Annotated in this window: 57 protein-coding genes (1 of these 57 running past the window's edge); 48 read left to right on the plus strand and 9 right to left on the minus strand. The window is 30.3% G+C overall.

Annotated elements, in window-relative coordinates; all coding sequences use genetic code 11:
* The 9 genes from KPL55_RS07175 to spoVAE form a co-directional block, all read left to right on the plus strand.
* Nucleotides 1–979, plus strand: a 979-nt coding sequence (locus KPL55_RS07175) for a 4-hydroxyphenylacetate 3-hydroxylase C-terminal domain-containing protein (protein WP_216306028.1), incomplete at its 5' end; no start/stop codon positions are given.
* 50 nt (nucleotides 980–1,029) lie between these two features.
* Nucleotides 1,030–2,397: a hypothetical protein gene (locus KPL55_RS07180; protein WP_216306029.1), complete on the plus strand. Its 1,368-nt coding sequence runs from the start codon at nucleotides 1,030–1,032 to the stop codon at nucleotides 2,395–2,397.
* Nucleotides 2,398–2,823: 426 nt separating this feature from the next.
* Entirely contained in the window at nucleotides 2,824–4,125 is a 1,302-nt protein-coding gene (locus KPL55_RS07185; RefSeq protein ID WP_216306030.1) for an acetyl-CoA hydrolase/transferase family protein, read from the plus strand.
* Nucleotides 4,126–4,438: 313 nt separating this feature from the next.
* Nucleotides 4,439–4,774 carry an anti-sigma F factor antagonist gene (gene spoIIAA, locus KPL55_RS07190; RefSeq protein WP_216306031.1) on the plus strand — a complete coding sequence of 112 codons (336 nt, stop codon included), beginning with the start codon at nucleotides 4,439–4,441 and terminating at the stop codon, nucleotides 4,772–4,774.
* Between the two features lie 13 nt (nucleotides 4,775–4,787).
* Nucleotides 4,788–5,216, plus strand: a complete 429-nt coding sequence (gene spoIIAB, locus KPL55_RS07195; protein ID WP_216306032.1) for an anti-sigma F factor — start codon at nucleotides 4,788–4,790, stop codon at nucleotides 5,214–5,216.
* A gap of 10 nt (nucleotides 5,217–5,226) precedes the next feature.
* Complete coding sequence (sigF, locus tag KPL55_RS07200) at nucleotides 5,227–5,979, plus strand: RNA polymerase sporulation sigma factor SigF (RefSeq protein ID WP_216306033.1); 753 nt, start codon at nucleotides 5,227–5,229, stop codon at nucleotides 5,977–5,979.
* 219 nt (nucleotides 5,980–6,198) lie between these two features.
* The gene (gene spoVAC / locus KPL55_RS07205) at nucleotides 6,199–6,651 is read left to right on the plus strand and encodes a stage V sporulation protein AC (RefSeq protein ID WP_216306034.1); all 453 of its coding nucleotides are present in this window, start codon (nucleotides 6,199–6,201) and stop codon (nucleotides 6,649–6,651) included.
* A 6-nt stretch (nucleotides 6,652–6,657) separates the two neighbouring features.
* Nucleotides 6,658–7,674: a stage V sporulation protein AD gene (spoVAD, locus tag KPL55_RS07210; protein ID WP_216306035.1), complete on the plus strand. Its 1,017-nt coding sequence runs from the start codon at nucleotides 6,658–6,660 to the stop codon at nucleotides 7,672–7,674.
* On the plus strand, nucleotides 7,675–8,034 hold the full coding sequence (gene spoVAE / locus KPL55_RS07215) for a stage V sporulation protein AE (RefSeq protein ID WP_216306036.1): 360 nt from the start codon (nucleotides 7,675–7,677) through the stop codon (nucleotides 8,032–8,034). It abuts the gene before it with no gap.
* A 49-nt stretch (nucleotides 8,035–8,083) separates the two neighbouring features.
* Here the strand turns inward: spoVAE and KPL55_RS07220 are convergent, their stop codons facing one another.
* Entirely contained in the window at nucleotides 8,084–10,489 is a 2,406-nt protein-coding gene (locus tag KPL55_RS07220) for a transglycosylase domain-containing protein (RefSeq protein WP_216306037.1), read from the minus strand.
* A gap of 217 nt (nucleotides 10,490–10,706) precedes the next feature.
* Between KPL55_RS07220 and yunB the strand changes: the two genes are divergently transcribed.
* A complete protein-coding gene (gene yunB, locus KPL55_RS07225; RefSeq protein WP_376770429.1) occupies nucleotides 10,707–11,381 on the plus strand; it encodes a sporulation protein YunB in 675 nt (224 codons plus the stop codon).
* Nucleotides 11,382–11,458: 77 nt separating this feature from the next.
* Here the strand turns inward: yunB and hpt are convergent, their stop codons facing one another.
* Entirely contained in the window at nucleotides 11,459–11,983 is a 525-nt protein-coding gene (hpt, locus tag KPL55_RS07230) for a hypoxanthine phosphoribosyltransferase (RefSeq protein ID WP_216306038.1), read from the minus strand.
* 121 nt (nucleotides 11,984–12,104) lie between these two features.
* Between hpt and hflX the strand changes: the two genes are divergently transcribed.
* The 9 genes from hflX to KPL55_RS07275 all read left to right on the plus strand — a co-directional run bounded on the left by hflX (nucleotide 12,105) and on the right by KPL55_RS07275 (nucleotide 21,613).
* Nucleotides 12,105–13,895 carry a GTPase HflX gene (hflX, locus tag KPL55_RS07235; protein WP_216306039.1) on the plus strand — a complete coding sequence of 597 codons (1,791 nt, stop codon included), beginning with the start codon at nucleotides 12,105–12,107 and terminating at the stop codon, nucleotides 13,893–13,895.
* A 124-nt stretch (nucleotides 13,896–14,019) separates the two neighbouring features.
* Nucleotides 14,020–14,559: a hypothetical protein gene (locus KPL55_RS07240; RefSeq protein WP_216306040.1), complete on the plus strand. Its 540-nt coding sequence runs from the start codon at nucleotides 14,020–14,022 to the stop codon at nucleotides 14,557–14,559.
* 153 nt (nucleotides 14,560–14,712) lie between these two features.
* Nucleotides 14,713–15,609 carry a nucleotidyltransferase domain-containing protein gene (locus tag KPL55_RS07245; RefSeq protein ID WP_216306041.1) on the plus strand — a complete coding sequence of 299 codons (897 nt, stop codon included), beginning with the start codon at nucleotides 14,713–14,715 and terminating at the stop codon, nucleotides 15,607–15,609.
* 26 nt (nucleotides 15,610–15,635) lie between these two features.
* Nucleotides 15,636–17,042 carry a MocR-like pyridoxine biosynthesis transcription factor PdxR gene (gene pdxR, locus KPL55_RS07250; RefSeq protein WP_216306042.1) on the plus strand — a complete coding sequence of 469 codons (1,407 nt, stop codon included), beginning with the start codon at nucleotides 15,636–15,638 and terminating at the stop codon, nucleotides 17,040–17,042.
* Nucleotides 17,043–17,084: 42 nt separating this feature from the next.
* On the plus strand, nucleotides 17,085–17,744 hold the full coding sequence (locus tag KPL55_RS07255; protein WP_216306043.1) for a HEAT repeat domain-containing protein: 660 nt from the start codon (nucleotides 17,085–17,087) through the stop codon (nucleotides 17,742–17,744).
* 45 nt (nucleotides 17,745–17,789) lie between these two features.
* Nucleotides 17,790–18,455 (plus strand): YigZ family protein, encoded by a 666-nt coding sequence (locus KPL55_RS07260; RefSeq protein ID WP_216306044.1) that lies wholly within the window; start codon nucleotides 17,790–17,792, stop codon nucleotides 18,453–18,455.
* Nucleotides 18,456–18,625: 170 nt separating this feature from the next.
* Nucleotides 18,626–19,366, plus strand: coding sequence for a YebC/PmpR family DNA-binding transcriptional regulator (locus KPL55_RS07265; RefSeq protein WP_216306045.1), 741 nt, complete (start codon nucleotides 18,626–18,628; stop codon nucleotides 19,364–19,366).
* Between the two features lie 188 nt (nucleotides 19,367–19,554).
* Nucleotides 19,555–19,803: a hypothetical protein gene (locus KPL55_RS07270; protein WP_216306046.1), complete on the plus strand. Its 249-nt coding sequence runs from the start codon at nucleotides 19,555–19,557 to the stop codon at nucleotides 19,801–19,803.
* 544 nt (nucleotides 19,804–20,347) lie between these two features.
* The gene (locus tag KPL55_RS07275) at nucleotides 20,348–21,613 is read left to right on the plus strand and encodes an aspartate-alanine antiporter-like transporter (protein WP_216306047.1); all 1,266 of its coding nucleotides are present in this window, start codon (nucleotides 20,348–20,350) and stop codon (nucleotides 21,611–21,613) included.
* A gap of 188 nt (nucleotides 21,614–21,801) precedes the next feature.
* On the opposite strand, the gene KPL55_RS07280 is transcribed toward KPL55_RS07275, so the two are convergent.
* The 4 genes from KPL55_RS07280 to KPL55_RS07295 all read right to left on the minus strand — a co-directional run bounded on the left by KPL55_RS07280 (nucleotide 21,802) and on the right by KPL55_RS07295 (nucleotide 24,823).
* On the minus strand, nucleotides 21,802–22,248 hold the full coding sequence (locus KPL55_RS07280) for an RrF2 family transcriptional regulator (RefSeq protein ID WP_216306048.1): 447 nt from the start codon (nucleotides 22,246–22,248) through the stop codon (nucleotides 21,802–21,804).
* A 176-nt stretch (nucleotides 22,249–22,424) separates the two neighbouring features.
* The gene (locus KPL55_RS07285) at nucleotides 22,425–22,724 is read right to left on the minus strand and encodes a hypothetical protein (protein ID WP_216306049.1); all 300 of its coding nucleotides are present in this window, start codon (nucleotides 22,722–22,724) and stop codon (nucleotides 22,425–22,427) included.
* A 40-nt stretch (nucleotides 22,725–22,764) separates the two neighbouring features.
* A complete protein-coding gene (locus KPL55_RS07290) occupies nucleotides 22,765–23,880 on the minus strand; it encodes an amidase domain-containing protein (protein ID WP_216306050.1) in 1,116 nt (371 codons plus the stop codon).
* Nucleotides 23,881–23,884: 4 nt separating this feature from the next.
* Nucleotides 23,885–24,823 carry a M15 family metallopeptidase gene (locus tag KPL55_RS07295; protein WP_216306051.1) on the minus strand — a complete coding sequence of 313 codons (939 nt, stop codon included), beginning with the start codon at nucleotides 24,821–24,823 and terminating at the stop codon, nucleotides 23,885–23,887.
* Between the two features lie 286 nt (nucleotides 24,824–25,109).
* On the opposite strand from KPL55_RS07295, the gene KPL55_RS07300 reads away from it, so the two are divergent.
* Nucleotides 25,110–28,556 carry an ATP-binding protein gene (locus tag KPL55_RS07300; protein WP_216306052.1) on the plus strand — a complete coding sequence of 1,149 codons (3,447 nt, stop codon included), beginning with the start codon at nucleotides 25,110–25,112 and terminating at the stop codon, nucleotides 28,554–28,556.
* Nucleotides 28,549–29,634 (plus strand): HD-GYP domain-containing protein, encoded by a 1,086-nt coding sequence (locus tag KPL55_RS07305; protein WP_216306053.1) that lies wholly within the window; start codon nucleotides 28,549–28,551, stop codon nucleotides 29,632–29,634. The genes KPL55_RS07300 and KPL55_RS07305 overlap by 8 nt, the downstream gene beginning before the upstream one ends.
* Nucleotides 29,635–29,701: 67 nt before the next feature.
* Here the strand turns inward: KPL55_RS07305 and KPL55_RS07310 are convergent, their stop codons facing one another.
* Nucleotides 29,702–30,571: an SDR family oxidoreductase gene (locus tag KPL55_RS07310; protein ID WP_216306054.1), complete on the minus strand. Its 870-nt coding sequence runs from the start codon at nucleotides 30,569–30,571 to the stop codon at nucleotides 29,702–29,704.
* Between the two features lie 428 nt (nucleotides 30,572–30,999).
* Here KPL55_RS07310 and KPL55_RS07315 point away from each other — a divergent pair, with 428 nt between their 5' ends.
* Complete coding sequence (locus KPL55_RS07315) at nucleotides 31,000–32,313, plus strand: DEAD/DEAH box helicase (protein WP_216306141.1); 1,314 nt, start codon at nucleotides 31,000–31,002, stop codon at nucleotides 32,311–32,313.
* A gap of 441 nt (nucleotides 32,314–32,754) precedes the next feature.
* Nucleotides 32,755–33,465 carry a hypothetical protein gene (locus KPL55_RS07320; RefSeq protein WP_216306055.1) on the plus strand — a complete coding sequence of 237 codons (711 nt, stop codon included), beginning with the start codon at nucleotides 32,755–32,757 and terminating at the stop codon, nucleotides 33,463–33,465.
* A gap of 86 nt (nucleotides 33,466–33,551) precedes the next feature.
* Here the strand turns inward: KPL55_RS07320 and KPL55_RS07325 are convergent, their stop codons facing one another.
* Complete coding sequence (locus KPL55_RS07325) at nucleotides 33,552–33,812, minus strand: glutaredoxin family protein (RefSeq protein ID WP_216306056.1); 261 nt, start codon at nucleotides 33,810–33,812, stop codon at nucleotides 33,552–33,554.
* Between the two features lie 335 nt (nucleotides 33,813–34,147).
* Here KPL55_RS07325 and KPL55_RS07330 point away from each other — a divergent pair, with 335 nt between their 5' ends.
* The 7 genes from KPL55_RS07330 (at nucleotide 34,148) to splB (ending at nucleotide 40,643) form a co-directional block, all read left to right on the plus strand.
* Nucleotides 34,148–35,182 (plus strand): AI-2E family transporter, encoded by a 1,035-nt coding sequence (locus KPL55_RS07330; RefSeq protein ID WP_216306057.1) that lies wholly within the window; start codon nucleotides 34,148–34,150, stop codon nucleotides 35,180–35,182.
* 69 nt (nucleotides 35,183–35,251) lie between these two features.
* The gene (locus KPL55_RS07335) at nucleotides 35,252–36,109 is read left to right on the plus strand and encodes a methyltransferase domain-containing protein (RefSeq protein WP_216306058.1); all 858 of its coding nucleotides are present in this window, start codon (nucleotides 35,252–35,254) and stop codon (nucleotides 36,107–36,109) included.
* Between the two features lie 43 nt (nucleotides 36,110–36,152).
* Entirely contained in the window at nucleotides 36,153–36,944 is a 792-nt protein-coding gene (locus KPL55_RS07340) for a RelA/SpoT domain-containing protein (RefSeq protein ID WP_216306059.1), read from the plus strand.
* A gap of 11 nt (nucleotides 36,945–36,955) precedes the next feature.
* The gene (locus KPL55_RS07345) at nucleotides 36,956–38,704 is read left to right on the plus strand and encodes a DUF4153 domain-containing protein (protein ID WP_216306060.1); all 1,749 of its coding nucleotides are present in this window, start codon (nucleotides 36,956–36,958) and stop codon (nucleotides 38,702–38,704) included.
* A gap of 19 nt (nucleotides 38,705–38,723) precedes the next feature.
* Entirely contained in the window at nucleotides 38,724–39,215 is a 492-nt protein-coding gene (locus tag KPL55_RS07350; RefSeq protein WP_216306061.1) for an LURP-one-related/scramblase family protein, read from the plus strand.
* Nucleotides 39,216–39,314: 99 nt separating this feature from the next.
* Entirely contained in the window at nucleotides 39,315–39,548 is a 234-nt protein-coding gene (locus KPL55_RS07355; protein ID WP_216306062.1) for a hypothetical protein, read from the plus strand.
* Between the two features lie 84 nt (nucleotides 39,549–39,632).
* Nucleotides 39,633–40,643, plus strand: coding sequence for a spore photoproduct lyase (gene splB / locus KPL55_RS07360; protein WP_216306063.1), 1,011 nt, complete (start codon nucleotides 39,633–39,635; stop codon nucleotides 40,641–40,643).
* Between the two features lie 104 nt (nucleotides 40,644–40,747).
* On the opposite strand, the gene aat is transcribed toward splB, so the two are convergent.
* Complete coding sequence (gene aat / locus KPL55_RS07365) at nucleotides 40,748–41,416, minus strand: leucyl/phenylalanyl-tRNA--protein transferase (RefSeq protein ID WP_216306064.1); 669 nt, start codon at nucleotides 41,414–41,416, stop codon at nucleotides 40,748–40,750.
* A 201-nt stretch (nucleotides 41,417–41,617) separates the two neighbouring features.
* Here aat and KPL55_RS07370 point away from each other — a divergent pair, with 201 nt between their 5' ends.
* From KPL55_RS07370 to KPL55_RS07455, 18 genes are all read left to right on the plus strand, one after another.
* Nucleotides 41,618–42,613, plus strand: a complete 996-nt coding sequence (locus KPL55_RS07370) for a YbgA family protein (RefSeq protein WP_216306065.1) — start codon at nucleotides 41,618–41,620, stop codon at nucleotides 42,611–42,613.
* Nucleotides 42,614–42,700: 87 nt separating this feature from the next.
* A complete protein-coding gene (locus tag KPL55_RS07375; protein ID WP_216306066.1) occupies nucleotides 42,701–43,471 on the plus strand; it encodes a hypothetical protein in 771 nt (256 codons plus the stop codon).
* Between the two features lie 204 nt (nucleotides 43,472–43,675).
* Nucleotides 43,676–44,275 (plus strand): Holliday junction branch migration protein RuvA, encoded by a 600-nt coding sequence (gene ruvA, locus KPL55_RS07380; RefSeq protein WP_216306067.1) that lies wholly within the window; start codon nucleotides 43,676–43,678, stop codon nucleotides 44,273–44,275.
* Nucleotides 44,276–44,290: 15 nt separating this feature from the next.
* Entirely contained in the window at nucleotides 44,291–45,295 is a 1,005-nt protein-coding gene (gene ruvB / locus KPL55_RS07385; RefSeq protein WP_216306068.1) for a Holliday junction branch migration DNA helicase RuvB, read from the plus strand.
* 5 nt (nucleotides 45,296–45,300) lie between these two features.
* Entirely contained in the window at nucleotides 45,301–46,326 is a 1,026-nt protein-coding gene (gene queA, locus KPL55_RS07390) for a tRNA preQ1(34) S-adenosylmethionine ribosyltransferase-isomerase QueA (RefSeq protein WP_216306069.1), read from the plus strand.
* Nucleotides 46,327–46,385: 59 nt separating this feature from the next.
* On the plus strand, nucleotides 46,386–47,510 hold the full coding sequence (gene tgt, locus KPL55_RS07395) for a tRNA guanosine(34) transglycosylase Tgt (RefSeq protein WP_216306070.1): 1,125 nt from the start codon (nucleotides 46,386–46,388) through the stop codon (nucleotides 47,508–47,510).
* 118 nt (nucleotides 47,511–47,628) lie between these two features.
* On the plus strand, nucleotides 47,629–47,922 hold the full coding sequence (yajC, locus tag KPL55_RS07400) for a preprotein translocase subunit YajC (RefSeq protein ID WP_216306071.1): 294 nt from the start codon (nucleotides 47,629–47,631) through the stop codon (nucleotides 47,920–47,922).
* A 96-nt stretch (nucleotides 47,923–48,018) separates the two neighbouring features.
* A complete protein-coding gene (locus KPL55_RS07405) occupies nucleotides 48,019–48,387 on the plus strand; it encodes a TIGR04086 family membrane protein (RefSeq protein WP_216306072.1) in 369 nt (122 codons plus the stop codon).
* Between the two features lie 68 nt (nucleotides 48,388–48,455).
* Nucleotides 48,456–48,593 (plus strand): six-cysteine ranthipeptide SCIFF, encoded by a 138-nt coding sequence (gene scfA / locus KPL55_RS07410; protein ID WP_216306073.1) that lies wholly within the window; start codon nucleotides 48,456–48,458, stop codon nucleotides 48,591–48,593.
* 59 nt (nucleotides 48,594–48,652) lie between these two features.
* Nucleotides 48,653–50,017 carry a thioether cross-link-forming SCIFF peptide maturase gene (scfB, locus tag KPL55_RS07415; RefSeq protein WP_216306074.1) on the plus strand — a complete coding sequence of 455 codons (1,365 nt, stop codon included), beginning with the start codon at nucleotides 48,653–48,655 and terminating at the stop codon, nucleotides 50,015–50,017.
* A 52-nt stretch (nucleotides 50,018–50,069) separates the two neighbouring features.
* Complete coding sequence (secD, locus tag KPL55_RS07420; RefSeq protein WP_376770430.1) at nucleotides 50,070–51,335, plus strand: protein translocase subunit SecD; 1,266 nt, start codon at nucleotides 50,070–50,072, stop codon at nucleotides 51,333–51,335.
* A 4-nt stretch (nucleotides 51,336–51,339) separates the two neighbouring features.
* Nucleotides 51,340–52,206, plus strand: a complete 867-nt coding sequence (gene secF, locus KPL55_RS07425; protein ID WP_216306076.1) for a protein translocase subunit SecF — start codon at nucleotides 51,340–51,342, stop codon at nucleotides 52,204–52,206.
* 136 nt (nucleotides 52,207–52,342) lie between these two features.
* On the plus strand, nucleotides 52,343–53,245 hold the full coding sequence (locus KPL55_RS07430; RefSeq protein ID WP_246599342.1) for a DHH family phosphoesterase: 903 nt from the start codon (nucleotides 52,343–52,345) through the stop codon (nucleotides 53,243–53,245).
* A gap of 149 nt (nucleotides 53,246–53,394) precedes the next feature.
* Nucleotides 53,395–53,913 (plus strand): adenine phosphoribosyltransferase, encoded by a 519-nt coding sequence (locus tag KPL55_RS07435; protein WP_216306077.1) that lies wholly within the window; start codon nucleotides 53,395–53,397, stop codon nucleotides 53,911–53,913.
* A gap of 96 nt (nucleotides 53,914–54,009) precedes the next feature.
* A complete protein-coding gene (locus KPL55_RS07440) occupies nucleotides 54,010–56,190 on the plus strand; it encodes a RelA/SpoT family protein (RefSeq protein WP_216306078.1) in 2,181 nt (726 codons plus the stop codon).
* A gap of 38 nt (nucleotides 56,191–56,228) precedes the next feature.
* Nucleotides 56,229–56,675 carry a D-aminoacyl-tRNA deacylase gene (gene dtd, locus KPL55_RS07445; protein WP_216306079.1) on the plus strand — a complete coding sequence of 149 codons (447 nt, stop codon included), beginning with the start codon at nucleotides 56,229–56,231 and terminating at the stop codon, nucleotides 56,673–56,675.
* A 10-nt stretch (nucleotides 56,676–56,685) separates the two neighbouring features.
* Complete coding sequence (locus KPL55_RS07450) at nucleotides 56,686–57,288, plus strand: MBL fold metallo-hydrolase (RefSeq protein ID WP_216306080.1); 603 nt, start codon at nucleotides 56,686–56,688, stop codon at nucleotides 57,286–57,288.
* Between the two features lie 64 nt (nucleotides 57,289–57,352).
* Nucleotides 57,353–57,671, plus strand: partial view of a coproporphyrinogen III oxidase gene (locus KPL55_RS07455; protein WP_216306081.1) — the beginning only. It continues 1,109 nt past the right edge of the window; 319 of the gene's 1,428 nt are visible here — the first part of the coding sequence; the start codon lies at nucleotides 57,353–57,355; its stop codon lies off the right edge, out of view.

A 57,671-nucleotide genomic window follows, 5' to 3' on the forward strand; every position in this document is an offset into this window, starting at 1 on the left:
TGCAATATCAAAACAAGAAGATCCAGATATGTATCTTCGCGTTGTAGAAAGAAGACCTGATGGTATCGTAGTTCGTGGAGCTAAAGCTCACCAAACTGGTATATGTAATTCTCATGAAGTTTTAGTTATGCCTACTATGGCTATGAAACCAGATGAGAAAGATTATGCAGTATCATTCTCAGTGCCAACAAACACAGATGGTATCATTATGATTTTGGGTCGTCAATCTTGTGATACAAGAAAGAGTGAAGAAGGAGCAGATATCGATGTTGGTAATTACAATTTTGGTGGGGTAGAAGCTTTAGTTATCTTTGATGATGTATTTGTACCAAATGATAGGATATTCTTAAACGGAGAAACTGAATTTGCAGGAATGCTTGTTGAAAGATTTGCAGGATATCATAGACAAAGTTATGGCGGATGTAAAACTGGTGTAGGCGATGTACTTATTGGAGCTACAGCACTTGCTGCAGATTATAATGGTACAAGCAAAGTATCACATATTAAAGATAAGTTAATAGAAATGACTCACCTTAATGAAACATTATATGCTTGCGGAATAGCATGTTCTGCTGAAGGACATAAAACTGAGTCAGGTAATTATATAGTAGACTTGTTACTTGCTAACGTCTGCAAACAAAATGTTACAAGGTTCCCATACGAAATAGTTAGACTTGCAGAAGACATTGCTGGTGGACTAATGGTAACTATGCCTGCAGAAAAAGATTTTAGGGATCCAATTACTGGACCTTATCTTGAAAAATACCTAAAGGGTGTAGCATCTGTAACAACTGAAAATAGAATGAGAATATTAAGACTTATTGAAAATTTAGCTCTTGGAACAGCTGCTGTTGGTTATAGAACAGAATCAATGCATGGTGCAGGTTCTCCTCAAGCTCAAAGAATAATGATAGCAAGACAAAGCAATATAGCTCATAAAAAGGCACTTGCAAAAGTAATAGCTAGAATTAAAGAATAAAAGAACAAAAAATAATTACTACTGATAAATCAGAATCGGAGGTTTGACATATGTCAATGAAACGAGAATTTGGAAAGGAACAACCATTTATACCAGCTGGGCCATTTAAAATCAGAGTCCCTGGAATTCATTACAAATTTGAATGGCCAGATTATATTCAAGGATTATTAATGTGTGCGGTTTGTTTAGGTGCTATTCCTATGCTTCAAGAGTATTTAGGAATGCCTTTCGAAGTAGCAATGGCAGTTGTTGTACTTAATGGTATATTTTATTGTGCACATGTATTTTTAGGTGATCCAGTTGTACCTGGCTGGGTTACACCAGCTATACCACTTCTTATACTTTATATAAGCGATTATGCAATTGGACCACAGAGAATGCAAGCATTAATAGCTTTTGAAATGAGTTTAGGAATTTTAGCATTCGTCCTAGGAATAACGGGACTTGGTAAAAAAATAGTGCATATTGTTCCTAATGCTATGCAAGCAGGCATTATAATGGGATCGGGAATTGCAGCAATAAATATTATTTTTGTAAAGGGTGCACGGTTTGACCAATTTCCTATTTCAATAGTTGTATGTGTAGGAATAGGTTTCTATCTTCTATTTTCAAATCATTTTAAAAGTATTTGTAATAAAAATAAGTTTTTGAAAATAATATCTAATTTAGGTATATTACCAGTTATAGCACTTGCAATAATATTAGCGCCATTAGTAGGTGAAACTGCTTGGCCTAAAGTAGAATGGGGAATTACGAAACCAGCTTTTGGCGTCCTGTGGACACAATGGACATTTTTGTCCGGTAATATAGGTTTTCCTCCAATTAAAATGTTTATAAATGCGCTACCAATGGTTGTAAGTGCATATATAGTTTTATTTGGTGACATGCTACAATCTCAAGCGTTAATTCAGGACTGTAAAAAAGATAGACCAGATGAGCTTATAGATTATGATCCAAATAGATCCCATATAATTTTTGGACTTCGTAATATGCTAATGTCTGTAATAGGACCAGATCTTACAATGTGTGGACCATTATGGGCAGCAATTCAAGTTGTTATTTGCGAAAGATACAAACATGGAAAAGAATCCATGGATTCAATATTTGGTGGAGCTGCTTCATTCAGATTTGGTACACTTACTGGATATCTGTTATTACCAATAGTTTCATTATGTAAACCTATACTAGGAATTGCACTTGCATCTACAATGCTAATTCAAGGATATGTTTCTATAAGAGTTGGAGTTATGAAGGCTCGTACTGCTAATGATCTTGGTATAGCTGGTATTATAGCTGCTATTGTAGCAACAAGAGGTGCAGCTTGGGGCTTGGCAGCAGGTATTGTACTTTGCATATTAATTAATTTGGGAAATAAACCCGAATTAGATGTAATACTTTTTGATAAAGAAAAAATTTAGGTTGAAATAATACAAAAAAAGGTAAAGTAGATAGAAATAGATGATATGTTTTTAATCATCTATTTCTATTTACTTTTATCATTTTAAAATGGATAAAATAATGAATATCAATTTGATATACAAGTAAAGTTATTTGGTGTATAATAAAAGGTATAAGTGTAAAGAGATGGAATCAAAAGGTTTGATTAATTACTGTAAGCTTGGTAGCATCATATAGGTACCTTTTTATTTTTTTTGTTAATATTTGTGAAATAAATCACAATGATTTAATAATACGTGTTAAAAGGTATTCCGATGACCTATCAGGTCAAAAGTATTTTAAAAAAATTTTTGATTTTAGCTCTGGAAATATTAATAGATTTAGAAACTGAACTTGTAGGAATACTGAACTGGTTATAAAATTTTTATTTTGGGAGAGTGTTAGATATGAACTTAGAAGAAATTTATAAATCAAAGGTAATTACGGCAAATCAAGCTGCAGAGAAAATAAAATCTGGAAACAGGGTAGTTACAGGACATGCTTGTGCAGAGCCAACTGAAATTATAGCTGCAATGGTTGCTAATTGTAATGCTTATGAAGATGTTGAAATTGTACATATGGTGCCTATGGGAAAGGCAGAGTATATAAGTCCTGGAATGGATAAGCATTTTACACATAATGCGTTATTTATAGGTGGCCCAACTAGAAAAGCCTATGCTGAAAAAAGAGTGGATTTTACTCCGTGTTTCTTTTCTAGAATACCTGAATTATTTAAAAATAATTATTTGCCTGTAGATGTTGCAATAATTCAAGTTTCATCTCCTGATGAACATGGATATTGTAGTTTTGGTGTATCTGTTGATTATACTAAGACTGCAGCAGAATGTGCAAAAGTTATAATTGCAGAAGTAAATAATAAAATGCCAAGAACACTTGGAGACTCTTTTATAAATATATCTGATATTGATTTTATTGTAGAAGTAAATCATGAACTTATAGAGCTTAATCCTCCTAAGATTGGGGATGTTGAGAAAGCCATTGGAAAGTACTGTGCTTCATTAATCGAAGATGGTTCTACACTTCAACTCGGAATAGGAGCTATTCCGGATGCAGTACTTTTGTTCTTAAAAGATAAAAAAGATTTGGGAATACATTCGGAAATGATATCAGATGGTGTAGTCGAACTTGTTGAGGCCGGAGTTATAACAAACAAGGCTAAAACACTTCATAAAGGTAAAATAGTTGTAACCTTCCTTATGGGAACAAAAAGACTTTATGACTTTGTTAATAATAACCCAATGGTTGAAATGTACTCCGTAGACTATGTAAATGATCCTGTTATAATATCAAAGAATAGTAAAATGGTTTGTATTAATTCAGCTATTCAAGTTGATCTTATGGGTCAAGTTAATGCAGAAACCATAGGATTAAAGCAGTTTAGTGGAACTGGAGGACAGGTTGACTTTATTAGAGGGGCAGCTATGGCTAAAGATGGTAAAGCTATAATTGCAATACCTTCTACAGCTAGTAGAGGAAAGATATCTAGAATTGCTCCTTTTCTTGATGAAGGATCAGCAGTTACAACGCTAAGAAATGAAGTTCAATATATAGTTACAGAATATGGAATTGCAGATTTAAAAGGCAAAACTTTAAAAAATAGAGCTAGAGGACTTATAAATATTGCTCATCCAGACTTTAGGCCAATGCTTATAGAAGAATATGAAAAAAGATTCAATTGTAAATTTTAGTAAAATTAAATAACTATAAAAAAAAAGCTTAAATTAAGAAATGCAGGATGATAATTTATTTAATCACCTTGAGTTTCTTAATTTAAGCTTTAGTATTTTTTATAGTATAAAACAATATTTAATGTTATACAATATTATAAATAATTTAGAATAGATTATATTTAAAAGTATAAATATGGGTATTTTATAAAGAAATGAAAATATTTTACAAAAAAAGAAGGATTATCATATAAGTTATCGAATATAGAACAAGGATACATTATTTAGACGATTCTAAATATGTTTTAATTTCAAAAGACTCGGGAGGAAAAAAATGCATTTAAATTTTGAAAATAACGAGGATAAGTTGATAGTTTACATGTCTGGTGAATTAGACCATCATAGTGCTGAAGAAGTACGGAATATCATAGACGATAGGTTAGAACGAGATAGCTTCAATAAATTGATTATGGATTTTGGTGATGTTACATTCATGGATAGTTCTGGTATTGGTGTGGTTATCGGAAGATATAAAAAGTTACATATGAGGAATGGCAAAGTATGTGTAACTAATATTAAATCTTCAGTGAAGAGAGTATTTGAATTATCAGGGATGTTTAAAATTATCATGTTATATGATGACGTAAAGCAAGCTGTAAACAACATTTAGTGGGGGGATTAATATGTGTTACAATAAAATAAAAATCGAATTTTTAAGTAAATCGCAGAATGAAAGTTTTGCAAGAGTAGCAGTAGCAGCATTTGCGTCGCAATTAGATCCTACAATTGACGAAATTACTGATGTTAAAACAGCAGTATCTGAAGCCGTTACAAATGCAATTATACATGGTTATGAAAGTGAAGAAGAAATGATTACTATAGAAGCTATTATTGAGGGAACACAGTTAACAGTTATAGTTAATGATGTAGGTAAAGGAATTGATAATTTAGAACTTGCCATGCAACCATTATACACTTCTAGGCCAGACCTAGAAAGGTCAGGAATGGGTTTTACTGTAATGGAAACTTTTATGGACAGTTTAGAAGTAAAGTCTGATAAAGGTAGGGGAACAAGTATAATAATGAAAAAAATATTTAATCCTTTAAGTTAGGTGGAATATTATGGATCAAAAAATAGTAAGAAAAAATAACTACAACTATGAAGATAATATGCATCTGATTCAATTAGCTAGGAATGGAGAACCTGGTGCATTAGATACTCTAGTGGAGATGAATTTGCCACTAGTTGCATCAATAAGTAAAAAGTTTCTTAATAGGGGATATGAGTATGATGATATATTCCAAATTGGTTGTATTGGCCTTGTAAAAGCAATTAATAACTTTGATACTAAGTATAATGTTAAATTTTCTACGTACGCCGTTCCTATGATAATGGGTGAAATCAAAAGATTTCTTAGAGATGATGGTATTATAAAAGTAAGTAGAAGTGTTAAAAATACCGCAAGGCAATTACATTATGATAAAGATACACTTACAAAAAAATTGGGTAGAGACCCTACTATTGATGAACTTTCGGTTTTTAGTAATATAGAAAAAGAAGATATAGTGTATGCATTAGAATCAGCAAGTAATATGTTATATCTTTTTGATACAATACATCAGGATGATGGTGCTCCAGTCCTTTTAATAGATAAATTAAGTGAAAAATACGAGGAAGATAATCAAGTTTTAGACAAAATTGCACTTAAAGAAGCACTTAGAAAATTGGATGCTAAATCAAGGCAAATAATTATGCTTAGATACTTCAAAGATAACACACAAATTCAAGTTGCAAAAATGATGGGGATAAGTCAAGTGCAGGTTTCAAGAATAGAAAAAAAGGTTTTAAAAATAATGAAGGAAAAATTAACTTAGTAAGAATATTAATAAGGTTAAATTTAAATATGGTACTTCAATTTTAAGTTTGAAGCATCATAATTATGTTTAACCTTATTTTTTTGACTAGAAATGATAATATTGCAAATACTAACAAAACAAATCACATGTTTTTTCAATAAAATTATATATGCACAATTATATAAATACAATTTTACAATTGGTGTCTACGTTAAAGAAAGATAAGGAGGACCTTATATGAAGGTGGAAGAAAAAACGATAAGAAAAAAATTCGATAATCTTAATTCAAATAACATACCTAAACCTAATTTGCCACTGCATTGCTTTAATGCATTTTGGGTTGGCGGATTAATTTGTGTAATAGGACAATTTATAAGTGATATTTTCTCTAAAATAGGTATTCCTAAAGATGATCTAGGGACATATGTTTCTATAGTAATGGTGTTCCTAGGAGCTGTACTTACTGGTATTGGAGTATACGACAAACTAGGTGATTTTGCTGGGGCAGGTTCGGTAGTGCCAATCACTGGATTTGCAAATTCAATTGTTTCACCAGCCATGGAATTTAAAAAAGAAGGTTTTGTTTTTGGCGTTGCGGCTAAAATGTTTACTATTGCGGGACCTGTTTTAGTATATGGGATAGGATCTTCTGTAATTGTAGGTGTACTATATTATTTTATAAGGTGGTGATTCAAAATGGGTAGAAGAGTCGGTCTTCAAACAGTAGAAATTGAAAGTAAACCTAGAATTATTGGTACATACAATATAGTAGGCCCTAAAGAAGGCCAGGGGCCGTTAAAAAAGTATTTTGATAAGATCATTGAGCATGATCTTAATGGTACTGATAGTTTTGAAAAAGCTGAATCAAGTCTATTATATACAGCTATATCTGAGAGTATAAAAAAAGCAAAACTCAAAGAATCAGATATTAATTATTTACTAGCTGGAGACTTATTAAATCAGTTATCATCTTCCTGTTTTGCAGCTAGGGATTTGGATATACCATTTATAGGGCTTTATGGAGCCTGTTCAACTATGGCAGAATCATTAAGCGTTGGTTCGATGATAATGGAGGGAGGCCTAGCTAATTACGTAATAGCTGCTACTTCATCACATTTTTCCTCTGCGGAAAGACAATTTAGATTACCACTAGAAATGGGAAGTCAAAGAGCAATGACGGCTCAGTGGACAGTTACAGGTGCGGGAGCTATGGTATTGGGTAAAAAAGGAAATTTTCCATATGTTACTCATGTTACAACCGGAAAGGTTAAAGATTATGGAATAATTGATGTGAATAACATGGGAGTTGCAATGGCACCCGCAGCAGTAGACACCATTAAGCAGCATTTTTTAGACACTGGAAGAAAACCTTCGGATTATGATATTATTGCTACTGGTGACCTTGGTATTATTGGAAAGGAATTTACAGAAAAACTGCTCTTAGAATATAAATATGATATGAAGGGCCATTATATTGATTGTGGTGAAATGATTTTTGATTCAGAAAAGCAAGGCACAAATGCAGGAGGTAGTGGGTGCGGGTGTTCTGCTGTGGTTGCAACAGGATATTTAATTAAAAACATGCTAAAGGGGAAATTTAAAAGAATATTATTAGTTTCCACTGGCGCACTTCTAAGTTCAACTTCTTGTCTCCAAGGTGAGACAATACCTGGTATTGCTCATGCTGTATCAATAGAGTTTGGGGGTGAATAAATGACTAATTACATTATGGCTTTTGTAGTTGGGGGGATTATATGTGTAATAGGACAGATACTTATGGATACAACTAAGCTGACTCCAGCAAGGATCTTAGTTGTATTTGTAACAGGAGGTGTAATCTTAGGCGCACTAAATATATATGATGTGGTAATAGAGTATGGAAAAGCAGGCGGAAGCATCCCTTTACCTGGATTTGGATATAGTTTAGCTAAAAGTGTTATGAAGGAAGTAGACGAAGTTGGATTTATTGGGGCATTTACAGGAGGAATAAAAGGTACTGCAGGTGGTATCACAGCTGCGATTTTCTTCGGATATATTATGGCATTAATATTCAATCCTAAAAGTAAAGTGTAAAAAGCAACTATCAAATATTTATATTTGATAGTTGCTTTTTATTTATACATTAACGTTTATTATCTTTATTATCTTTATTATCTTTAGTTTTGGGATTGTCAGTTTTAGGAGTATCAACTGTAGGGTCGACAATTGAAGGATCTACAATTGGTGGAGTAACAATTGGTGGAATAATTGGCGGAAGTATAATCTTCTTTGAAAATGTATCAACTGCAGTAGGTAATACGTAAATAGAGTCTTTAAGATTTACAGTAGGTACATAATCTCTCTTTATAAAAACTCTAGTTTCAATTTTATTAGGTGGTGTAAATTCTGATGGTAGTACGTATTTTCCAGTAGGATCTTTTGTAACCTTAGCAGAAACATGTATGCTATCAAGGGTAGTAGGCTGAGTACCATCAAGAAATAGTTCAGAATAGACTCTATTGCCTCTTGGATCTGCATAAGTTAAATCACTAGGTATATCACCTGAATCTTTCGATACTGAAAATGGTGATATACCCGATGGCATTTCTATGTTTTTAACAGGAAGAGAAGTATGGGCTGATTTCATAATTTTGCCCCAAATCGAAGCAGCGCCATTACTGCCTATTCCTTTAATTTGATCTGCTTTATCGGTTCCAACCCAAATTGCTGAAGAGTAATAAGGGGTTAACCCAACAAACCATAAATCTTTTGAATTAGAAGAAGTACCAGTTTTACCGCGAACAGGCATGTCGCTAAAAACAGCATTTGTACCAGTACCACCTGGGCCTACAGGTCCCCCCAATAAATCATACATTATATATGCAGTTTGTGCAGATATAACCGGAGTAGTTTCGGGCTTTGTTTCAAGAAGTACTTTGCCGGTTCTATCTACTACTTTAGTGTATAATCTCGGAGTGGTTCGATTACCACTATTACCAAACACACCATAAGCTGCTGCCATAGTGAGAGGATTAGTTCCGTTATATTCTCCGCCATCTAATTGACCAAGAGACATGGCCGCCATACTAGTCTTATCTACGTTATCTAGCTGTAATCCAAACTTTTCACCATAGGCAGCGCCAGTTTTAATACCTATCATATTCTCTAATTTCACAGCCGCAACATTAACAGAATATTTTAGACAATCTCTTAGAGTTAAGTATCCCTTATATTCATCAGGTGAATTTTTAGGATTATATCCAACTTCTGCAGGTACAGGAGAATCTTCAATAACAGTTGAAGCTGTAGCTATCTTTGAATCAATAGCAGGACTGTATACTGTTAAAGGTTTAATACTAGAACCAGGTGCCCTTAAGAAGTCTTCTGACGCCGCTCTGTTATAAGATAATGGAGCATTAGCGCTAGTACCACCTATAATAGATTTAACTTCACCTGTGTGGTAATCCATAACAACAGATGCTGCCTGAATATCTCCATGCACAGATGCATCAATAGTCTTTTGTGATGATTCCTGAATACCTCTATTCATTGTTGTATAAATTTTTACTCCATCGTACATTAACATTGAATATGCTTCTTTATTACTGATATTATATTCTTTCATCAAATCCTTAGCAATCTGAAGGATTGCAGGTCTTGAGAAATATTCATAGTTCATGGCTTTATCATTTTTTAAAAAATTAAATTTCAATTCTTCTGCCATAGCTAAATCAAATTGTTCTTTAGTTATTTTTTTATATCTGTACATATTATCTAGAACAGCTTTTGTTCTATTAGATTCAAAAGCCTCATTATTCTTATATGCTTTATAGGCCATATTGTATGAAACACTAGGACTTTGAGCTGCACTTGCAATAAAAGCAGTTTGTTTTAAAGTCAAATCTTTAATGGACTTACTAAAATATTGTTTTGATGCCGCTTCTACACCATGTGCATTTCCCCCTAAAAATATAGTATTCATGTAAGTTTCTAAAATTTGTGGTTTAGTTAAAACTTTCTCTATTTGTAGTGATAAAGCTATCTCTTGAACTTTTCTTTTTATAGAAGTTCTGTTTTCCATAGAATCTTCTAAAAATATTCTATATTTGACCAATTGTTGAGTTATAGTTGAGGCACCTTGAAGACTTTCATTGCTGCCCTGTATTTTTATTTTTATATCATTAAATATAGAACCAGCTAATCTTTTTAAATCAACCCCTGGGTGGGTTTTAAATCTAGAATCTTCAATACTTATAAATGCATCCTGAAGGCCTTCAGGCACATCACTAATAGGTACATTAATTCTTCTTTGTGAATTAACATATTCATCCATTGGTTTTCCGGAATCATCTAGTAATATTGTTATCTCATCTAATTTTAAAAATTCATTAATATCTAAACTAGGAGCTGTTTTAATCATGCCTAACACTATTCCACCAATAGCTACACTAGATATTAAACCTATAATTAAAATAGTAAAAACAATGTTTTTAAAAACATGTTTCCCAGTTCTTTTTTTCTTTTTCTGAGTAGTTTTATCATTTTCCATCAAGTATCCTCCTTGAGTTCATCTAAAGCAGATACCTATTATTAAAAGATATACTGCCTACTAAAAATAATGTTATATAACAATATTTAGCTTTTAATATTATACCATATAATTGTGTTATTTATTTAAGTCTCTTTTAATATAAAGTATTGAAATTTGAAATCATATTTAAATTCTTTACCTGAGTGGAGTTACATATAATAAAATATAAACTTTTATGGAGGTAATGAATATTAAAAATAAAAATAAAGTTAAAACTAGACTATTCATAATTATAGCCATAATCATGATGAATTTTACAATATTTATATATATTTTTGATCAAACTGCTATGCCAACAGTAATGGCTGTGGCGGATGCGGAAATGAGAGCAAAGGCTACTGAGATTGTGAACAGAGCAATTATAAATGAATATTCAGATCAATTTAACTACGATGATGTTATTAGAGTAGATAAAGATGAACAAGGAAATATTGTAATGCTAAAAGCTGATACACTAAAAATGAATAAAATAGCTTGCGATGTTGCTTTAGAAGCTCAAAAGGAATTAATGAAGCTTGGAGACATTGGAATTAAAGTTCCACTCGGGTATATAACTAGAAATAATATTTTATCTTATTACGGCCCAAAAGTTACTATAAAAATGCAACCCATAGGACATGTAGAAACTAAATATTCATCTGAATTTGAGAGTGCAGGTATAAATCAGACGAGGCATAAGATTTATGTTAAAGTAAAAACAACTATAAGAGTGATTATCCCTTTGAAGAGTAATGATATAGAGGTAGCTAATGAAGTTCCAATTGCCGAAACCATAATAGTGGGTAAAACACCTAATACTGCAGTGCAGTTAGATTTAAATGGTACAGGTTATAAAGTCGGTAATAATTAGATGAATAATATTAAAGCAAAAAATAAAGCACATTAATTAAATGTACTTTATTTTTTCTTTTATTTGTATTAAGATTGCTATTCTTCCCAATTAAATATGTATGGTATATTTCTATAATAGTCTCCGTAATTTAATCCATACCCAACTACAAAAACATCTGGAATATCAAAGCAGCAATAATCAGGTGTTATATCAATAGTTCTTCTCTCAAGTTTATTTAAAAGTACGCAAGTCTTAACGCTAGCAGCACCTAAAGATTGAACACGTAATTTAACAAAATTCATAGTTATACCAGTATCAACAATATCATCTACTATTAAAACATCAAACCCTTCAATATTGTCAGGTATATCATTTATAACATTAATTGACCCGGTTGATTCCTCACCTGCTCCATAGCTTGAGGTTGTCATAAACCCAATTTTGGTAGGCACAGTTATTTGACGTACAAGGTCTGCGGTATAAATAAAGCTACCACGTAGTAAGGAAAGAACATATAACTTCTTTCCTAGATAATCTTTTGAAATTTGAGTACCAAGTTGAATTACTCTCTCGTCAATTTTGTCTTTAGTTATAAGAATATTCTTTTTTTTGTTATCCAATGTTAATCCCGCCTTCTATATATATTTACAAGTTTGCTACAATGGTATAAAATTATAAGGAAGTTGTCAAGTATAAGAATAAGAAAACTTGTTAAAATATAATAGAATGGAGTGATGTACTATGATATATGGAAATATAGATGGAGTTAAAAATTCGATTTTAGATAAATTGGAAAAGGCATGTGAAATAAAAGTTTCTAAAGATTGTATTTTGTCTGAAGAATTGGTTGATATACTAGTTGAGGTAACACAAAATTTAGATAGGGAAGTCAGTGCAGCAATAGATAGAAAAGGCATGATTATTAGCATGGCAATTGGAGATAGTAGCACTGTAGAACTGCCTATTATTGATATACGAGAAGGTCGATTATCAGGGGTTAAAATAATACACACGCATCCAAATGGCAATTCTAGATTATCTGCGTTAGATATGTCAGCATTAATAAAATTAAAGCTTGATTGTATAGTCGCTATTGGAGTTACAGCGCAAAAGGATAACTTAAGATTTAACGTAGGTTTTTGTGAAATAGATAAAAGCATTTTAATAGAAGAAGAAGTGGGCCCAATAAGTATAACTCAAGTAATAGAGTATGATATTTTAGACAAGATTAAACACACCGAAAGATTGATGAAAGCAAATGAAATTATTGAAGATGATACAGAACGAGCTATTTTAGTTGGGATAGAAAGTGAAGAAGATTTAGTAGAACTTACAGAACTTGCAAGAGCATGTAATGTGGAAACTGTAGATATTGTACTTCAAAATAGGCATAAAATAGACTCGGCTTTATACATAGGTAGCGGTAAAGCAGAAGAAATTGCGGTTATTAGGCAAGCGTTAAGAGCAAATCTTGTTGTATTTGATGATGAATTATCAGGTTCTCAGGTTAGAAATTTAGAGGAAGTTCTTGGCTGTAAGGTTATAGACAGAACTACACTAATACTTGAAATTTTCGCGCGAAGAGCAAGAACTCGAGAAGCGAAAATCCAGGTTGAGCTTGCACAACTAAAATATAGATTACCACGGTTATCGGGACTTGGAACAATGCTTTCAAGAACAGGAGCAGGTATTGGAACAAAAGGCCCTGGCGAGAAAAAATTGGAAATAGATAAACGAAGAATAAGAGAGAGTGTATTTGACTTAAATAAAGAATTAGAAAAAATAAGAACTACCAGAAGCGTGCAAAGAGAAAAACGGAGTCGCGAGAGCATATCAAAGGTATCATTAGTCGGTTATACTAATTCAGGTAAGTCTACACTTAGAAACGCATTATGCGATGTAGCAGCATTAAAAAGTGTAACTCAAAAAGATAAAGTATTCGAAGCAGATATGCTTTTTGCAACACTCGATGTTACAACAAGGGCTCTTATTTTACCAGATAATAGAGTGGCAGCAGTAACAGATACAGTAGGGTTTATAAGAAAACTTCCCCATGATTTAGTGGAAGCATTTAAATCTACTCTTGAGGAGGTAGTTTATGCAGATTTATTGTTACATGTTGTGGATGCATCATCTGACAATGCAGAATTACAAATAGAGGCAGTAGATGGAGTACTAACAGAATTAAATGCAATTAATAAACCAACTATATTAGTTCTAAATAAAATTGATGTAGCTTCACAAGAAAATATTATTAAAATCAAAGAAAAATATAAACATTTAAAAACCATCGAAATATCAGCTAAAAATGGCACAAATTTAGAAGAGTTATTGGTAGAGACCTGCAAAGAGCTTCCGTACACACTCAAAAAATTTGAAGTGCTTATACCATACACTGATCAATCAATGGTTGCCTATCTGCATAGAGGTTCAAAGGTTAATTCTGAAGAGTACAGTGAAGAAGGAACAATAATGTCAGTATTAGGTGACGATGAAGTTTATAATAAGTGTGAAAAATATATAATACAGTAATATAAAATATTTTTATTATAATGTTGTAACAAATAAAAACCCATTAAGTGTAATAAAATCGTTGGTATATATATATACTATTAAATAATAGTTATATATCATTATCGCAGGATTAGGAGTAGATATGGGAGAGGGAAAATCAAATTCAGATAATGGGAACAGGCAAAGTAAACAAACAAATCAACAAGAGGCCTCAAATAGTTATTTAAAAAAAATCATAGCTGATATGAGTGAACAATTTAAGAATATTGATATTAGTGGATCCACTGGGCAAAAATTTTCTAGTTCCTCTGGAGCGACTGAAGCGTATGGTACTTCTAATGCATGTGATAATATGGATGTTAGAGTACTAGCAGACAAGGTCGCAAGTATAAATATATTAAAATTTGAACTGGATAAATTACCACTTGATTTTAAAGCAAGAGCTTATTTTGAAAATGAAGTAAAACCACTAACAGATGCTCTAAGCGTTTTATCCTTTGCATCTAGTAGTTATGCAATTACTGCAGTTAACATAGCAAATACAAATTTTGGCCGCAGTTCAAAAATAAAAGATGCCTTAGATTTAGCTCAAGGAGTTGACGAAATCTCTATGGAGATAATTAAAGTTTTACGATGCAAAATAGATAATATGTTGAATTTTTCAAAGTACGATTGTAAATGAGTTGTCAGCATTATAAAGAGAACGGGTTTATTTATATTAAACTTGATTCTCTTTATTTTCTTAACTAAAAACAAAATGTCTGTAATTGTGAAAAGTGTAGTGCTATAATAAACGATAAAGGAATAATATAAGAATTTGGGGGGAGTGAAAGAAATGACAAAAACTATTTTGCAATATCAAAATGCTTTTAATAGTGTACTAGACAGAATTAAAATTGATGATTCGGTTCTATCCGTGATGGTTTTCGGTAGCATGGTAACTGGTGATTTGTGGGAAGAATCAGATATTGATTTATTTGTAATTGTTAATGAAAGTCTAGAAAAGATTAAGGATATTTATGCCGAGGAGAAGGGCGTTCCAGTACATATTAAACTTATGAGTAAAGAAAAATTCATACAAATTTATTGTGATGATATTAAGGGCGGATATGCACATAGAATTTTTTCATCTTCAAAATTATTATTTTCAAAAGATATTGATATAACTGTAAGATATGATGGCGGTAGATTTTTTCCTGATTTAGATAGAGAACGTTGGGGAATGTATTTTTTAGGGAAACTTTTAAAAGACGTTGGAGTATGTAAAAAATATTTATCCAGCAATGGTATATATACTGCATATAGTACAGCAATAAGATGTATAGAAAAGTATTCCAGATTATTTGTTAACTCATCAGGATATATGATTAGTAAAGATGTTATGACAATGGCTTTAAATTTAGATGATACATTTAAAATTTGTGTTGATAAATTGTTTTTTAACAATTCACACACAACTGATACAATTCAAGAAACTATAACATATTTGGAAGAAAGTATAAATTTAAGTATCAAGAGCAATTGTGCCTTACTTCTAAATTATATGAGAGAAAAGGATAGTTTTTTAAGTGCTGAGGAAATTATGGCTGAGGATTTATTTAAGGAATTTAATATAGATATGGAAGAAGTTCTTAATAAACTCTGGGAAAGAGATATTATAAAAAAAGAAAGTAGAGATTTTATGATGATAAAGGATAAAATCTTATTTAAACAAAATGTTTACTACGTTTAATATTAATTGGATAAATAGGTGGTCATATGAATAACTTTGAAATAGAATTTAGTAGTGAAGTTCCTAAGTATTTACAAATATCAAATCATATCCAAAAACTGATTGATGATAATTTCCTTATTGATGGCGAAAAATTACCATCAATAAGGAAATTATCTAAAATGCTTATAGTTAATGAAGTGACTGTAGTTAGCGCCTATAAGAAACTGGAAGCTGAGGGATATGCTTACCAAAAGATGGGTAGTGGAACATATGCTAAACGAAGAGATATAAACATCAAGTTTAAGAAGGAGTACTCTAATACATTAAAAAAAATTTCTGGCCATAGTCTTAAAAATTACGTGGATTTTACGGGTGAAATTACTAGTAGTGAATTTTTTCCTGTAGCAGTATTTAAAGATGTCTTAAATGAAGTTTTAGACAGAGATGGTACAGAGGCGTTTGCCTATAAGGAATCATTAGGATATGAGGGACTTAGAAATAGTATAAGTAGTTTCTTTTGGGATAACAAAGTAAGTTCTGAAGATATATTAATACTCTCAGGAGCACAACAGGGTATTGATATATTGTCAAAGTCTATAATAAACATACATGATAATGTTGTTGTAGAAAAACCTACTTATGGCGGTGCTCTTACTGTTTTTAAATGGCGTAGGGCTAATATATTTGAAGTGGATATGTTAGAGGATGGCATAAATTTAACACAATTTGAAGAGATACTTAAAAAGAACAAAATAAGATGTTTTTATGCCATGAGTTATTTTCAAAATCCTACAGGTGCCAGCTATAGTTTGGACAAAAAGTTAAGAATATTAGAATTCGCAGAGTTGTATGATTTTTATATAGTAGAGGATGATTATTTATCTGAATTAATATATGACAATAAGGTATATAAGAGCTTTAAGAGTTTAGATGTAAATGATAGGGTTATTTATATAAAGAGTTTTTCAAAGATATTTCTTCCAGGAATAAGGTTAGGATATATGATATCACCAGAGAAACTAAAAGAGCATATTCAAAATTCAAAAATTAACACAGATATATCTACTTCGAGTCTTATGCAACGCGCACTGGACTTATACATAAATAAAGATCTTTGGAAAGAACACATAAGCCATCTTAATATGGTGTACAAAGAAAAATATAATTTTATGATAGAATGTATAGAAAAAAAATTACATTGCAAGGTTAGTTATTATAAACCAGGAGGTGGCATTCATTTTTATTTTAAAATAGATGCTACTTTGAATATTAATGCTATGGAATTATTTTATAGGTGTAAGGACAGAAAAGTACTTATTACTCCAGGAATTTTATTTTATAAAAATGCTCAGGAAGGCAACAATTATTTTAGATTAAGTTTTTCGGAAATAAGAAAAGATAAAATAGAAGAAGGAATTAGGATTATATCAGAGATATTAAGTTGTAAGTAAAAAATAGCTATAATGTAAGATTAGAAATAAGGAGAGAATCTATTGAAAAAAGGATTAGTAGATGTTGACTGGTTAAACATTAGTGATTATACACATGAGGAAATATCTTATTTCTTATTTTTAGAGGGAAAACCAATGGAAGCAATATGTAAAATTAGAAATTTAGATAACTCCATTGTGCAAAAACATATCATAGATGGTAAAATAAAATATAGATTTTTAGTTCATAGCAATGATACCGATGAACTTTTTAAACAAATCGTTAAAGCTGGAAAAGAAGATAAAATTCACTTTTTGAATTCAATTCAAGATGATAATAAATATAGATTAACCGAGCTTATAAAAACTAGTTATGTGGAGATGCACCCTAAAGACAAAGAGGCTGCAGTATGGATAATAGGAGAATTAAAAGAAATGTCTTGCTTAAATATTTTAATTAAGGCATCTGTTCATAAATACATAAATGTACGTAGAATGGCGGTTTCTGCTATGGGTAAAATGGGAGATATGAGAGCAGAGGCGGCACTAATTAGAGCACTTGGGGATGAAAATCCCCAAGTAATAACATATGCAATAAAATCTTTAGGTAAAATAAAAAGTGAAAAAGCAATTACAAAAATAAAAAATTTATATGATAACACTGACAAAAAATATATAAGTGATGCTGCGCAAAGTTTTTTATTGCTAATGGAGCAAATATAGACAAAAATTAAATATAGAATATTTGGTAGCAATAGGAGAATTTAAATGAGTTATTTTACTATAAAAGATGAATCAATCGCTGAATTCAAAGAGAAAAAATCTATTTTTATTGGACATGGGAAAAGAGTTGAAAGTGAAGATGAAGCTAAGGAATTTATTAGTCTTGTTAAAAGTAAACATAAACAGGCAAGGCACAATGTTTATGCCTATATAATTGGTGCCAATAGAGAAGTTCAAAGATATAGTGATGATGGTGAACCTCAAGGCACAGGTGGGATACCCATGCTTGAGGTCTTAAAAAAAAGTGATATAACAGATGTAGCTGTTGTGGTAACAAGATATTTCGGAGGAATTCTTTTAGGGACTGGCGGTCTTGCAAGGGCATATTCAAAAGGTGCCTCTCTAGCTATTAAAGAGGCCGGTATAGTTGAAAAGGTTGAAGGCATTTTAATTGAAATAATTATAGAATATGATTTACTAGGAAAGCTACAACATGTCTGTGCTAAAGAAAATTTTTATATAGAAGACGTTGAGTATACTGAAAAAGTAAGAATTAAAATATTATGTGAATTTAGCAAACTACAGAAATTGAAGTCTCAAGTTACTGAGATCACTTCAGGGAAAGCCTTATTCGAAGAAGCAGATATAAAAATGTACTTTAAATTAGAATATAGATTATATGATGATGAAATTATAAACTCTGTTCTTTAGAATATAATAAGGTACGGTTATTTTTCATTTAATTTCATTTGAAAAGTCTATTATTTATGTGATATAATGGCAAAGTAATGTACTTATAACTAATCATAGAAGTATTGCTATATATTATGGTTTGCTAGAAATATCTAACATATAAAATAATTAGTTGAGGGGGATTTTAAATGTCAGGACATTCAAAATGGCACAACATACAACAGAAAAAAGGTAAAATTGATGTTATAAGAGGTAAAGTTTTTACAAAATTAGGCAAAGAAATAATAATGGCAGCTAAAAATGGTGGATCTAAATTAGAAATTAATTCTCATCTAAGAGATGTAGTTGCAAAGGCTAAATATAACAATATGCCACTAGACACAATAACAAGAGCAATTAAAAAAGGAGCAGGCGAACTCGAGGGTGTAAATTATGAAGAAATAGTTTATGAAGGATATGGGGCAGAAGGTGTTGCTATTGTAGTTGTTACACTAACAGATAAAAAAAATAGAAGTGTTGCTACAGTAAGGCATGCTTTTGATAGACATGCTGGGAATATGGGTGCCGCCGGATGTGTAAGCTGGATGTTTGCTAAAAAAGGACAAATTATTATAGAAAGAACAGATGGTATGGATGAAGACGTAATCATGATGGCTGCTCTCGAAGCAGGAGCCGAAGATTTTAACGCAGAAGAAGAAATGTTTGAAATTATAACCTCGGTAGAGACTTTTGGGCAAGTAAGGGAAGTTTTAGAGGAAACGGGATATGAATTTGCGTCAGCAGAGCTTACAATGATTCCAGATAATATGATTCCTGTTAGCCTAGAAGGAGCTGGTAAAGTTCAGAGGCTTATAGATGCACTTGAAGATAATGAAGACGTTCAAGATGTGTATCACAATGCTGAGTACCCAGAGGAGTATATAGGATAAATTTTAAGATCAATTAGTTTAGTAAACGTTTAAGATGACTATTTTACCATTGTATTATATTGATTTTTTATTGATATAATACAATGGTATTTTAATTTTCTTCATACTTTATCTTTAGTTCTAGGAGATTTTACCTTTGCTAGACTATTAGGTTTAAGGTATAATGCTATAAGAATGGAGGTGCTTTTATGAATGTTGATTTTTCTAATATAAATATGAATACTATAATTATGTTTGCATTAGCTATATTACTTGCTTATCTTGGCATTAAAGTATTTAAAATGATTGGAAGTATATTAAGCATAGTACTTGGTATATTCCTTATAATATATGTGCTTGAACAAATAGGTATAACGATACCCGTATTAACGGATATTCTTTCTTATATTCTATTAATGTTTACTTTGATTGTTGATAATGTGAAACAATTATTTTAATGAATAATAAAAATATGACCAAGCTAATGCGTTAGACAATTTTCCTAATAGTAAAAATAAAAAAAGTTCAATTATACTGAACTTTTTTATTTTTTTTAATATAAGGATGACATTTGTATAGCTAAGATAGCTTATGATTGCATTAAAAATAACTATGCAATAATGCAACGTGTTGCATTATTGCATAGTTATTTTTTTAACAAGAGAATCTATAGCTGTTAAGGGTTTAACAATGATAACGAATAAATATCTTTGTAATACATGTTGCAAAATTGCAATATTTTTTTTCACAACATTATAATTCATTAGAAACAGTGAGTTTTAGATTTGGCATAACTTTTGCTAAGTCTATATTAGGGGGATATAACGCACAATACATAAATTAAAGCTAGATAATTAAACACTAGTTATAAACAAAAAAAACAAATAGTTAACATCGCTAAAATGTGTTAAATACTTAACATATCTAGCAATTATATAACATACTATATTATTATGTTTATTGCAATCAAAATCTACATATCTAATAGAGGAGGCATAAAAAATGAAATTTGACTTAATCGCATTTTTAACAAATCCATTTGTTCCAATGTTTTTAGCGACACTTACAGGATTATTATTAGGAAAGGTTAGAATTGGGAAATTCAATCTTGGACAATCGGGAGGATTATTTACTGGAATATTCTTTGGGTGGTTGCTCTATTCTAAATACTGCGTACCGTTTATGTTAGATCCTAATGATCCAAAAAAAGGTTTAATTGCAGATGCTCCCAAATATGCTATGAATTATTTTACTAATGGAGTAATTAGTAACACTCTTTTTACATTCACACTGATACTATTCATTGCTTCAGTTGGATTGCTTGCAGCAAAAGATTTAGGTAAGATTATCAGGAAATATGGCGCACGATTTATTTTTTTAGGAGCTGCTATTACTGGTACAGGAGCATTAATGACTTATATTGCTACACTTATATTTACAGGACAAAACAATTTCGCAGTTGCAGGTGTTTATACAGGAGCTTTAACAAGTTCACCAGCACTAGCAGCCGCTTTAGAATCAACGGCTAAGTATGGCGTTGTAGCACAAGCACAAGTTGGTCTTGGACATGCTATTGGATATGCACCAGGTGTTTTAGTAGTAATTATTGCAATGAATTTTTTTCCTGTAATATTTAAAATGGATGTAGAAAAGGAAAAACAGAGATTTAAGTTAGAAATGAAATCGTTAACTGAAAAAGATGGTAAAGATAAAGATATTAAAGAAGTAGGGATGGATATTGTTTCATTTCTTGTAGTCTGTTTAGTTGGATATTTTGTTGGTTCAATAAACATATATATCCCATTTATTAAATGGTTTAGTTTGGGATCAACTGGTGGAGTACTTATAATGTCATTATGGCTTGGTCATATTGGTAAAATAGGACCTCTAACATTTAGAATGAATAATGAGGTGCTTTCGGCAATAAGAGATTTATCTCTTTCATTATTCCTAGCTATAGTAGGTTTGCAATATGGATATGAAACTGTAGCAGCGCTTGGCGGAAGTGGTGCAGAACTTGCCCTAATTTCTTTTGGAGCTGGTCTAATTGCATTATCTGTAGGATTCGTTATAGCTAGATATATATTTAAAATGAACTGGATTATTATTGCTGGTGCTATATGTGGAGGTATGACAAGTACACCTGGTCTTGGAGCTGCAATTGATGCAACTCAGACTGATGAAGTTGCTGCGGGGTATGGAGCAACCTATCCTTTTGGTCTCTTGTTCACAGTAATATTTGTAATAATACTTCATATGGTGACATAAATTATACAAATCATTGAGCAAAACTATAAAAACCGAGGAGTATCAAAATGGATATTAATATCCATTTTGGTACTCCTCATTTTAATTTGTATAAGTGAATAAATCTATATGATTTAATCATATATTATAAAAACAAAAAATAAATGAAGAATAATAACACCAGTGATTTATGTGTTATTATTCCTCATTTATATTATAAAATCCAAAGTATATTCTGTATTAAGACTATTATATTTTTCTACAAGATCTTGGAGTGTTACTGAATCCATAACTTTATTAATTTGTTCATTAACCTCTTGCCATACAAGAGTGTTTATACAAACTTTTATGGTTTTATCAATTCCTAAGGAACCATCATCGTCTCCTGCAATATTTAAATCTCCTTCAAGAATTCTTAAAACTTCACCTACTGTGATTTTTGAGGCTTCTTTAGAAAGTGTATAACCGCCTTGTGAACCTCTCGCACTTTTTACAAGTTTTGCTTTTCTAAGTATTGAAAAAACTTGCTCTAGATAATTTTCTGAAATTGACTGTCTTTCAGCGATAATCTTTAGGGGTATATAATCTCCAAATGAATTCACAGCGATATCAACCATTGCTCTTAAACCGTATCTTCCTTTAGTAGAAATATTCATGTTCAGTTAATTCTCCTTATTAATATTAAGATATACATATAATGCATAAAAAAATATTTATTCATCAAATTAAATGATACTATACTGATAAGAATAAGTCAACTTAACAATAGTTGACCAAAGGTATAGCAGTAACTAAGCTATGATTAGTTACTAAGATATGATCAAAAGTGAGATTATATGTTTTCAAATTCATTTAATGTTTTCAATTTATTTTCAACTTTTGTTTTTTCACCCCTAATATTATCTAACTGCTGCAATAATTTTTTATTCTCTACTTTAATAGTTTTAGTTGAATTATGTGAGAGCCCGCTCTCTGCAAGTTCTAATGTATACTGTATTTCTTGTTCAAGTTTACTTTTATAGGTTTCCTCGAACTCTTTTTCCACCTCGGTTAATTCCTCATTTAAACTTGTTTTCATACTGTCGATAACTTGCCTAGTTACTTCTGACTTAATTTGTTCTTCAGTTTTCATATAACATTCATCTCCTTATAATCTATGTTTTATTTTTATACTAATAATTGACTCTAACTAACCAAAATTTAATATTTTTGTCGCTCCATCCAAGATCCCATGGTACTTTATTCCTATCTGAATTATGGCAGGTAACTAAAGAATAACCTTTTGAATCAGCTCCTGTAACTACAGAAATATGGGTGATATCTTTTTTCTTTTCATATGCTACGAAATCACCAGGTAATAACTTATAACTTGCTTTATATACCTTTTCATAACTACCGTAAGCAATTACTGTTGCCCTACCACTATATATCATATATTTTTTAAAACCATCTGCATTGAGCCAAGAACCTGTTGCTCCATTTTTATCATAACTCCAAGCACGATTTTTTTTGAATCTACCACTCTCAAAAAGAATTTGTGATGCGAAATTGGCGCAATCTCCACCTTCAGGATTATAGTTTCTATATTTTTTATTATATTTATACTCATATTTACCTAAACTTGCAGCACCGCAATATTCTTGCGCATATTCTATAGATTTTAATCTTTTACTATCTATTGTAGAAAAATCACGAGCGTTTTGAGCTAATATATAATCTTTAATTGAGGATGCTTTTATATTACCAAGATCTAAAGAATTTGCAAAAGGATCTTTATACCATTCTTTAGAAATTACCCATGAACCATTCTTGCTCATTAGTTGTAAGTTATGATACGTTCCTATTTTTGAAGTGTTTTCAACTCCAGGTTGATTTTCATATATATACTTATATTCTGTGGATGAAAGCAAATAAACTGAAAAACTATCATTACTACCTTTGATTCTTTTAATTATTACAGTTGGTATAATTTCAGTGAATCTTACACCTTGCTTTTCTGCCCAATTATTAATATAATCCATTTTCTTTTTTTCATATTCATATGCCCATGTTCCATATTTTGTGTCCATATTATAAAGTGATTGTATCAATTTTAAGTCCCCACTAAGAATAGCTTTATTTCTTCTTTGAAAAATTTGTTCAATGTAAGTGGTAACTTGCTTTTTTTCATCATCCGTAGCGGCATTTGCGTAACTAGTAACAAAAACCTGTAATAGTAGAAGAAATATTATAAATATAAATAATTTAAGTTTATACGATTGTAATCCTTTTATTTTATAAATATGCATAATATTATACTCCTAATATTTTGTCGACTTTTTCTATAATCTTTTTTACATCATTTTGATCTGTAGGTGCACCTTCATACCAATGTTTTTTCGAATCTATAGAGTTTGCAAAGAAACGAGATTTTAAAATTATTTCAGGTCTATATTCAAAATGCAAAATATCAAAGTGCGACCATTTTCCTCCCCACACAAAACCATATTTCTCAAAAATTTCTACAAGTTCATTAGAATATGAAGCTAGTCTTTTTTCACCTTCAGATTTAGAAGCCCATTTCCAATAATCTCTTTTATCACTTGCTAAATCTATAGCTATTCCATAGGCATGCGGACTTAATCTGTTTGTTCCTGAAATTAACCGGTAATTAAAGGTACCGCTGCAAGGGAAAAGACACTTTCTAACATTTGCATTGGATTGTGCAAGTGGAATTAATTGTTTCATAACTTCTTTCAGCGAAGTTGATGCATTACTACTATTATTAAATTGATAATTATTTGATCCAAAACTAACCCTTGATAGTTTTGATTCTATGACCTGTTTTGATGATCCATAAACTTCAGTTAATAATCCATATGATCTACAGCGACCAGGATCAAAATTATCTTTCATTAAAGTTTTGATTGGTGTAAGAGGATAAGTTTGTTCTAATGTATCTTGAAGATCTGGATTTGTAAGTTTATTTTCTGGAGTTTTATGTGTTTTATCATCATAGAGTAGTTTTTTACCAGATTTCAAAACTAGGTAAACGAATCCATTTTTTTTATCAATGTTTATAATATGTTCAGGATAAGCAATCATTAGGCATAGAATATCTTGCTTAATAGTTACATTATATCTATTAATGTTTTGTTCAATCGGAAGAACTTCAGCGAGAGTTAATTCCGGCGTTAAGCATGTGTTGAAAATAAAACTAATAAGTAACGTGGAAAAAAGCAATTTTTTCATTGTTTATTATCCTCCTTTTAAAAATGTCTTTACTTATTGAAAAATCGTGAAATATAGAAAGATTTATAAATTTTTAATAATACTTATATATATATATTTGCCAATCTATTGTTATTATATGTGTGGATATATTAACAAGATTAGTGAATCTATTTCCATAAAAATAAAAATTATAAATAAAAAACTTAATTAAAATTTTATTAATATTGAGAAAAATGTTATATTATGTGATAATTAATATATTCAAAGTGTTAAGCGGAATCATAAGGGGTAAAGGGGTGGTTGTGTGTCTAGACGGAATTTCATTAATAAATCATATAAGGATAAACTAAGGGCTACTTACACATTGCTCATATTCCTTGTTTTAGTTTCATTAAGTTTTTTTGTTTATTCTGGAATAAACAATAAGGTTAAACCTATAATTGGTGATATAGGTTTACATGTTATCGATAGTGAGGCGCAATATTTTGGGCAGCGTTTCCATAATCAAAGTAATATATTGGAAATGCTTTCACACACTCAAGCATTTAAAATCGGCGACTTTTATGGTATAAAAAAGGAGATAGATAATCAAATGCTTAGATATGGAGATTCATTATTATCAATAAAATTTATTGGGGTAGATGGTAATGAATATGAAAATAATTCAAGAAAGATTATAATTAAAGATACCTATACGAACGAGCTATTAGCCACTGATAAAGCTGAGTTTCTACCTCAAACAATTTATAGTGAAAAGCTCTCTGGGTATATATCTACTGCGGGAACTAAGGTAACTGGAGATAATGGTAATGTGCTAGGCATTTTAATTATAAAGGTTGAAGTTAAAAAATTAATTCTATCAGTTGAAAAGACAAGAGTAAATCAATTAGGTGAAATGTGGATCTTTGACTCTCAGGGCAATGTTATTTTAGATCCAACTAAAAATGAAGTGAAGATTTATAATGTTGAAAGTTTTAAAAAACAAATTCTGAATAAAACATCTGGAGAAGTTAAAATTAACAATTCTAAAGGTAATTCAAGTTATTTAATATATTCTCAAATACCGAATACTGATGGCTTGTATTTAGCAATGGGTGTGGATCATAAAGATTTTTCAGATGCCATGAAGTTTTTATTGCTAGTTGTTATAAGTGGAGTATCACTAGCTTGTATTTTCATTTTTGTTTTCGCAAATAAAATATCCAATTTTGTTACAAAACCGTTGACTCGTATGGTTGAAATAATTCAGAATTCTGATGATACTAATTTTATTGAAATTCCAATGGACCTTAAAGCAAGTAAAGATGAAATTGGAGTACTTGCAAATACAATTGATGAAATGGCTAGAAATATTCGCAATAATGTAAATACTCTAAACTCTGAAATTAAAGACCGTAAAAAAGCTGAAGAAAATCTTTTGGTTTTAAATAATGACCTGGAAGGTAGAGTATCAGATAGAACACTTGCATTAACAAATGTAACAAATAGTTTATCAATTTCTGAAGAGAGATTTAGGGTTGCATTAGATGCTGCAGATATCGGGTTATATGACTTAGACAGCATCAACAATGAATTAGTTGTAAATGAGGTTTTTCTAAAACTTATTAATGCGGTTGAATATACGCAAGGATTAATTAAGGAAAGTGATTGGGTACAATATAATAAAAAACTTACTGACGTTATATATCCTGATGATCAGTCGAGGCTGATATTACTTGAGGAAAATAAGTTGCAAGGGATGCTAGAAGACTTTTATGCTGAGTTTCGTTTGAAAGAAGATTGTAATATTTGGCTTTCATTGACTGGAAAAGAAGTTAAAAAAGATGAAAATGGTAAGTTTACTCGATTTATTGGAGTTCTTCAAAATATAAGTGAAAGAAAAAAAGCAGAGGATGAGCTGAAAACTGCAAAAGAAGAAGCAGAGGAAGCTAGTCTATCAAAAAGTCAATTTTTAGCCAATATGAGTCATGAAATTCGAACTCCAATGAATGCAATTATGGGACTTAACCATTTAATAGCACAATCTAATTTAAATGATATTCAAACTAAGTATGTTTCAAAAATACAGGAGTCTTCAACCACATTACTAAGAATTATAAATGATATATTAGATTTTTCAAAAATGGAAGCAGGTAAAATGGAAATAGAACATATTAAATTTAATTTAGACAAAGTTCTTGAAAACATTTCTAATTTGTATGCCATGTCTGCTACAAATAAAGGCATTGACATTAATTTTGATACAGGACTAGATGTTCCCGATATTCTTGTAGGAGACCCACTTAGACTTGAACAAATAATCTGTAATTTGACCACAAATGCAATAAAGTTCACAAAGTATGGAGAAGTGAATGTTACTGTAAGGACTTTGAGTGAAACAGAAAATAAGATCAAGTTACATTTCATTGTTACTGATACAGGAATAGGACTAACAAATGAGGAAATCGAAAGGCTATTTGAGGCTTTTACACAAGCTGATGGTTCAATGACTAGAAAGTACGGTGGTACAGGTCTTGGCCTTGCAATTTCTAAACAATTAGTTGAACTCATGCATGGGGAAATATGGGTTGAAAGTAAATATGGAGAAGGATCCTCATTTCAATTTACTATTGAGTTTAAGAAGTCTATTGATAAATTAAAGGTAAAACGATTTGATTGTCATTATTTAAAAGGAAAGAAAGCACTAGATAATAAAGATGAAAATGATGAATGTGACAAAAAATACAACTCTATATTAAATAATAAGAATATACTTCTTGTTGAAGACAATGAAATAAACCAATTAGTTGCCAAAGATATTTTAGAAGCAGCAGGTATCCATGTAAGCATCGCTATCAATGGTATTGAGGCAATTAAATGTGTTCGTGCAAATGGATTTGATGCAGTTCTTATGGATGTACAAATGCCAATTATGGATGGATATGAAGCTACATCAATTCTAAGAGAAACCTATTCCAATTTACAATTACCTATTATAGCAATGACTGCAAACGCTATGACCGGTGACCTAGAAAAAAGTATAAGCACAGGCATGAATGACTATATATCAAAACCAATAAATCCAGATATACTATTTGAAACACTAGTAAAATGGTTGAATGGTAAAAGTATAGAAACTACTAAAAAAACAGTTGTTAATCGATCTTCAAATAAAGAAACCAAGATATTAGATTTTGAAAACACCTTGATCAGACTTGGAAATAAACAAGAGTTTTACGCAAACTTATTAAAAATATATTCTAAGAATTATTGTAATTTAGTAAAAGAACTTTCGAATTTAATAAGCAATAATCGTTATGATGAAGTAAAGAGATTTATTCATACATTGAAAACAGTAACAGCTAATATTGGGGCTACTAAATTTAATGAATTTATTATTGATTTTGAAAAGAAATACGAATCTTATGATGACATAGTTATAATAAGAGAACTAAAATCTTTTTCTTCTTTAAATGAAGAACTATTAAATTCTATAATTAAGTTTATATCAATATATAAATCAGAAGAAAAATCTTTAAGTACTGGATTAGATTTTTACAATGCTTTAGAAAGATTGGTTATGACCTTAAGTACGGCGCGTGCTAAAGAAATTAAAGAAAGCATGAATAACCTAGTACTTACTGATTATGGTTTAGAATTAGTAGCTCAAATAGATGTTATAAAAGAATTAGTAGATAGTTATCATTTTAAAGAAGCAAAGGTTTTGTCTGAAAAACTAATAGATTCACAAAGGGGTGAAAATAATGGATAGCCAAGAAACGATAATGATTGTTGATGATACAGAAGTGAATATTGTCATTCTGGTGGAGGCACTTCAAGAAGATTACGATTTAATTGTTGCAATTAATGGAAAAGAGGCAATTGAGATTCTTAGAGACCAAAAACCTGATTTAATTCTTTTGGACATAATGATGCCAGAAATGGATGGATATGAAGTCTTAACAAAACTGAAAGATGAATTTAAGTTAGTGAATGTACCTGTTATTTTACTTTCAGCAATTAGTGATTGTGATTCTAAAACTAAAGGTTTTTCTTTAGGCGCAGTAGATTATATAACCAAACCATTTGATATTGTTGAAGTAAATGCTAGAGTTAAAACACAATTGAGGCTCAAAGAGATACGTCTAGTTTTAGAAAATCAAAATCTTGTTCTAGAAGAAAAGGTGAGAGAACGAACAAATCTTCTTGAAAGAACTAACTCTGCGGCGATACATTGTCTTGCTGCTTTAGCTGAAACAAGAGACCCTGATACTGGGGAACATATTAAAAGAACACAAAAATACATTAAGGAACTTGCACTAGAATTACAAAGTATGGAAAAATATAAAAACATTGTTACAAATGATTATATAGATCTATTATATAAGTCAGCTCCACTTCACGATATTGGGAAAGTCGGTGTAAAAGATAGTATTTTACTTAATCCAGGAAGACTTACTATTGAAGAATTTGAAGAAATGAAGAATCACACGGTATATGGTGCACAATCATTAAAGGTAGGAATAAATGAATTAGGTGAAGACTCATTCTTAACATTAGCTAAAGAAATTGCAATAACTCATCATGAAAAATGGGATGGTACTGGATATCCATATGGATTATCGAAAGAAGACATTCCACTATCGGGAAGGCTTATGGCACTTAGTGACGTATATGATGCACTTATTAGTAAAAGAGTTTATAAGTCAGCATTTACACACGATGAGGCAAAGAAAATAATTATAGATGGGAGGGGAAAACATTTTGACCCAGATATTGTGGATGCCTTTATAAAAAGGGAAGCAAAGTTTATTCAAATTATGGAAAAATGTAAAGATTATTTAAAATAGGTTAGATTAATTATTTTCATATGTAAACAGACATCCTAATTCGATGCCTGTTTTGTCCCTTAAATAATTATCCATTTATAACGTTGCCACCATTTACATGAACAGTTTCGCCACTTATATATGATGCACCTTCTGAGGCTAAAAATACATATGTTTCGCAGAGCTCCACAGGTTGACCTGGCCTTCCCATAGGAGTTGTACTTCCAAACTTTCCAACTTCACTTGCGCTAAAAGAAGAAGGTATAAGTGGTGTCCATATAGGGCCGGGAGCCACTGCATTCACCCTTATTTTCCTGTTTGATAGGGATAGAGCCAAAGAACGGGTAAAAGTAACTATCGCGCCTTTAGTTGAAGAGTAATCAATTAGAGTTTCATGCCCCTTATAAGCAGTAATTGATGAAGTATTTATAATTGTGGCACCCTCCTTTAAATGAGGCAATGTTGCTTTGACCATATAAAACATTCCAAAAATATTAGTTTTAAAGGTTCTTTCTAATTGCTCCTTTGTAATATCCTCGATACTGTTTTGGGGATGTTGTTCACCAGCATTGTTTACGACGATATCTATTTTACCCAATTCTTTTATTATTTTGCTTGTAGCACTTAAACAGAAAACATCATCTCCTATATCACCTGGTATTAAAATGCATTTTCTACCCTTTGCTTCGATAAGTTTTTTTGTCTCATTGGCATCTTCGTGTTCATCAAGATATATTATTGCTATATCAGCACCTTCTCTTGCATAGGCTAGAGCGACTGCTTTGCCAATACCACTATCGCCTCCTGTAATTAAAGCTACTTTATTGATTAATTTATCAGAACCTTTACAATTTTGATTCTCAAAAATTGGTCTTGGATTCATTAATGTTTCTAATCCAGGTTGTTTATCTTGTTTTTGCTCAGGAATACTAATAGGATAATTAAAACTATCATTCATAAAATATCTCCTTTTGTAAATATAATATTTTTTCTAGCTTTAGTTTATGGTAAATTAACATTTATATTCACTTAAATTAGAGTCTATATTTTATGTGTAGGTTTATATGATTTGTATAATAGCAAGAAGACTCGAAATATGTTATAATAAAAAAATGTGAGTGCAACGAACGTTTAAATTAAAACAGTTTTAAAGTTGAAGTTGATAAAAATGAAACTAATTTATTTATATCTTATAGTCATATATAACTCGATCTAAATGAAAATTAATCAGCCTAAATAAACTCATATCACTAATAAAGGGTGGTTTCTTAGATGCAATATAATCATGTGAGAAAGTTGTTGTTTCCAATTTTCAAAAAATTCATAACAGGATATAAGTGATTTGTGACATTTAAAGTTCAGACGGCCACTTTCAAAGGAGAAAAGATGTTATTCGAAGACTTAAATCTTATTACACCAATAAAAAAAGCATTAAAAACTGAAGGGTATGTGGAAGCCACACCTATACAGGAGCAAGCAATACCTACTATATTGGAAGGAAAAGACTTTCTAGGCTGTGCTCAAACAGGCACTGGAAAGACAGCAGCATTTGCAATCCCTATACTTCAAATTCTTTGTGGTAAACAAAAAGTAATAAAGGGACCTAAAAATATAAAGGCATTAATACTTGCACCTACTAGGGAACTCGCAATTCAGATCGGAGAAAGTTTTGAAGCCTATAGCAAACACACAAATCTTACTAGCACTGTTATTTTTGGAGGAGTTTCCCAAAAACATCAAACAGATGCTTTAAGAGATAGAGTAGATATTTTAATAGCAACTACAGGAAGATTGCTCGATTTAATGCAACAAAAGTATATTAACATACACCATGTGGAAATGTTTGTACTTGATGAGGCTGATCGCATGCTTGATATGGGATTTCTTCGAGATGTTAAAAAAATAATAGCACAACTTCCTAAAGTTAGACAAACAATGCTATTTTCAGCAACTATGCCACCAGAGATTTCAAAACTTGTAGACTCAATTCTTATAGATCCAGTAAAGGTAGCAGTAACACCTGTATCATCTACTATTGAACTTATTGATCAAGCAGTATATTTTGTGGACAAAAAAGATAAAAAACCTCTACTTATTCATCTGCTTAAAGATAAGTCAATAGTTTCTGCGTTGGTATTCTCAAGGACGAAACATGGTGCAAACAAAATAACAAAGGATCTTAACAATGAGGGAATAGAGGCTCAAGCTATTCACGGAAACAAATCTCAAAGTGCAAGGCAACTTGCTTTAAATAATTTCAAAAGTGGAATAACTAGAGTTTTAGTTGCAACAGATATTGCCGCAAGAGGAATCGATGTTGATGAACTATCTCATGTATTTAATTTTGATCTGCCTAATATTCCAGAAACTTATGTTCATAGAATAGGAAGAACTGGTAGAGCTGGGCTTGGCGGAGTTGCAATATCGTTTTGTGATGTTGAAGAAAAACCATTCCTTAAGGATATTGAAAAAGTTATTTCAAAAACTATACCAGTAGTAGAGGATCATCCATATCCTGCTAGCAATATAATACCAATAGTAAATAAAGATGATGTTAAAAAGACTCCGTCTGCAAAATCACGTTCAACTGGTTATGCTAGGAGAAATGGAAGAAGTCAAGGTGGAAGTCAAGAGAGGAATCAAAACAAAAATCAAGATAGAAATCAACAAAATAAAAATTTTAGATCATCAAATAGATAGTATTGAGTAATAAGTTAGTATAGTAACATATTCATGCCTACTGTATTTGTATTTAATAAAGCATAAAGCCAATGATTATATAAATAATCATTGGCTTTATTACTCTGTATTTTAAATTTCATACAGAATTAATTAGTAGTCACCGTTTTTAGCCATAGCAATATTTACTTCGCCTAAATTCACAGATAATCTTTTAATTAACATAACTAACATCTCCCTCTATAAGTTTAATGTTTGCTTGTCGACTACAGTAATAGTATATCTCGCTTTAATAAATTAATACATGAATTATAAATAAATTTAATTTTGATAAAATATTATTTATTTACTATACATTCATAAATATGGTAAAGTATTATTTAATAATATAATATTTTTTGTTTGTAAGTACAGTTATTTAAAATATCAAATAATTATTCTATTTAAGGAGGAAATTTGATTGTGCTATACATTGAAGAACACATAGAAATATATAATTCTATTATAAAAGAATTTGATCTAGATAGTACTATTTCACAAGATATGCAAATTGCAGTTGAATATTTAACTAAATCAAGAATAGAAATCTGCAAATTTCTAAAGATTTCAAATGTTAAAACTGAGACTTTAGATTTAAATAGACAAAGTCTTATTACAGATATAATCATGAATGAATCAAATATAAAGAATTTCGAAAAAAAACAAATTTATTTAAAAAAACAAATCAATATAGATCAGCAAAAAATAAAGGTTATTAAATTAAATATAAATGAAATATCAAATATGCTTTTGAAAGAAAAGACGGAGAGTAAAAAACTTAGAGAAGATCTTCATATTTATAATAGTAGAGAGAGATTAATAATTTTTAAAAAAATTTTTGTCACAAAATACAAAAAAGTTTTTTCAAAGTATTCTAATGACTTGAGTATAAAATCAGAAATTAAAGAATGTAATAAAAGGAAAGAAATAATGCACGTAGAACAAAGAAAATTTGATTTTATTATAGAGAAATGTTATAAGCGGATACGAACAGATAAAAGTGCACTTTCACAAATTAAAAAAAATATTTTAAATACGAAAAAACAAATTGAGTTTTTCAACAAAAAAATTCAGAAGTTAGATGAATATACTAAATTAGAGAAAAACTTTAAAGAGGGATCGTATATAGTATAAAAAATAAAATGTAGAAAGATAATTTAAAACTATCTTTCTACATTTTTTTTCCTTATTATATTTAAAATAAATACTTTAACATAAATTTATTTAAATGCCTTTTCAAATATTCCATTAACAATATTTTTAGAGGCAACGCCTTCATGAACTTTAACGCCATCAATATAGTAGGTAGGTACATAATAGTAAGTATATTGTTTTGCTATATCCGGCTGAAGTTCCTCATCAATTATTTTAATTTCAAGACCAGCATATTGCGGATTTTGTTTTTTTATATTTTCCATCCAAGCAAGTGCTTTTTTACAATAAGGACACCATTCAGTTACAAACATAATAACTGGTTTCATTTGTTAACATCACCAAACTTTCTCATTAGTATATATTATTAGACGTATAAGTAGTATACACTATTTATCTGCATCTCATTATAATATAGTTAATTATAAAATACTAGACTATATAATTAACTTTTAATTTAAAATACAAGTATTTTAATATATTTTGTTTTTAGCTTAAATTTCACTTAATATAATTTACAATATTGATAGTAAATAATAGAAATATGTTGAATTATTTGTTATAATAGTTAAGTCTAAAATATATTTATTATATCTTAGTTATATTAAATATATTAATTATATTTAAAATGAAATTAATAAACGAATATAAAGGAGCGCATTAAATGCAAACAATAAAACAGTTATTTAATAGAGATTCCCTATTAAAAATAATCTTAGTTTTAGCATTAGTATTATTTACATATTTGATAAGATCTATTTTAAATTTGGTTCTATTAACTTTTATGCTTACATATTTAGTAAATAGTCTGCAGAGTATGTTAGTTAATCAAATTAACAAAGTTATAAAAGTAAACCCTACTATCATTACTATAATTATATATATGTTTATAGCAATAACATTAGTTCTTCTTGCAGTTAAATACATACCAATTGCTATATCAGAAAGTATACTTATTCTAAACAAAATAGAGTATATTAACTTTACTGAGGATACAAAAGGAGTTATGCAATATCTAGCTCCAATATTTGATCAAATTAACATAGCAAGTTATGCTAAATCAGGTATTCAAAGTATTATGAGTTTTGTAACTGATTTAGGGAAATTTAGTTTGAATTTTTTTATGGCTCTGTTGTTGAGCTTAGTATTTACATTAGAGAAAGATAGCGTGTTAAGATTTGTATATAAATTTAAGTATAGTAAAGTATCTGGAGTTTATAATTATTTAAGCTACTTTGGTAATAACTTTTTGAATTCTTTTGGCAAAGTAATACAGGCTCAAATAATGATAGCATTTACGAATACAGTATTGTCAGTTATAGGGCTTGCAATTATGGGGTTTCATCAATTGTTTGCTCTTGCCTTCATGATTTTTATATTAAGTCTTGTACCAGTGGCAGGAGTATTTATATCATTAGTCCCTCTATGCCTAATTGCATTTAAAATAGGAGGAATTATTAAAGTGGTTTTTGTGCTTATAATGATTTTTGTTATTCATGCTATTGAAAGTTATATCTTAAACCCAAAACTTATGTCAGATTCAACCAATCTTCCGATATTTTTTACTTTTGTAACATTAATAGTTTCAGATCATTTTTTGGGAACTTGGGGTCTACTCCTTGGAATACCAATATTTATGTTTATGTTAGACTTAATTGGAGTCGATTTTAGCGAAAAAAACACTCCGAAATTAAAATAAGTAAATATAAGATGTATAAATAAAAAACTGGCCTTGAGCTGGTTTTTTTAAGAAAGGCAGTGATTTTCGTTGATAGATAATAAAGAATCCATATTAAAATGCCCTGTATGCAATTTAAGTTTAAATAAACAGGAAAAACAATATGTATGTATAAATAATCATAGTTATGATATAGCAAGCAAAGGACATATTAATCTTCTACTTGCTAATCAAAAGAATACAAAAGAGCCTGGCGACAGCAAAGAAATGATGGAAGGCCGTAGGAGTTTTTTAAATAAAGGGTATTACCACATTTTTTCTGAAAAATTGAATGATGTAATAATATCGAATATTAGTGAAAATACTAATAATATACTTGATGTTGGTTGTGGAGAAGGATATTTTTTATCAAGGCTGAAGGAATCAATTTATGAGAAAGGCACAAACTATAATATAAATAAGGAGTTTAATTTCTTTGGAGTAGATATTTCAAAAGCTGCAGTTACATATGCTACTAAAAGGGATAAAAAAATAAACTTTATAGTAAGTAGTAATTTTAACTTACCTATAATGGCAAGCACTATAGATATTATTATTAGAAATTTTGCACCTTCTGATGAGTTAGAGCTTAAGAGGGTTCTGAAGGATAATGGTAAGCTAATAGTTATAACACCTGGTATTCAGCATTTATATGGACTAAAAGAAATACTATATGTAAACGCTAGAAAACATGAGGAAAAAATAACAACATTTTTGGGATTTAAGGTGAGTCAGAGCTTTGAAGTAAAATATAATATTGATGTGGAAAATGCGCAAGATATAAAAAGTCTTATATCGATGACTCCTTATTATTGGACAATTGACAATGCTATGAGAGAAAAGGCTAGTGCCACTACTAAACTTTCAACTTTGCTACATTTTAATATAAGTGTGTATGAGAAATGTTAATAATATACTGATATCTAAAGGCAGTTATTATTAGGAGGTAACTATGGAACTTAATAAAGAAGTTTTTTTAAAAAGAACTCATACCACAGAAGAGGATATTATTAAAAACGAAATTGATTGGGCTATTATAAATGATATATATAATGACTTTGAAAGTTATAGGGCAAGTTATGAAAGTCAAGCTGGATTTATTGCTGATACTCTTAGAACCCATAAGAAAATACATTCAGTAAAGTCAAGAGTAAAGGACTCAGAGAGGCTAATAGAGAAGATAATTAGAAAGACTGCAGGAAGAAAAGAAAAATATGGCTCAGAATTTAATTTTTCTATTGAAAACTATAAAGAAGAAATAAATGATCTAATAGGAGTTAGAGCAATACATATATTTAAAGAAGATTGGGAAGCTATACATAATTTCATTTATAGTACATGGAAAGTAATTGAAATAACTGCTAACGTTCGTGAAGGTGATGATACTAAAAGGTTTGAGGAGTTAAACATTAAAATTCATTCTAGAAAATCAGGATACCGGTCGGTGCACTATTTAATAGAGTTTTATCCAACTAGCCAAAAGGTTATAGCAGAAATTCAAGTTAGAACAATATTTGAAGAAGGGTATGGTGAAATCGACCATCAACTAAGATATTCTCACAAGAAAATTCCAGAAGTTTTAGCTTTGAATCTTTTATTATTTAACCGTATTGCAGGTAGTTCTGATGAAATGGCATCTTTAATAAATTTACTCAATAGAAATTGGATTGAGATGGAGTCGAAATACGAAAAAATAATAGAGAAAAAGGATAAAGAAATCAAAGAATTAAAAGAATTAAAATAAGGAGGAATAAAATGAAAAAAATATTTCATGGGATATTTATAGGTATTAAAAATAGCCTTGAAAGATTTCCATTAACTATAGGGATTACAACAACATGTGTTATACTTCTTATTTATATGTCAGAAATAACAACAGGAACAAATAATGATTTTATTGAAACTCTCGGCAGAATAACAATGGTGATTGCCCTAGGTGTTCCTTTTTCTTTATCTATCAAACTTTTTTTCGAAGGACTAGAAAGTTATAAAAGCATACATATGTATATTTCTTATTTAATAAGTACGGTGTTCTTAATTTTATATTATTATTTTTTCTTACAGGATATTAAAATGGTTTCAATGTCAAGATATATTGGGTTTAGTCTAGTTTTATATTTAATTTTCTTGTTTATATCTTATTTACCAAATCGCGATGAATTTGAGTTTTTTGTTATAAGGATTTTCACTAGATTTTTCACAACGATTTTGTATTCACTAGTTCTATATCTTGGGCTAGCAGCAATTCTTTTTACAATTGATAAGCTTCTAGGAGTAAATGTAAATGGTGAGCTGTACTACTATACTTATCTTATTGTTGCTGGTATATTCGCACCAACATTTTTTCTTGCAGGAATTAAAGTTAAAAATGAAATATTAACTATAAAAGAATATTCTCGTCTTCTCCTGGTACTTGTGTTATATATTATAATGCCACTTATTTGTGTTTATACAGTTATATTATATATATATTTTGGTAAGATAATTATTACGAGGCAATGGCCAGAGGGGCTTGTATCTCATCTCGTGCTGTGGTATTCTGCAATAACTGCAACGGTACTATTTTTCATAACGCCACTACTTCATGAAAAGACTTGGCCAAGGAAATTTATGAGGTATTTTCCCAAGGCCATCCTTCCTTTAATAGTGATGATGTTTATTTCTATAGGAATAAGAATTAACGCATATGGAGTAACTGAAAATAGATATTTTGTTGTAGCACTTGGGATATGGACATTTTTAGTAATGATTTACTTTTCTACTATAAAGAAACTAATAAATATAGTACTCCCGATATCACTTGCAGTAATAACCACTATATCTATATTTGGACCTCTTAGTAGTTATTCAGTTTCAAAATACAACCAAAATAAAAGACTAAACAAAATATTTGCTAAAAATAATATGGTACTTAATAACAAAGTAGTTAAATCTAATACAAAGGTATCGGATGCAGATTCAACTCAGATAACTAGCATAGTTAATTATTTTGAAAATAAACATAGTCTAACAGATATTAAAGGATTGCCAGATAAATTTAAAACTGCTGAGATGGAGAGTATCCTAGGCGTGAAATATATTGAAGAGAATAATCAAAGTAGTGACAAGTTTTATTATTTTAATTCTATATCTTCATCAGATCCAATAGATATAAATGGATATGAGTATTTATTTATTTCAAATAATAATGTACAGCAGCAAAACAACGTAAGCAAAACCTTTACTATAGATTTTGATAATGAATCAAGTACACTAAAGATAACTAAAGATAATGTCATTATTTATAAAAAAGATTTAATGGATTTTGCAAATATACTTATAGATAAATATGGTACGAGTGAAATGAATAAGAGTCTAACTCAAGAGGAAATGTCTTTTGAAGATGAAACTGATAAAGTGAAAATTAAGATTCAGCTTTCAAACGTATCAATAAACAAGTCATTATCGAATGACAAAATACAATCAAAAGATTTTCAGTTTTATGTACTTTTTAATATGAAATAGTTCTACAGGGGGGATTAGTATGAATTTTTATATACGGCAAAAGGTATTTTCTATAGGTGACAAGTTTAGCATTACGGATGTTTCAGGTAATAATATGTTTAATGTTGAGGGTAAGGTGTTTTCACTTGGGAAAAAACTTAGAATTTATGATATGTCTAATAATGAAATTGTATATATTGAGCAGAAATTATTTAAGCTACTTCCTGAATATAGTATTTTCTTTAACGGAAACTATGCTGCAAAAGTAAAAAAAGAATTTACTTTCTTTAGTAATAAGTTCAACATAGACAGCAATATGGGTAATTATGAAATCGAAGGAGACTTTTTTGCTCATGATTTTTCTATAATTAAAAATGGAAGTTCTATTGCAGAAATAAATAAAAAATGGCTCTCTTGGGGAGATACCTATGAGATAACTATAAATGAAGGGGAGAATTATGCATTTATATTAGCACTTGTGATTGTAGTTGATCAAGTGTTGCATGATAACAAAAATAAAAATAATGGTTAAAATTAAAATAACATTAATTCTATTATAATTTATTTGTTATAATTAGATTATAACAAATGATATAATGTATTTGATAAATAAGAGATTAGAGGTGCATCAATGACTAATGATGAAATGTATAAACGTATAATAGCTATGACTAGTATAAAAACCGCAAAAAGCTTTATTAAAACTTATGATATAAGTAAAGGAGATTTGAGCAAGCTTTGCAAAAAATTCAATATATTCGTTGAAGGAAAAGCAACTAAAGAAGACATGATTGATAGATTTTTAGGGGAAACATTAGGTAAAAAATTGAAAAATAAGGTAATCAATAAATATAATAATAGATAAGGACTACTAATAAATTAATTATATAAATAATATAAGTGTATAAATAACTTTATTAAGTAAAACAATACCTATGAGGTGAAAATAATGAAGTTGTTTATACCAGATATTGCATATATAGACCCTAAAATATTAAAATATGAAACATCACAAAAAACAATAGAATATTTAAAAAAATTAAATGTACCAATAGTTAATTCTAAAAAAGTTGTAATAGACTCAGAATCACCTGAGAAAAACTATGCAACAGCTAAAAAAACCATTCTGTTTACCACAAACGGTCAAAAGAAATTAGTAAGTTGCAGACCATCTGCAGATTATCAATTTTCATTATCTAGTTCATGCCCTGCAAATTGTGAGTACTGCTATCTTCAGACTACTCAAGGCGAAAAACCTTTCATGAAAATTTTCCTGAATATTGAAGAGATTTTAGAAAATATACAAATATATATTGATAATAACACTCCAAATATTACTTATTTTGAATGTGCGAGTATAACTGACCCTATCGCTCTTGAACACCTAAGTGGAAACTTAAAAAGATGTATAGATTTTTTTGGTAAAAGTACTTATGGACGACTTAGACTTGTAACGAAATTTGATGATGTTGATGGATTTTTAAATTTAAATCATAACAAACACACAAAATTTAGATTTACTTTAAATTCACGTTATGTAATAGATAATTTTGAACACAACACGTCAAGTTTTCAAGAAAGAATAGATGCAGTTAAAAAGATTGCCACTGCTGGATATCCAATAGGATTTATAATTGCTCCAATTATGATATATGATAATTGGAAAGAAGAATATAATGAATTGTTTGAAAGATTAAAATTAGCACTTAGTTATTATCATGAGGAGATAAGTTTTGAACTCATCCAGCATAGATTCACAAAAGCTGCTAAAGAACTTATAATGCAGAGATTTAAAAATACTAAGCTTGATATGGATGAAGAAAAAAGATTATTAAAATGGGGGCCATATGGTAAATTTAAATATGTTTATCAGAAACCAGAAAGTGAAGAGATAAAAAAATATATGACAGAACTTATAAATAATAATTTTGATAATGCAATAATTGAATACTTTACCTAATGAGTGGATTTCCCCTTGTGAGGAGTTGCAAAGACAGATTTTAAAATATTCGAATAATATATATAAATTAGTCTGAGGATCTAAATCTTCAGACTAATTTATTTTTATAATGACAATTTTAAAGGCGAAATTGATATTCCTTTTTTTATAACTTCTAAAAATGTTTCTCTAGGCATAAAAACTGCGCCTAAACTTTCTAAATGATTGGTATGAACTTGGCAATCAATAATTGAAAAGCCCTTTTCTTCTAGTGCTTTTCCTAGAGTAATAAAGGCAACTTTCGAAGCGTTATCCATTGTTGAAAACATTGATTCGCCAAAAAAGCATTTTCCAATACTTATACCATATAATCCCCCCACTAATTTACCATCAAACCATGTTTCAATAGAATGTGCGTAGCCTAGTTCATGAAGTATGCAGTAAGCTTCTATCATTTCATTTGTAATCCATGTACCTGTATCTTTTCTAACATTTGAACAATTAGATATAACTTCTCTAAAACAAGTATCAAAAGAAACTTTATATGTATTTTTTTTAATTAGTTTTTTCATAGAATGCGATATTCTAATATCCTTTGGATAAATAATAAATCTTGGATTAGGCGACCACCAAAGTATTGGCTCATCATCCGAGAACCATGGGAAAATTCCATTAGAATATGCAAGTAATAATCTCTCTGGGGATAAGTCACCTTCAATGGCTAAAAGACCATCTTCTTCGGACAGAGATGGATCAGGGAATGCTAAATCCTTTGATAATCTATAAATTGGCATAATGACTCCTTTCTATATAAATAGGTTATAGAACTAATTATATACCACATTACGTATTGTTACACACTATCATATATATAACAAAAGAAATTGTTTAAAAATAAAATTAGAGAGCATCATAAAAAAAGAGGAAAACCGAATAAGATATTGATATAATATAGATTACAATTAAAAATCACTGAATATGAGAGGATGTTGTATATGAAATTGCCATATAAAGAAAGAATAAATAATGTGAAACCAGTAGTGGTTGTGAGTAGATGTTTGGGATTTGAAGCATGTAGATATAATGGCCAAATGGACGGTTGCAATTTAGTGGAGAAATTAAAGGATTTTGTAGATTTTATTACGGTGTGTCCCGAAGTTGCAATAGGACTTGAAATACCTAGAGAAGCTATAAGAGTTATTAAAGAAGATGACTTAGCACCTTTAAAATTAGTGCAACATGGCACTGAGAGAGAACTAAGTAAGGAAATGTATGAATTTGGAGAAGAATTTCTTTTAAGCCTTCCAAAGGTAGATGGTTTTATACTAAAGAGCAAATCGCCATCCTGTGGAATAAAAGAAGTAAAAATATACAAAGGTACACAAAAGGGTTCTGCGTCGGTAAAAGGAAATGGATTATTTGGAGAGCTTGTAATATCAAAATTTCCAAATCAAGCAATTGAGGATGATGGTAGGGTAAAAAATTATAATATAAGGCAACATTTTCTAACAAAATTATATCTAATGAAAAATTTTAGGGTTATAAGTGAAAGCATGTTTATAGAAGATTTAGTGGAATTTCATAGCACTAACAAACTTCTTCTTATGTCATACAATCAAAAGCAACTAAAGATATTAGGAAGTATTGTTGGAAGTCATGGAGAATTAAGCGTGCAGAGAGTTTACGAAGAATATGAGATAAATCTTGCACTTGCTCTAAATAAGTTACCAAGATATACATCAAATATAAATGTACTTACAAGGTCTATGGGTTATTTTTCAGATAAGCTAACTCATAGGGAGAAAGAATTTATTTTAGACACCATAGAGCAATACAGGCAAAGTAAAGTGCCATTTAGTGTTCCACTTTACGTTATTAAATCAAACGCTATTCGATTTGAAGAGAAAAACCTGATTAATCAAAGTTTCTTTGAACCTTATCCTTTAGAACTTGATAATGTTACTGATTCAGGTAAGGGTCTTAATAAATAAAAGAATTAGAAAGTTAGACATATATTTTTTTATATTATGAATGAATACTCCAATATATGGACATAATTCCAAATAAGGAGGGGTAATATGAAAAAATTAAAATTTATATATCCAGTTATTACAATAATATTAATTGCCTTTATATGTGCCAATTATTCTCTTACACATTACATGAATAAAAATGATTTAAAACTTGAGACATGCGGTACATTACCGTATTTAAAATTCACTCAGAAATATGCTAATAGTAATTTAATACAAACTTCGGCAATTACAAAACTGTCACGTGTAGCCGAAGATACTAAATTTGTTTTCAAAAATAAATATAAGGATAAAGAAGTTAAGAATATGGTGCTAACAAATTATTTTAACGGGTCTAAATTACTAAATAATAAAACAAAATCAGAACTAAATGTTTATTTTGAAAATCAAGGCTATTCTGTTTCTAATATGAGTAGTGATGAAGTTGTTTTTGTTAATGTGAGCGATAGGTATAGCTATAAAGCGAATAGGTTCTTTTTGGGAGTATATGAGGACAACGTAACTATTTATAAAACAGATAAAAATGGCGATATAACATCCCAAAAAATATTTAATTCTAATGTGTATGATAAAAATGGGAAGCAACAGAAATATGATTTTAATTCAAAGGACAAAGGTGAATTACAATTTATTAAAATAGATGACCTTAAAGAAAAGGATGGATTGGTTGATGATCTAATCAGAGGTAGAAAGTATAATAAAGATGTTATATCTAGCAATGATGTCCAGGATACCGAAGCTATTGAATATGAAAAGGGTGAATTTAAGACTGCTGAAAAGGCATTTGATTATGCGAGAGGTTTATTAAAGTCTTAAGATAATTATGAAATATACAAAAAAAAGAGTAAAACCTTGGGAAAAATATATTTCTTAAGGTTTTTTTGAATTTATTTTATTTTCATATGTCTTAATTATTGAATTAATACTGTTTAGGTGGTAAAGTATTATATGTCGCTATAAAAATTGGTGGATAACAATCATAATTGCTATCAGTTAAAGGAACAACAAGGAGGGGATATCATGTACGAATATATAAAAGGGGTTTATATAGGGATTTGCAAGGACTACATAGTAGTAGATAATAATGGTATGGGTTATAAAATATATACCTCCGGTAGTACTATGGCAAAAATGCCTAAACCAGGCGATAGTGTATTGTTATATATAAAACAAATTGTTAGAGAAGATTTTATTGGATTGTATGGATTTCTAACAAAAGATGAGATAGAGATGTTTAGTCTTGTAATCAGCATAAATGGAGTTGGGTCAAAAGCTGGATTATCACTACTCTCCATTTGTAGCGTTTCAAATTTAAAATATGCTATTGTATCGGGAGATGAAAAAACATTAATACGAGCACCCGGCATAGGTAAGAAAATAGCGCAAAGGCTAATTTTAGAGCTTAGAGAAAAAATACATATTGAGCAGTCTGTTTCTAATAGCTTATCGCAAATATCAGGTATTGATATAGCTGAAGATAGAAAAATTATAGAAGTTCTAGGAGCTCTTATTTCACTTGGATATTCTGAAAAGGAAGCTGAAAAGGCAATAAAAGATATAAACAAAGAACAATCACTTGAAAATATGATTAAAGATTGTTTGAAATATTTGATGAACTAGGGTGGGGTGTATATTATGGATAATACTGAGGATAGAATTATTACTTCATCGGTCATTGAAGAAGATATAGATGCAGAATATTCCTTAAGGCCCAAAAAACTTAGCGAATATATTGGCCAATCAAAGATAAAAGAAAAATTAAATATATTTATTAAAGCGGCTCAAAATAGAGAAGAAGCACTTGATCATGTTCTTTTATATGGTCCACCAGGACTTGGAAAAACAACACTTGCGAATATTATTGCACGAGAAATGAAGGGAAATTTAAAAGTTACTTCGGGACCGGCAATCGAAAGGGCTGGAGATTTAGCAGCCATTTTAACCAGTTTGAGTGATTATGATGTTCTTTTTATTGATGAAATACATAGGCTAAACAGATCTATAGAAGAAATACTATATCCTGCAATGGAAGACTATGCACTAGATATTGTAATAGGTAAGGGAGCATCAGCAAAATCAATAAGGCTTGATTTACCTAAATTTACACTTATTGGTGCGACTACTAGAGTTGGATTGTTAACAGCACCTCTTCGTGATAGATTTGGAGTTTTAAGTGCCATGGAATATTATACGCAAAGCGAGTTAAAAGAAATAGTAATCCGCTCAGCAGCTATTTTAAAGGTTGATATCACAAAAGATGCAGCAGTTGAAATAGCAAGACGTTCAAGGGGTACTCCGAGGATTGCTAATCGGTTGCTTAAGCGTGTGCGAGATTATTGTGATGTTAAGGGCAATGGAATTATTGACTTAAAATTAGCAAAGGCAGCTTGTATTCTTCTTGAAATAGATGATCAAGGTTTTGATAGAATAGATAATAAAATGCTCGGAGCTATTATAGATAATTTTAACGGCGGACCAGTAGGTATAGAGACTTTAGCATATTTTATAGGCGAAGAAATAGGAACGCTTGAAGATGTCTATGAGCCTTATTTAATTCAAAAGGGTTTTATAATAAGAACCCCTAGGGGAAGAATAGCGTCAGATAAGGCATATGAGCATTTAAATAGAGAAAGGGTGTAATTTTTTTGAAAGTAAAGGATTTTTATTTTGATTTACCAAAGGAGCTAATTGCTCAACATCCAGTTGAAAAAAGGGATGAGTCAAGGCTTATGGTTGTTAATAAAACCAGTAAAGAAATAGAACATAAACATTTTAAAAATATAATAGAGTATTTAAACCCTGGAGATTGTTTAGTATTAAATGATACTAGGGTTTTGCCTGCCAGGCTCCTAGGAGTTCGCGAAGGAACTGGAGGTAAAATGGAATTTCTTCTTTTAAGAAGAATAGATATTAACCAATGGGAAACATTAGTTAAACCAGGAAAAAAAGCAGTTATTGGATCTAGGTTTATTTTTGGAAATGGAGAGCTAAAAGCAAAAGTTATAAGCTTTTCTGACGGCGGAAGTAGAATTGTGGAATTTGAATATGATGGGATATTTGAAGAAGTTTTAGATAGACTTGGAGAGATGCCACTACCACCATATATAACTGAGAAGTTAAAAGATAAGGAAAGATATCAGACAGTATTCTCAAAAGAAGTAGGATCTGCTGCCGCGCCTACTGCAGGGCTTCATTTTACAAATGATTTACTAGAACAAATTAAAGCTAAAGGTATTGCAATTGCTTTTGTAACACTACATGTAGGCCTTGGAACTTTTAGGCCTGTTAAAGCCGAGGTTGTAGAAGAGCATGAAATGCATTCAGAACATTATATGTTAAGTGCGCAGGCAGCAAATACAATAAATAAAGCTAAAGAAAATGGTGGAAGAGTTATTGCTGTAGGTACCACTTCTAATAGAACACTTGAGAGTATAGCAGATGAGAATGCTAGAGTATGTGAAAAATCTGGATGGACAGACATCTTTATTTATCCTGGATATAAATTTAAAATTGTTGATGCATTAATAACTAATTTTCATCTTCCAGAATCAACATTAATAATGCTTGTAAGTGCGTTTGCAGGTCAAGATTTAGTTATGGGTGCGTATGATACTGCTGTAAAAGAAAAATATAGATTCTTTAGTTTTGGAGACGCAATGTTTTTATACTAGTGAGTAATTAGTGGAATAAATAAATAATTTTTATTTATTGTATGGAAAGAGAGGTAAATATGTATAAATTACTTAAGAAAAGTGGTAAAGTAAGACGTGGTGAATTTACAACACCTCATGGGGTAATTCAAACACCTGTATTTATGAATGTAGGAACTTTAGCAGTCATTAAAGGCGCTGTATCAACTATGGACTTAAAGGAAATTGGTTGCCAAGTAGAATTATCTAATACTTATCACCTACATTTAAGGCCGTCCGATAAGGTTGTAAAAAAGATGGGTGGATTACATAAATTTATGAATTGGGATAGGCCAATCCTTACAGATTCAGGAGGTTTTCAGGTATTCTCTTTATCTAAGATGCGAAAAATTAAAGAAGAAGGCGTTTACTTTAATTCTCATATTGATGGTAAAAAAATATTCATGGGACCAGAAGAAAGCATGCAAATACAAAGTAATTTAGGATCTACAATTGCTATGGCATTCGATGAATGTGTCCCAAACCCTTCAACAAAAGAATATGTTGTTGATTCTGTAGCTAGAACTACAAGATGGCTAGATCGTTGCATGGTTGAAATGGATAGATTAAATTCACTAGAAGGCACTATAAACAACAAGCAGATGTTATTCGGTATTAACCAGGGTGGAACATACTCGGATATTAGAATAGAACATGCTAAAACAATTAGTAAGCTAGATTTAGATGGTTATGCTATTGGAGGGCTTGCAGTTGGTGAGTCGCACGAAGAAATGTATAGAATTATTGATGCAGTTGTTCCACACTTGCCCCAGGATAAACCAATATATCTAATGGGTGTTGGTTATCCTATAAATATTTTAGAAGCTGTATCAAGAGGCGTAGATTTTTTTGATTGCGTATTACCAGCAAGAAATGGCAGGCACGGAAATGTATTTACTAGTGATGGCAGAATAAATATAATGAATGCCAAATTTGAACTAGACAGCAATCCTATTGATGTAGGTTGCCAATGTCCTACTTGCAAAAATTACACAAGAGCCTACATAAGACACTTATTTAAGGCGAAAGAAATGCTAGCCATGCGGCTTTGTGTTCTTCATAATCTATATTTTTATAATAAACTTATGCAAGACATTAGAGATGCTATTGATAATGATTGTTTTGAAGAATTTAAGGCTGAAAAAATTGCAGCGTGGAATGAGTAAAATTAATTATTTAATATAATATGATTTACTTATAAAAGTAGTTCTCTAGGGATATATTTTTATGAGAAAATTATTTTATTATATGATTTTAAAATAATATCGAAGGGAGGGTACATACATGCAATCAATAGGAACTTTATTACCTTTAATATTAATGCTCGCAGTGTTTTATCTAGTAATATTTATACCAGAAAACAAAAGAAAGAAAAAATATGCTGCACTTTTAAATAATTTAAAAGTAAATGATGAAGTAATGACTAAGGGCGGTATAATTGGAAAAATCATTAATATTCAAGATGATTACATTATATTAGAAAGTGGTCCAGACAGAACTAGAATTAAACTTTCAAAAAGCGGTATAGGAACTGTTATAAGTATAGACAGTGCAGAAGTAGTAGTAGAGAAAAAATAGAGATTTAAGTAATAAAACCCCCTTTTTAATCATAATTTATATTATGGATTTTAATTAAAAATAAATTTGTTAAGATTTAAAAAAGGGGGAATTTACATGGAAAATAAATTAAAATATTCTTGTGCTGGCGAAGGTGTATTTAGGTCTGCTATTTTAACTTTAATAGTATTAGTAATTTATTCAGTTATAACAACCTATTTACCTGCTAGTATGAAGGTAACATCTGTTTTTTATATTATAATAACATTAGTTAGTGTTCTTTACGGATCAATTTTTGCTGCAAAAAAAGCAGGGGAAAAAGGTTGGCTCATGGGCATTTTAGTTGCAATAACTTACATGGTAGTTTTATACCTAGTAAAGGTATTTGGTGGTGGAAGTGCAGCTATAGGCATGCGAGAGGTAGTAAGAACTGCATTAGCACTAAGTATAGGTGCTTTGTCTGGGATGCTTGGAATAAATTTATAAGAACTCTTTATTTACCTATGAAATTATGATATAATAACACGGAAACTTTATGATATGGAGGAATAAATATGAAACATATAAAAACTATAAGTGCTGCAACAATTAAAGATAGCTTAAAAAAACCAGGATGCAAAGAATGTGCTAATTCATGTCAATCAGCATGCAAAACTTCTTGCACTGTAGCTAACTTAGCTTGTGAAAATTAATATAATTAAGTGAGCAGTAACTAGGGTTACTGCTTTAAATTTAGTTAGGAGGAAATACATTGTCAATAATTCATAAATTCATTCAAGATGGTGAATATTATGTAATTGATATAAATTCTGGATCACTACACGTAGTTGATGAAATGGTTTATGATCTTTTGGATAATAATTCACTTAGAAAAAAAGAAGAACTAATAGAAAGTTTTAAAAATAAATACACAGTAGAAGATATTGATGAAGCGTATAACGAAATTCAAAGTTTAATTAAGGGAGATCTGTTATACACAAAAGATTTATATGAAGCAATTGCAAAAAGTGGTGGAGAATCAGAACCATACATAAAGGCACTTTGCCTGAATATAATACACGACTGTAACTTACGATGTAAGTACTGTTTTGCTGATGAGGGTGAGTATCATGGTGCTAGAAAAGCAATGTCCGTAGAAGTTGGAATGAAGGCAATAGATTTCGTTTTAAAAAATTCTGGGCCAAGAAAAAATATTGAGATAGATTTATTCGGTGGAGAACCACTTATGGCTTTCGATATGATAAAAGAAATAGTTGAATATGCAAAAGTTCAAGAAAAAATCTATAAAAAAGTTATTAGATTTACAATGACAACTAATGCTACATTACTTAATGATGAAATTATGAAATATTTAGATGAGAATATGGGTAATATAGTACTTAGCATAGATGGTAGAAAATCTATTAATGATAAAGTTAGGGTAAAAGTGGATGGAAGCGGGTCCTATGATAGAATACTTCCAAACATAAAAAAAATGGTTGATATGAGAGATAAGTCAAAAGCTTATTATGTCAGAGGAACCTTCACTAGAGAGAATACAGATTTTTATGAAGATGTAAAACATATGGCAGATTTAGGTTTTAAAGAAATATCTATAGAACCTGTAGTTTTACCAGACGAACATGAACTTTCAATTAGAGAAGAAGACTTACCAGTTATTTTTGAGCAATATGATAAGTTATATGCGGACATGCTTCAAAGACATAAGGATGGAACTAGCTTTAAGTTTTATCACTTTAATATAGATCTTCAAGGTGGACCATGTGTTTATAAGAGAATTTCTGGATGTGGAGCCGGTCATGAATATATAGCAGTTACTCCAGATGGTGATATATATCCCTGTCATCAGTTTGTAGGTAATAAAGATTTCTTAATGGGAGATATATATAACGGAATTCATAACACAGAAATGGTAAAAGAATTTAAAGAAGCACATATATATAATAAACCTAAATGCACCGATTGTTGGGCTAAATTTTATTGTAGTGGTGGATGTCAAGCAAATAATTTTAATTTTAATGGAGATATGCATATTCCTTATGAAATTGGATGCAAGATGCAAAAGAAGAGGATAGAGTGCGCTATAGCATTAAAGACTAAAACTATGAATAAATGATTGAAATTACCTAATATTGACTAATTTTTTTATTCATAATATAATAAAAATATTGAATAAGCAGCGAAGGGGGATAAAGATGAAAAAGAAGAAAAGCATGATACTTTTTTTACTTAGTGTTTTAGTTGTTGGAATATTAGCATTTACAGGATTTCATGGAATTAAAATAGGAGCTTACAGAATTAAACCATTTACTGAAACTATAAATAGAGGGTTAGATCTGCAGGGCGGAATTTCTATATTAGAAGAAGTTCAAGGAAGTAAAGTTGACCAAAAAACCTTAGACCGAGCGATTGAACTTATTTCTATGAGAATTAACAAAATGGGAGTTAGTGAAACACTAGTTGCCAAAGAAGGAGAAAAGAGAATTAGAATTGAGATACCAGGTAAATTTGAGTCAAAAGAGATTCTTGACACAGTTGCAAAGTCAGGTGAACTTAAATTTGTTGGTCCTGATAAAGTAACAATTCTTACTGGAAAAGATATAAAAGATGCTACTGCATACTTAGATAACGACAATAAACCCACTATTGGGCTTGAATTTAATGATGCAGGAAAGAAAAAATTTGCAGTTGCAACCCAAAAATTTATAGGTCAAGCAATTACTATTTATATGGATGCTGATGAGTTAACAAATCCTACTGTCGAGGCTGTTATAACTGACGGTAAGGCTACTATTTCAGGAAGTGAGACACTTGAAGTAGCAACAACAAAAGCTCAAATTATTAAATCAGGAGCATTGCCAGTTACTTTAAAAGCTGTTTCTGTTAAAACTGTTGGTGCTACTTTAGGGTCAAATGCATTAGCATTAAGTATGAAGGCTGGAGCTATAGGAATATTATTTATATTAATATTTATGCTTTTATATTATAGGGCACCTGGAATGATTGCAGATATATCTTTAATTTTATACGTAGTTTTATTGTTAGGTGCATTCACAGCAATAAATGCAACTTTGACACTTTCAGGTATAGCAGGATTTCTACTTACAGTTGGTATGGCAGTAGATGCTAATGTGTTAATATTTGAGCGAATAAAAGAAGAACTTAAAACTGGAAAATCTATAAAATCTTCTGTAGATTCGGGTTTTCATAGAGCATTGTCATCAATATTAGATTCAAATATTACAACAATAATTGCAGGATTAGTTCTGTACACTGTTGGAACAGGAGCAGTAAAAGGCTTTGCATTAACTCTTATGATTGGTATAGTTATAAGTGTGTTCACAGCACTTACTTGCACTAAATTCTTATTAAAATTAGCAGTTGAAATGGGACTCTTAAGTAAGTTATCTCATTTTGGCGTGAAGAGGGGGTAAACATATGCTAAAGATAGTTGAAAAAACTAAAATAATGTTTGCTATATCTCTATTCATAATTGTAATAGGGATGGGATTCTTAGCAACAAGAGGTTTGAACTTAGGTATTGATTTCACTGGTGGAGCAGTACTTAATGTAAGTATGAACCAAGAATTTAAAAAAGCAGATGTAGATAAAATAATAGATAAGTACGCAAAGAATCAGTATTTATCAAAAACAGTAGATGATGGTAAAGATTACGAGGTAACTATAAAAAGCGATGCACTTACTGCTGATGAAATAGCAACAATGGTGAAAGAAATTAAAACTCAGTTTAAATCTAGTGAATTAGCTTCACAAGATACTACCGGTGCATCAGTTGGTAGTGAATTAAAGTCCAAAGCCGTACTTGCTTTAATCATTGCAGTAATTTGTATGCTTGTGTATATTGGTTTTAGATTTGAATTTAAATTTGCAACTGCAGCTATAATTGCATTATTGCACGATGTTTTAATTACACTTGGAGTTTATGCAGTTTTTCAAATACCAGTAAATGCAACATTTATAGCAGCTATTCTTACTATAATTGGTTATTCCATTAATGATACTATAGTTATATTTGATAGAATAAGAGAAAATCAGAAGAAAATGAGAAAAGCTTCTATAGATCAAATTACTAATGAGAGTATTACCGAGACTATGCCAAGGTCTATAAATACAGTTGCTACAACATTATTTACTATAGTTGCAGTATATGTATTTGTACCATCAATTAGAGATCTTAGTTTACCTTTAATTATAGGTATATTAGTTGGATGTTATTCTTCAATCTTTATAGCAAGTCCTGTTTGGGTGATTCTTAAGAAAAGAAATAAGAAAGCCACAACATAAAAAAAATAATTAAAATTAAAGACAAAGAAGTAGGATGTATTAATTACTTCTTTGCCTTTTTTATTTATATAACAGAAAATATTACATATAATAAGTTATCTATTATTAAGATTTATAGTAACATCGAGGAGTTTTTATGGTGGATCGTCTTAAAAACATGCAAAAGAATAATAAAAATAGGTTCATAGATTTTAATATGTATAATCCATTTTTATTAAAAGGAATGGATGATGCATTACATAGAATTATTAAAGCTATAAATGAAAGAGAAAAAATTGTCCTTTATGGTTTTTATGATGTGGATAGTATTACGGCAATTTCCTTGCTTATGATTGTTCTTAAGTTTTTAAATGCTGATGTTGAGTATTTTATACCAGGTGAACTAAGTGAGTTCCGAAACTTAAATGAAAAAGATATTACCAGTCATATAAAATATCTAGGACCAGGACTTATAATTACATTAGGTTGTGGTATCAATTCTTCCCATGAAATAGAGTCATGTAAGGACATGGGAATCGACGTTATTATTACAGATTTTCACGAACCTATTAATTGTCCACCTGATACCATAGTTGTGAATCCAAAACAGAAGGGATGCAATTACCCATTCAAGGGATTATGTGCTTGCGGAATGGCATTTAAACTTGCTCAGGCAATATCATCTTATTATAAAATGAAATCAATAAACAAATATATGGATTTGGTGATGATAGGTACAATTTATAGTAAAACGAAAATAGATGGTGAAATTAAAATACATGGTGAGAATAAAATAATAACACAAGAAGGTATAAAACAATTAAAAAACACCGAAAACTATGGAATATGCGCACTTTTAAAAACCCATAATATAGATGTAATTAATGAAGAGACAGTATCAAAGTTGGCATTGAATGTAATGCCAACTATTAATTCTGTCGGAAGAATGGATAATGCTAAAATTGTTGTAGAGTTATTTATTACATCTGACAAAAATAGAGCACTACAAATATCAAAGTACTTAGATAATGAATCAAAAAACAGTCCCATGATGATTTAGTATAATATTACACATAATAAGTTACTTCATAATTTAAATATTGCATATATAAGGCAATATATCATATAATAGAATATATAAAAAGCAAAATGAAATAATGAAAAGTTCATCAAAGTTTATACTTTGATTTTATTTTAGGGGGAATAACCATGGATTTAAAAAATAGTATAAGAATAATAGAAAATTTTCCGAAAGAAAACATTAGCTTTAAAGATATAACTACATTGCTTCAGGATGGCAACGTACTTAAATACACTATAGATAGAATGGTATCTGATTTAAAGAATAAACAGATAGACGTTATCGTAGGACCTGAGGCAAGGGGTTTTTTGTTTGGTGTACCCGTGGCGTATGCCCTTGGAGCTGGATTTGTTCCAGTTAGAAAGCCTGGTAAGTTACCTTGCGACACTATTGAGATTGAGTACGAGCTCGAATACGGAACTGATAAACTTGAAATCCATAAAGATGCAATTAAGCCTGGTCAAAAAGTAGCAATTGTAGATGATTTACTTGCCACTGGGGGTACAGTTGCAGCAGTCACAAAACTCATTGAGCAAATGGGTGGTGAAGTTGTTTCATTAAATTTTGTAATTGAATTAACCGAGCTTAATGGAAAAGAAAAGCTTAAAGGTTATCACATCGAGTCTCTTGTAAAGTACGACATATAAATTAAAATTGCATAATTGTACAAAACATTATATAATAGTTGTAAAAAGTATAGGCTGGTTATAGAACCAGCCTTTAATTTTAGGAGTGTATAAGCAATGCTTAAAAAATTGTTACATAAGATAGAAAATAATTGTAATATTGTAGATAAAGATCTCATAGTTAAAGCCTTTAATTTTTCTTATGCGGCGCATAAAGAGCAAAAGAGAGAATCAGGTGAACCTTATATTGTGCACCCAGTTGAAGTTGCTTGCATTCTAGCGGAAATGGGACTTGATACCAGCACAATTATTGCAGGTCTTCTTCATGATGTAATTGAAGATACAGTATATACTTATGATGATGTATGCCGCGAATTTAATATAGAAGTAGCAGATTTAGTAGAAGGCGTAACTAAGCTTGGTCTTATAAAGTACAAAACTAAAGAAGAGGAACAAGCTGATAATGTACGCAAAATGCTTCTGGCTATGGCAAAGGATATTCGAGTTATTCTTATTAAACTTGCAGATAGACTTCATAATATGCGTACGCTTAAATATATGCCTGTAGCAAAGCAAAAACAAAAGGCAAAAGAAACTTTGGATATCTATGCCCCTCTAGCGCACAGACTTGGTATGTCTAAAATCAAATGGGAACTTGAGGACTTATCACTAAGATATTTAAACCCTAACGAATATTATAATTTAGTTAGAAAAATTGCTGAAAAAAGGGTTGAACGAGAAGAAAATATAAATAATATAATACTAGAATTAAAATTCAACTTAAATATGGTTGGAATAGAAGCTGATATGGACGGAAGACCAAAACATTTCTACAGTATATACAGAAAAATGGTTACTAAAAATAAAACATTAGATCAAGTGTTTGATTTGACTGCAGTTAGAATTTTAGTAAATGATATTGGAAACTGTTATGCAGCTCTAGGTATAGTACATACGGTATATAAACCAATTCCAGGAAGATTTAAAGATTATATTGCAATGCCAAAACCAAACATGTATCAGTCATTACATTCAACAGTAATTGGACCACACGGTAAACCTTTCGAAATCCAAATTAGAACATATGAGATGCATAAAACTGCGGAATATGGTATTGCAGCTCATTGGAAGTATAAAGAAGGAGTAGAAGGTGGCGAAGACGAAAATAGTGAGTCTAAATTTTCTTGGCTAAAAGATATTCTTGAATGGCAAGGAGAAACGTTTGATGCTGAAGAGTTCATGGAAGGTTTTAAAATTGATTTATTTTCAGATGAAGTTTTTGTATTTTCACCAAAAGGTGAAGTTATTAATTTACCTCTTGATGCAACGCCTATCGATTTCGCATATAGAATTCATACAGATATAGGGCATAGGTGCATGGGTGCAAAAGTAAATGGTAGAATGGTTCCACTTGAATATCATTTAAAAACCGGTGAAATTGTAGAAATCGTAACCTCACCAACAGCTAAAGGTCCTAATATTGATTGGCTTAATATTACAAAAAGTAATCAAGCTAAAAGTAAAATTAAAGCTTGGTTTAAAAAAGCCAAAAGAGAAGAGAGCATAGAAAAAGGTAAAGAATTACTTGAAAGAGAATCTAAAAGACAAGAATATAACTTTGGAGTAATTGCTAAAGGTGAAGCAATAGAAAAAATATACAAAAAATATAATTTTAGAAATGTAGATGATTTATTTGCTTATGTTGGGGTTGGTGACATCATGCCTTCAACTGTAGTTAATAGACTAAAAGAAGTTTATGAAAATAAAAATAAAGAAAATATGACTGTTGAAGATATTGAAAATAAAATAACCAAAAGCGTAGAAAAAGATGATAAAAAGAAAATGGATTACTCAGGACTTATAGTCAAAGGGGAAGGAAATCTTCTAGCACGTTTTGCTAAGTGTTGTAATCCTGTTCCGGGTGATGAAATAATAGGGTACATAACTAAAGGACGTGGAGTTTCGGTTCATAGGCGTGATTGTAAAAATGCGCAAGCATTAGTGAAAAATGAAATAAATAAAATGATTGAAGTAAGTTGGGGAGCATCTGAGGGAAAAGGATATATCACTGAAATTCAAATAAAAGCAGATGATAGATATGGTTTATTGTCCAATATAATGGAGATAATAACACTTACAAAAACACATCTTTACTCAATAAATGCAAAAACTCTAAAAAATGGTGTTGCCTTAATTAATATAAAATTAAAGGTTGCTGGTATTGAAAGTTTAAAAGAATTAAAAAAGAAAATTGCTAAGTTGTCTGGAGTTATAGAAGTTTACAGAATAAAAAACTAATAATATATTTTATTAGTTTAATAGTGAAAGGAATAACTATGAGAGCAGTAGTTCAAAGAGTAAGATCATCAAAAGTTGAAGTGAATGGTATAATAGTTGGTCAAATAGGTTTTGGATTAAATGTTTTACTTGGAATATGTGAGGGCGACACGGAAGATGATTTAAAGTTTTTAAAAGATAAGATATTAAACCTTAGAATTTTTGACGAAGATGGAAAAATGAATTTGTCTTTATTAGATGTTAAGGGCGAACTCCTTGTAGTTTCGCAATTTACATTGTACGGGGATTGTAGAAAAGGCAGAAGACCAAATTTTATGAAAGCACTTAGTGGGCAGCAATCTGAAAAGCTATATCTAGAATTTGTTAAACAATGTAGTGATTTGCTTGGCGATGTTAAAACGGGAATTTTTGGAGAGGATATGCAGGTTTATATACAAAATGATGGACCTGTGACCTTGCTTTTAGACAGTAAGAAGGACTTCTAGGAGGGATACAATGGAAATCAAAAAAATTATTGCAGGTATATATGGAGCAAATTGCTATATAATAATGGATAAAAAAACCAACGAAGCTGTGGTACTAGACCCTGGCGGTGATGTACAGGATATTGTTGATGTTATAGACAATATGGGCGCAAAGGTTAAGTATATACTATTGACACATGGTCATGTTGACCATACATCAGGAGTTGCTGAACTTAAAGCAATCACAAATGCCATTGTATGTATAAGTTCTAAAGATGATGATTTGATAAACGCTGGAGAGTATTTATTTGGTCCACTTATTAAAGGTGGTGCAGATAAATTACTTAGAGATGGGGATATAATAAAAGTTTCAAATTTAGAGTTTACTTGCATAGATACACCGGGTCATACTCCTGGTGGAATGAGCTTTTTAATAGAAAATCATGCTTTCACAGGTGATACTTTATTTGCGGGTTCAATTGGAAGAACAGATTTTGCAGGAGGAGATTTTAATACTATAATTAGTAGTATTAAATCAAAACTTTTATGTTTAGATGGAGATACAATTGTATATCCTGGTCATGGACCTTATAGTACAATAAATAATGAAAAATTAAACAATCCTTTTTTATAGGATTAAAATCGAGGGAAAATGCATTAAGCATTTTTTATACGATATAGTTTACTAAGGAGTTAATATGATTAAAGTAAAATTAAACACAAAAGAATTTAATTATGATGTATTTCAAATTATAAATTTATTTTTTTTCTTTCCTGATATTAAATTTGTTGAAGAAAATTATGATTTTAACATTATCGTAAAGGAAGATATAATAGAAATTCAAAATGAATCAGAAAAATTTGAATACACTATTAATAAATCTTACAAAAATAAGGATGAAATTAAAAAAGCTGTATTTTTATTTTTTTCAAAAAATACAACTTTGGAACTTCCATGGGGTACATTAATAGGGATTAGGCCATCTAAGAAGGCTCTTGAACTTTTAAAAGCGCAAG

The sequence above is a fragment of the Clostridium lacusfryxellense genome, from assembly GCF_018861735.1.
In the GTDB taxonomy this organism is placed as follows: domain Bacteria; phylum Bacillota; class Clostridia; order Clostridiales; family Clostridiaceae; genus Clostridium_AD; species Clostridium_AD lacusfryxellense.

What these genes read in the sequence shown, in the direction of transcription:
- KPL55_RS07180 (WP_216306029.1), top strand. Translation starts at nt 1,030, where the DNA reads ATGTCAATGAAACGAGAATTTGGAAAGGAACAACCATTTATACCAGCT.
- KPL55_RS07185 (WP_216306030.1), top strand. Translation starts at nt 2,824, where the DNA reads ATGAACTTAGAAGAAATTTATAAATCAAAGGTAATTACGGCAAATCAA.
- spoIIAA (WP_216306031.1), top strand. Translation starts at nt 4,439, where the DNA reads ATGCATTTAAATTTTGAAAATAACGAGGATAAGTTGATAGTTTACATG.
- spoIIAB (WP_216306032.1), top strand. Translation starts at nt 4,788, where the DNA reads ATGTGTTACAATAAAATAAAAATCGAATTTTTAAGTAAATCGCAGAAT.
- sigF (WP_216306033.1), top strand. Translation starts at nt 5,227, where the DNA reads ATGGATCAAAAAATAGTAAGAAAAAATAACTACAACTATGAAGATAAT.
- spoVAC (WP_216306034.1), top strand. Translation starts at nt 6,199, where the DNA reads ATGAAGGTGGAAGAAAAAACGATAAGAAAAAAATTCGATAATCTTAAT.
- spoVAD (WP_216306035.1), top strand. Translation starts at nt 6,658, where the DNA reads ATGGGTAGAAGAGTCGGTCTTCAAACAGTAGAAATTGAAAGTAAACCT.
- spoVAE (WP_216306036.1), top strand. Translation starts at nt 7,675, where the DNA reads ATGACTAATTACATTATGGCTTTTGTAGTTGGGGGGATTATATGTGTA.
- KPL55_RS07220 (WP_216306037.1), bottom strand. Translation starts at nt 10,489, where the DNA reads ATGGAAAATGATAAAACTACTCAGAAAAAGAAAAAAAGAACTGGGAAA.
- yunB (WP_376770429.1), top strand. Translation starts at nt 10,707, where the DNA reads ATGGAGGTAATGAATATTAAAAATAAAAATAAAGTTAAAACTAGACTA.
- hflX (WP_216306039.1), top strand. Translation starts at nt 12,105, where the DNA reads ATGATATATGGAAATATAGATGGAGTTAAAAATTCGATTTTAGATAAA.
- KPL55_RS07240 (WP_216306040.1), top strand. Translation starts at nt 14,020, where the DNA reads ATGGGAGAGGGAAAATCAAATTCAGATAATGGGAACAGGCAAAGTAAA.
- KPL55_RS07245 (WP_216306041.1), top strand. Translation starts at nt 14,713, where the DNA reads ATGACAAAAACTATTTTGCAATATCAAAATGCTTTTAATAGTGTACTA.
- pdxR (WP_216306042.1), top strand. Translation starts at nt 15,636, where the DNA reads ATGAATAACTTTGAAATAGAATTTAGTAGTGAAGTTCCTAAGTATTTA.
- KPL55_RS07260 (WP_216306044.1), top strand. Translation starts at nt 17,790, where the DNA reads ATGAGTTATTTTACTATAAAAGATGAATCAATCGCTGAATTCAAAGAG.
- KPL55_RS07265 (WP_216306045.1), top strand. Translation starts at nt 18,626, where the DNA reads ATGTCAGGACATTCAAAATGGCACAACATACAACAGAAAAAAGGTAAA.
- KPL55_RS07270 (WP_216306046.1), top strand. Translation starts at nt 19,555, where the DNA reads ATGAATGTTGATTTTTCTAATATAAATATGAATACTATAATTATGTTT.
- KPL55_RS07275 (WP_216306047.1), top strand. Translation starts at nt 20,348, where the DNA reads ATGAAATTTGACTTAATCGCATTTTTAACAAATCCATTTGTTCCAATG.
- KPL55_RS07280 (WP_216306048.1), bottom strand. Translation starts at nt 22,248, where the DNA reads ATGAATATTTCTACTAAAGGAAGATACGGTTTAAGAGCAATGGTTGAT.
- KPL55_RS07285 (WP_216306049.1), bottom strand. Translation starts at nt 22,724, where the DNA reads ATGAAAACTGAAGAACAAATTAAGTCAGAAGTAACTAGGCAAGTTATC.
- KPL55_RS07290 (WP_216306050.1), bottom strand. Translation starts at nt 23,880, where the DNA reads ATGCATATTTATAAAATAAAAGGATTACAATCGTATAAACTTAAATTA.
- KPL55_RS07295 (WP_216306051.1), bottom strand. Translation starts at nt 24,823, where the DNA reads ATGAAAAAATTGCTTTTTTCCACGTTACTTATTAGTTTTATTTTCAAC.
- KPL55_RS07305 (WP_216306053.1), top strand. Translation starts at nt 28,549, where the DNA reads ATGGATAGCCAAGAAACGATAATGATTGTTGATGATACAGAAGTGAAT.
- KPL55_RS07310 (WP_216306054.1), bottom strand. Translation starts at nt 30,571, where the DNA reads ATGAATGATAGTTTTAATTATCCTATTAGTATTCCTGAGCAAAAACAA.
- KPL55_RS07315 (WP_216306141.1), top strand. Translation starts at nt 31,000, where the DNA reads ATGTTATTCGAAGACTTAAATCTTATTACACCAATAAAAAAAGCATTA.
- KPL55_RS07325 (WP_216306056.1), bottom strand. Translation starts at nt 33,812, where the DNA reads ATGAAACCAGTTATTATGTTTGTAACTGAATGGTGTCCTTATTGTAAA.
- KPL55_RS07330 (WP_216306057.1), top strand. Translation starts at nt 34,148, where the DNA reads ATGCAAACAATAAAACAGTTATTTAATAGAGATTCCCTATTAAAAATA.
- KPL55_RS07340 (WP_216306059.1), top strand. Translation starts at nt 36,153, where the DNA reads ATGGAACTTAATAAAGAAGTTTTTTTAAAAAGAACTCATACCACAGAA.
- KPL55_RS07345 (WP_216306060.1), top strand. Translation starts at nt 36,956, where the DNA reads ATGAAAAAAATATTTCATGGGATATTTATAGGTATTAAAAATAGCCTT.
- KPL55_RS07350 (WP_216306061.1), top strand. Translation starts at nt 38,724, where the DNA reads ATGAATTTTTATATACGGCAAAAGGTATTTTCTATAGGTGACAAGTTT.
- KPL55_RS07355 (WP_216306062.1), top strand. Translation starts at nt 39,315, where the DNA reads ATGACTAATGATGAAATGTATAAACGTATAATAGCTATGACTAGTATA.
- splB (WP_216306063.1), top strand. Translation starts at nt 39,633, where the DNA reads ATGAAGTTGTTTATACCAGATATTGCATATATAGACCCTAAAATATTA.
- aat (WP_216306064.1), bottom strand. Translation starts at nt 41,416, where the DNA reads ATGCCAATTTATAGATTATCAAAGGATTTAGCATTCCCTGATCCATCT.
- KPL55_RS07370 (WP_216306065.1), top strand. Translation starts at nt 41,618, where the DNA reads ATGAAATTGCCATATAAAGAAAGAATAAATAATGTGAAACCAGTAGTG.
- KPL55_RS07375 (WP_216306066.1), top strand. Translation starts at nt 42,701, where the DNA reads ATGAAAAAATTAAAATTTATATATCCAGTTATTACAATAATATTAATT.
- ruvA (WP_216306067.1), top strand. Translation starts at nt 43,676, where the DNA reads ATGTACGAATATATAAAAGGGGTTTATATAGGGATTTGCAAGGACTAC.
- ruvB (WP_216306068.1), top strand. Translation starts at nt 44,291, where the DNA reads ATGGATAATACTGAGGATAGAATTATTACTTCATCGGTCATTGAAGAA.
- tgt (WP_216306070.1), top strand. Translation starts at nt 46,386, where the DNA reads ATGTATAAATTACTTAAGAAAAGTGGTAAAGTAAGACGTGGTGAATTT.
- yajC (WP_216306071.1), top strand. Translation starts at nt 47,629, where the DNA reads ATGCAATCAATAGGAACTTTATTACCTTTAATATTAATGCTCGCAGTG.
- KPL55_RS07405 (WP_216306072.1), top strand. Translation starts at nt 48,019, where the DNA reads ATGGAAAATAAATTAAAATATTCTTGTGCTGGCGAAGGTGTATTTAGG.
- scfA (WP_216306073.1), top strand. Translation starts at nt 48,456, where the DNA reads ATGAAACATATAAAAACTATAAGTGCTGCAACAATTAAAGATAGCTTA.
- secF (WP_216306076.1), top strand. Translation starts at nt 51,340, where the DNA reads ATGCTAAAGATAGTTGAAAAAACTAAAATAATGTTTGCTATATCTCTA.
- KPL55_RS07430 (WP_246599342.1), top strand. Translation starts at nt 52,343, where the DNA reads ATGGTGGATCGTCTTAAAAACATGCAAAAGAATAATAAAAATAGGTTC.
- KPL55_RS07435 (WP_216306077.1), top strand. Translation starts at nt 53,395, where the DNA reads ATGGATTTAAAAAATAGTATAAGAATAATAGAAAATTTTCCGAAAGAA.
- KPL55_RS07440 (WP_216306078.1), top strand. Translation starts at nt 54,010, where the DNA reads ATGCTTAAAAAATTGTTACATAAGATAGAAAATAATTGTAATATTGTA.
- dtd (WP_216306079.1), top strand. Translation starts at nt 56,229, where the DNA reads ATGAGAGCAGTAGTTCAAAGAGTAAGATCATCAAAAGTTGAAGTGAAT.
- KPL55_RS07450 (WP_216306080.1), top strand. Translation starts at nt 56,686, where the DNA reads ATGGAAATCAAAAAAATTATTGCAGGTATATATGGAGCAAATTGCTAT.